The following is a 57,671-nucleotide window of genomic DNA, read 5'->3' as shown; positions in this document are numbered from 1 at the left end:
TTTCCCAGAACGTCCGATCAAGATCGAACGGAAAATAGACGACCCGGCCTTTGCCGAACCGGCGCGCATACACCATCGGCTCGTCGGTCGTCCGCGTCGCGGTATAGACCTTCTCCATCGGCAGGTCGGGATAGCTCGGGACCAGCGTGAACGCGGCGGGCAGGCTGGCGCCGCTGGGCCGGACGTGCACGCGCTTGGTGCCGGCGATGATGCGCGGCGTATCGTCCAGTCCGACGGTCAGCGGACCCGGTCCTCGCACGGTCAGATAGCTGTTCTGGACGCGGCGATCGATCGTGCCGTCGAAGTCGCAGCCGAACAGGTCGGCGAGGCCGAAGTTCGCGCGGCGCTTGCCCCATTCGTCGTACAGCGCGGTTTCGTGAGTCGCGACGATCGCGCCGCCGCGCGCGACATAGCCGCGTAGCGCCGCGCATTGTGCTGTCGACAGCGCCGCGATGTTGGGCAGCACGATCACCTTGTACCGATCGATCGCCTCGGGCTCGAGCAGCCGTTCGTCGACGAACGCGAAGGGTACGCGCGCTTCCACCAGCGCCTGGTAAAAGCCGTTGGTAGCATCGTCGGAACTGCCGCGCAGCGACTGTGCGTCCTGCGGCCCACCCGAGCCGCCGTCGGCGCGCTGCACCTCCTCGACATAATAGGTGTTGGTCTGCGACGAATGCAGCATCGCGACCTGCGCGAGATTGTCGGTGTTGCGGAAATACGCCTCGTGGCGGGCATGCCAGGCATAGGATTCGGCCACTGCCGGCACCCAGCGCTTGTCGAACACCTCCGCCTTGAATTTGGTCATCCACGGCCGGAAGCCGTGCGCCAGCCCGTCGTGGAGGTAGGCCCGGATCTCGGTCGGCGCTTGCACCGAATCCATGAAGCGATAGGGGGTCGCCGTCTCGCCCACCGCGAAGATGCCGCTCATCGGCCGGTCGGGCATCAGGCAGGCGGTTTCCTTGGCGCTGCGTCCGTTCAGCCATGCCGGCGCGTTGCCGCTGCGCGCCTGGCGATCCGCGAACAACGCGCGCGCGGTGCGGCGCAGGCGACGCGGATCGAGCCGTCCCCAGGTTCCGGGCGTGAAGAACGCCTGCGGATTGACCGCGGTGACGGTCCGTCCCCACAGCGCCAGCTGCTCGTACCGGACCTCGTCGTCCCAGACGAGATAGGCGCGCACCACCGGGTCGCTCACGTCGCGGAGCGCGGTGGGAAGCGCGAAGCCGCTCGCCGCCTTGAATTTGGTCTTGCAGACGGCGCAGTGGCACAGCCCGGCGCCGCCCGCCCAGCGATTGCCGAACAGTCCGTCGACCGGATAGGTGCTGACGATCTCGCGCAGCACTTGCGGCATCCAGTCGAACGTGACCGGGCCATTGGGGCAGGTGAGATACAGATCGCGGTCGGTCGGATGGCGCTTGGGCTGGCCGGCGGCATCGCGCGCCACCCATTCGGGATGCGCGGCCAGCGCGTCGGCGCGCATCGCATGCGGATCGACGCGGCCGAGCACGCGGATGCCCATCGCCTTGCACGCGTGGACCAGATCGCCGAACATGTCGCCGGTGCCCAGATACGGGCTGCGATAATGATAGGGCACCTTGGTCGGGTAGAAGGCGGTAACCCCGCCCGCGCTCAGGCACACGCCCTGCGTGCTGGTGCGTTTGAGGAAATCGAGCCAGAAACCGATGTCGTAGCGACCGGGATCGTCCTCGGTCGCGCAGATCTGGACCCAGCGCATCGGGCCCCATTCCCATCCTTCGCCCGTCGCGGTCTTGGTCGCTTGTCCGAACGCGACTCCAGGGAGGGCCGCCCCGACGCCGAGCGCTGCCGCGCCGATCACGGTACGGCGGTCGATACCGTCCAGGCGCTCCGGCTGATTGCCGACCATTGCATCTCCTCCCATGGCGTATTCTTCTCTTGGATAATCTTTATTACCACGATATGCCGCGGCTCTTCAAGCCGGATTTGACCGACGACCAGCAGGGTAATCGAAATATGCAATTACAACGTTCTCAATTCGATGCCAACGTGGGGTAATACAATCTTGGCTATATATACTTTCCAATTGAACTAATGGTCATCGCGCCTTAGGACCATGCGATTGATGCCAGAAGGCACAGTAGGAGAGGAGGACGAATGTTCCGCCAGTTAGTCACCCCGGTCGCTGATAATCTGGCGCTGTCGTTCCTGGCCGCCGCTCTGCCCATCGTGGTCGTGCTCGTACTCCTCGGGATCGTGCGGCGTCCCGCTTGGCAGGCGTCCATCGTCGGCGTCCTGGTCGCGTTGGTCCTGGCGGTGACGGTGTGGCGGTTGCCGGCGGGGTTGGCGCTGAACAGCATCTTCGCGGGCGCGACGTTCGCGGCGTGGCCGGTGATGTGGATCGTGCTCAACGCGCTGCTTCTATACAACATCGCGGTGGTCACCGGCAGTTTCGATGCGTTCCGTGCCTGGATGGTCCAGCATCTGCCCAACGATCGGCGGGTGGCGCTGGTCGTGGTCGGGTTCTCGTTCGGGTGCCTGCTGGAGGGCGTCGCCGGGTTCGGCACCCCGATCGCGATCACCAGCGCGCTTCTGGTCGCGCTCGGCTTTCCCGCGATCGAAGCGATCGTCTTCACCCTCATGTTCAACACCGCACCCGTCGCGTTCGGCGCGCTCGGCTCGCCGATCATCACGCTGGGGGCCGTGACGCAACTGAACGACGTCGCGCTCGGTGCGATGGTGGGCAGGCAGCTGCCGTTGATCGCCCTGTTTCTCCCCTTCTACGTGATCGCGGTCTATGGCGGCATGAAAGCACTCCGCGGCGTATGGCCGGTCCTGCTAGTGGCGGGTGGATCGTTTGCGGTGATGCAGTTCCTATCTGCGAATTTCCTCGGCTATGCGCTGACCGACGTCCTGTCATCGCTGTCGTCGCTGGTCTGCACTTTGGCGTTCGTGAAGGTCTGGCGGATCAAGCCCGATCCCGCGTTCGCGCTTCGCGGCCCCGTTACGGCATCGCCAGACACGGCATCCCCAGAAATGGCATCGAGCGCGACGCCCGCGCCCGCCGTTCCCGGCAACAGTCTGAAGGGCTGGCTGCCGTGGCTGGTGCTGTCGGTCACCGTCATCCTGTGGGTACACTTGAAGGTTAACCTGATCGGCGAAGTCAAGGCGGCGTGGCCGGGGCTGCACGAGGCGATCTTCATCACGACCTATGGCAAGCCCTATGCCGCGATCTGGTCGTTCCAGCCGCTGGCCACCGGCACCGCGATCCTGGTCGCCACGATCATCACCGCGCTGCTGCTTCGGTTGAGGCCTGCGCAGCTGCTGACGGCGATCCGGCAGACGCTCCGCCAAATCCGCTTGCCGCTCGCGACGACGATGACGATCGTCGGCCTCGCCTACCTCATGAACTATTCCGGCATGGCCTATACGCTGGGTGTCGGGGTCGCGTCGGTCGGACCGCTGTTTCCGTTCCTGTCCGCGTTCCTCGGCTGGCTGGCGGTGTTCCTGTCGGGCAGTGACACGTCGGGCAATGCCCTGTTCGGCAACCTTCAGGTCGTCGCCGCACGCCAGCTCGATCTGAACCCGGTGCTGATGGCAGCGACCAACGCGTCGGGCGGCGTGCTCGGCAAGATGATCTCGCCGCAGAACATCTCGACCGGCACCAGCACCACCGACTGTCGCGGACAGGAAGGCGCGATCCTGGCGCGCACCTTCAAGCACAGCGTGTTCCTGACGCTGGTGCTCGGGGTGATCGTCATGCTTCAACAATACGTCTTCCCCGGCATCATCCCGTCATGAGGCGCGGATGGCATTTGCTTGCGTCGGCGGTGACCGTGGCCACGCTGGCGGGGTGCGCGACTGACGGGGCCGATAGTACGTATCTCGGGCCCTTCATTGCCGCCGAGCACGCCGCCACCCCGTTCGATCCGATAACCGCGAGCCGGCCAACGGCGGATTTCGCCAGCGCTTACCGCATCCAACAACGGTACGTCCGCCACCGCCTCCGGGCAGGCGATACCGTGGCAGGATATAAGGGCGGCCTGATGTCGCACGCGTCGCTGAAGGCGCGGAACGTCGCCGAGCCGCTGGTGGCCGTCTTGTTCGGCTCGGGCCGGGCCGACGACGGCGCGACCATTTCGCTGTGCGGATACCGAAAGGCGTCGTTCGAACTGAAGCTGGGCTATCTGCTGCCTTCGTCCTCGGCAGACCGCAGCCGAGGCGTCATGGTTTTGCCGGTGATCGACTTGCCTGACATCGCCTACCGCGATCCCGATCACTACAACGCGATTGACATGGTGGCCGCGAACGTCTCGACGGCGCGCTACGTGCGCGGGGCGATGCGCGATGCCGATAGGGTCGACCTCGACGGTGTGCGTGTTTCGCTGACGCGCGATGGTCAGCCGATCGCGTCCGGGCTCAGCGCCGAGTCGCTCGGCGGCCAGCGGCGGAGCCTGGATACTGTCCTGACGCTCGCGCGAAGGACCGGACGCGATGCACGGCCAGGAGACCTTATCGTGACGGGCAAGATCGGCGATCGAGGCTGGCTGTTACCGGGGCGTTATTCAGCGAATTACGGCCCGCTCGGCATGGTCCGCTTCACCGTTGTTGCATGCGCCGTCCGACCGGCGGTAGCTTCCTGATCCTCCCCCGCAAGGGGGAGGTGGCGCCGCAGGCGTCGGGGGGCGGACACGGAACGCTGGGTGTCGCTTACCGTCCCCTCCCTTAGGCTGACGCCTGCCACCTCCCCCTGCCGGGGGAGGATCGTTCGCATGCCCGCTTCAGGCGTCGCGGCCGCGGGACCTTGGGGGGGCGACGATGTCACTGCGTGCCAGCCGGCGGATGCTGGCCTCCAGGCGACGTTCTGCATCGTAGATCTCGCGCTGGGTGCGCATCGCGGTTGTCATGTGCAGCCGGGACGCCTCGCGCGCGCCGGCGACGTCGCGTGCCATGATCGCGTCGTAGATCGCCTGATGCTCGTGCAGCTGCGAATCCTTCTGCCGGCGATGCTCGTACAGGTTCTTGCGGTTCAAATAGACGTTCGAGCGCAGGATGCCTTCGATGCTCCGCATGAAGTGCAGCATCATCAGGTTATGGCTGGCTTCGTAGATCGTGAAGTGGAACTCCGCATCGGTGCGGGCGATCTCGTCAACGTCTTGCGCCTCGTGTGCGACGACCATCGCCTCGAAACAGGCGCGGATGGCGTCGCGGTCGACATCCGATGCGCGCTCAGCGGCAAAGGCAGCGGCGGCGGCCTCGATCTCGGACCGGAGTTCGAGGCAGTCGATCCGTGCCTCGGGCGTGTCCATCAGTTGCGCGAGCGGATCGCGCAAGCTGCGGCCGATATCCTCGCTGACATGCGCCACGCCCTGGGCATTGGTAGTCAACAGGCCCACCGCGATCAGCTTGTCGAGCGCCTCGCGCAGCGACGGTCGGGACACGTCGAGTTTGGCGGACAGTTCGCGCTCCGACAGCAACCGCTCGCCGGGGCGAAGCGACCCTTCGAGGATCATCTGCTGGACGTGCTCGGCGATCGCGTCCGCGAGCTTTGCCGGCCTGATCGATGGTGCATTCATGAAAGGGGATCCGACATCATGCCATCATATAGCGTGCCCCGTGTCCGTCCGAAAGTACGGGCCGCACCGGTCATACCGGAATCAGCACCGCTTCGAATGCACCGACCGGCGGAAGATCAAACCAGCTTTGACCGGCGTCGCCAGGACGCACGCGGATCGTCTGGCCACCGACCAGCGCACGCGCCTCGCCCGCACGCGACCCGAGCACGCCGATACTTAGGCCGTGCAGCGGTGGCGGCGATACGTACGTGCCGTTGCGCTGCCCGGCATAGTTGACGACGGTGACGAGCGAGGCGCCGTCGTCGCGGCGCATGACCATCAGTTCGGCGGGGCCGGCGCCGGTCAGGGCAAAGCGCTGCGGGGGCACGTAACGCGCGATGATCGCGACGATCAGTTCGCGGTGCGCGGACAGGCCGTCCCGGTAATAGTGCCAGCCCATGAACCACGGGATGTGGACCGTCTGCCCCTTGCCATGCGCGCGCACCGACACGCCCGGATCGGTGCGCGCGGCGACGCCCGGAATGGCATAACTGAATTCGGGCGGGCCAAAGCGCTGGTCAGGGGCAAATCGCATCAGCGTCTCCGCGTCACGCCGCGCTGCGCCACCGAAATAGAGTCCGTCGAGCGGCACGCGACCGGCGGTTTTCAAGACGCTCTCGACGGGATCGAGCGTCCAGCCCGCGATCGTCCGTGCCGCCGCGTAGCGCGCCAGCGGGAACGAGGCGAGGGGCATCTCGGTGCGTGTGTCGCCGCGGTCGTCGAACCCGGCAAACAGGCCGGTAGTGACCAGCACGCCGCCATCCTGCACGAACCGATCGAGCGCCCCCGCTTCGGCATCCGACACGACCATGACGTTGGGCGCGACGATGACGTCGAACTCCTGATGCAGCTTGGCGGCATCATCAGCATTTCGGGGCTGGCGGACGAACCGGAACGGAATGCGCGCATCGACCAGCGCCGTGTAGAGCCCGCGAAACTCGTCGGTCTGGTATTTTGCGTACGGCGTCATCCCGGCCAGCCGACCGGTCGCGCCCGACTGATAGATCCCGACGCGCGCCGACTCCGCCATGCCGGCATAGCTGTCGGCGTTCGCCGCGCGCCATCTGAAGAGGCGGGAAACCGGGGGTAGATACGTGGGATCGTCCTGACCGGCGAGCGTGCCCATCAGGTATAGATCGAGCTTCGCGCCGACGCCCATCTGTTGCGCCATCCGGTTCACGTGACAGGCGGCACTCTCGGTCACTTGACGCCACGGATAGTCAACGTGCGCGGTGGAGGTGGACGACCAGGGCTTGCCAGGGCTGCGCGCGAGCGCGGACCGGCATTGCTCGCCCGACTGATACGCCCATTCCGGCGCGGCACGGTCGACCCGCCGCTGCACCTCGCCGCGGCCGACCTGCTCAACGCTGTCATGCTGGGTGATGGGCACGCCGGGCGCGAGCTGGTTGATGTGCGCCGAGATCCGCTGGCGCAGCGCTTCCGACGTGCGCGCCTGGAACGACAGGTAATCGCGCCAGTTCGGGTCCGCGAACCCTTCGCGCGTGGGCAATTCCTTGCCGTACATCGCGAGGAAACCGCGCCGGCAATTGTCACAGACGCAGATGCCGTGATCGACATTGGCGTAATCCGTCCGCGGATAGCCGGTCATGTTGAAGAAGATGCCGTCCGGTTTGTACCGCGTCAGTCCCTCGGTCAGGATGCGCAGGCCGTAATCGAGCGCCCAGGCGCCGTTCGGGCAGGCCTGATACGTGCCGGCGAATTCGCGCGGCGTGCCGTCGCGGTTGCGCATGAACCAGTCGGGATGCGCGTCATAGACGGGCTTCATTGCCTTGGAGAGATCGAAGCGGCCGATATAGGCCAGTCCCTCCTCTCGCGCCGCGGCAATCATCGCCTCGACGAAATCGCCCTTCATATACGGGTTGCGGCGCTGATAGGGCAGGGCGGTGGGATAGAAGGCGACGATCCCGCCGATGTTGGAGACGATGACGTTGCCGCCGAACTGACGGATCGCGCGCGCGATCGTGCGTGGATCCTCGCGGATATCAATCTCGCGCAAATTGGTCTGGACGATGCGGTAATCCTGCGTCCACCATTTCTTCGGATCGAACCGGGTATCGATACCGGGCCGCCCCTGCGCTAGCAGCGGGCCGGACGTTCCCGCCGCGATGCCGAGCCCTGCCAGCGACAGCGTCTGCAGTACGCCGCGCCGCGATGCTGCCTTGATGTCGAACCCGTCCATCACCGTCTCCCGTAACGCGTCGCGCTCAGACCTTAGCGATCTCGTGATCCGCCAGAACCTCCAGCGCGTGCACTATCGCCGAATGATCCCAGTCGGCGCCGCCGCGCGCGACGCAGGCACTGAACAATTGCTGTGCCGAGGCCGTGTTGGGCAAGGCCATTCCGAGCGACCGCGCGGTGTTCAGCGCGAGATTGAGGTCCTTCTGGTGGAGTGCGATGCGGAAGCCTGGCGCGAACGTGCGATCGATCATCCGCTGGCCATGCACCTCCAGAACGCGCGATGCCGCGAACCCGCCCATCAGCGCGCTGCGCACCTTGTCCGGATCGACGCCGGCCTTCGCCGCGAACAGCAGCGCCTCGGCCACCGCCTCGATGTTGAGCGCGACGATGATCTGGTTGGCGACCTTGGTCACCTGGCCCGCGCCGACCGGGCCGACATGGGTGATGTTCTTTCCCATCAATTGGAAGAGCGGTTCGGCGCGCGCGAACGCCGTGTCGGTAGCACCGCACATGATCGTGAGGCTGGCCGCCTTGGCGCCCACCTCGCCCCCCGATACGGGGGCGTCGACGTAATCGCAGCCGAGCGCCCCGATCCGCGCGGCGAACCCGCGCGTCGCGATCGGATCGATCGAGCTCATGTCGATCACGCACCCGCCCGGCCGAAGCCCGGCGGCGATGCCGTCGGCCTCGAACAGCGCAGCCTCGACGTCGCCGGTATCGGGCAGCATCAGGATGACGATGTCCGCCCCGGCGGCGAGTTCGGCGGCGGACTGGCAGACGGTCGCGCCCGCCGCCAGCAGTTCGGCGGGCAGGGGCGAACGATGCTGGACCAGCAGCAGTTCGTGGCCTGCCGCCTGAAGGTGTCCCGCCATCGGCCGGCCCATGATGCCCGCGCCCGCAAATCCGATCTTCATGCTGTTGTCCTCATCGATGCTGCGCGGTTTCAGAACCGCAGGCGTCCGCCAAGACCAAATACCCGACCGCGCAGGTCGTGATATTGCGACAGGGTGGCCAGTGCGACGGTGATGCTTGCCTCCGCCAGCAGGGGCGGTGCAGTGTTGGTCAGGTTCTCGACCTTGGCAAAGACCTGGATGGTCTTAGTGATGTCGTACTGGGCGGAGATGTCGGTATAGACATAGGCGGGGTAGTGGTTTCGGTTCAGGTCGAGCGGACCGAAATTATTGTCGAAGGTGCCCGGGCCGATATAGTTGAACAGGACGCGCAGGTTGAGCGGCCCCTTGTCGTAGGACAAGGTGGTCGAGCCGCGCCATTTCGGCACCGCGAAACCGCCCTGCAACTGTCCCGCCGTATCGACCTGGCCGCTGGCGGTCGTCGAGATCAGGCGATCGACATAGGTGGCCAGCGCACGGGTGGTCAGTTGACCCTGGAACAGGTCGAACCGGTAGCTGGCCTCGAAATCGATCCCCCGGGTCTTGAGCCGCTGCGCGTTGAACGAGTTCGCGTTGACCTGCGTGATTTCACCCGACGCATCGCGGATCACGCCGGTACAGAAAATGTCCTCGCCGCGACCGCACCGATCGACGACTTCCTGCTGGCCGGGCGTGACGATCGCATCGCGCAGGTTGATATCGTAGAAGTCCGCCGAAAGCTGGAGGTTGGGAATGAACGACGGCTGGAGGACGATGCCGCCCGTGAAGGTGTACGCTGTCTCCGGCCCCAGATTAGGATTGCCGCCGATCAGGAAATTGACGTTGGCGGTTCGGTTGGTCAAATAATCGGTCACCGTGCCGATGCGGATATTGGCCTGCGCAAACAGATCGTTGATCTTCGGCGCGCGGAAATCGCGGGAATAGGTGCTGCGCAGGCGGATGCTGTCGTTGATCGCATAGTTCACCCCGGCCTTCCACACCGTGGCGGATCCGACCGTGCTGTAGTCGACGTATCGACCGGCGAAATCGACGTCGAGGCTGCGCGCGAAGCTGGTGTCGCGGGCCAGCGGTATCGAGATTTCGCCGTAACCCTCGTTGACCTCGAGGCTGCCGTAATAGGAGCCGAACGTGCCCTGCCGCCATCCGTTGATGTCGGAGATCGGGTCGGATTTGTTGTCCACCGTGTCGCGCCGATATTCCGCACCGACCGCGACCTTCACCGGCCCCGCCCAGGTGTTGAAGAGCTGCCCAGAAGTGTTGGCGTTGAAGATGATGCTGTCGGAACGCGAATCCTGGCGCGACGTGCCGAGCACATACTTGTTCACCGCCGAGGTCACCGCGCCGATCCCGAAGACGTTGGCTGGGACGCAGCCATTGCCCGGGTTGGTCAGCGTGGACCGGCATACCGGCTGGCCGTTGGGTCCGATGACCGAGTCCAGCGCCAAGGCCCATTTTGCCTGGTTGCGATTGTTGCGGCCGAGCGTCAGCGATCGCGCATAGGTGTAGCTGTTGCCCAGCTCCCATTTCCAGGTATCCGAGAACGACCCGCTCAGTCCGGCGCCGATCCTGAAATAGGTGTTGCTGGTCGAATTCTCGTTCCGGCCCTGTTCGGGATTGTAGCGCCCCATTCGGATCGTCGTCAGATTGTTCGCGATCATTGCGTCGCGGATGTTGGTCGGCAGGAACGCATTGTCGCGCCGGATCGTGATGTCGGCGTTGTTCGTGTTGTAGTTGCCGGTGCTCTGCGCGCGCGTGTTGGCGGCGAGCACGTCGACGCGCGCGGTCATGTCGTTGGGGAAGTCATAGGTCAGCCGGCTGAAACCGCTGAACTGCCGCGACGCGACCTGCAGCGGGGCGAAGTCGGGCTGCGGCATCAGCCCGTCGCCGCCCTGCATCCAGACCGTGCCGACATTGGTGCCCTGCCGGAACAGGCTCTGCGCACCGTTCTCGCCAAACTGGATGTTGCGCAGCGCGCCGGGCGTGGTGATGACGCCGCCGGCGGTCATCTGCGAATAGCGGACGTCCGGCACGATCAGCTGGCGGAATTCGCCGTTTGTCGGGGTATAGGCGGCGTTGGGTATGAACGTCACGCCGCGGCGACCCCAGGGGCGGGCACCCTGATAGACGATGTCGGGCTGCTCGAAATAGGAGGCGGCGACCACGAAATGGCCCCGGCCGTCATCGAACTTGCCGCCATAGAGGCCGCTCAGCGAATATTGCGGAAGGTCGCCATAGGTCGAGATGTTAAACTGGCCGTCGATCTTGCCACCGACGATCTTGTCGTTGAGGACGACGTTGACGACGCCGGTGATCGCATCCGACCCATAGACCGACGAGGCGCCCGACGTCACGATATCCAACTGCGACACGAGCGGCGCAGGGATGATGTTTATGTCGAACCCGTTCGCGATCGGGCTGCTGTCGAGCACGCGTTGCCCGTCGATCAGCAACAGCGTGCGGGTGGAGCCGAGAGCGCGCATGTTGAACGTCGCGAGACCGAGGTTGCGACCGCTGCCGTTGTTACGGTTGGGACGTAGAGCCGGCACGTCGCGCAGGAGATCGACCACGTTGGTCGCCGCTTTCTGCTCGAGTTGCTTCTCCGTGAAGGTCGTGATTGGGGTGGGCGTCTGGAATGTTGATCGTGGAATGCGGCTGCCAGTGACGATGATGTCTTCGACCGGCGTCCTCTCCGTCCCGTCGACAGGCAAGGTAGCGACAGCGGGCGAATTGACTTCGGTTTGGGCTTGTGTGGGTGCAGGTGCAGGTGCGTTGACCTGAGCTTGCGCATCCACCGGTTGACACAGTGCAATGGCGCTGACGCCGATCACAAAAGACGTCAGGCGAGCCTTGGTGTCCAATTTTCCTCTCCCCGTGATGCTCTGAGCACCTTTCGATTGTAGGTTATGGATAAATCATATTACCAAGCATGGCAACGGAATATTATTATTACCCAAGTTCAAGGCCGCGCGTCTGCTTCAGCACGCCCCGGCGTTCCGGTAGGTTGGTCGCCCGCGACGTTATTCCGCTTCAAGACCGCCAGCTTCCTTTGGATGATGGCCCCGAGCCGCAGCGATCGGGATCGCCGTTGTTGAGATGGGTGGCACTAGGCGAGAGTCAGGGCGTGGAATTGTCGAAATGACCGCTTGCTTGGCGGCGCTGGTACCGACGTCTGTGATCGCCGTTGTGTAGACAGCAGCGTCCAGCGCAATGTTCTAGGTAGTGTAGCTGGTTGCCCGGTCGGAAGGGCTGCGTGCTCGATCCGGGCTATAGCGAAAAGGCTTTTGCAGGTCTCATCACAGCCATCCGAAACAATTCGTGATGCAATGAGGAACCGGTGTTGTTCGTCATGACCGGCGGCTTGCCCAGCCTGTTTGCATACGTGCCGGCGTTCCGGTGCGATCAGTCTCGCTGACCCTTAGACAACGTTGAGCTTCTGACCTGGGCGAATGTCCGAACTTCGGAAGCGGTAAGGGCAGGCTGAACGTCCGGTTATGGGTCTCGTAAGTCGAAGGGTCCGGCAATTGCACCGTGAGCCGGACGCTCAGGTTTGGCGATCCGTGCGCTCGAAAGCCGCCATTCGGCAGGCCATCAGCCGGATCAGTGCCCCGGCAGCGGGTGCTCGGCTTGCAGCAGGCGAACCGTGCGGCGTATGCCATCGCTACTGGTGGGGGTGAATGGATGGCGAACGGCAGAAGAAGCCGCGGAAACTCGGTTGTCGGAGAGCGCTGGCCGCTCTTCTGGGCAGGCTGTGCGGCGATCAGCGTTGGGGTTGCACTTCACCTACCGATGCTCGCGATGGCCCATACGATGGGCAATCACCTGTCGGGTATGCCGATGGACGGATGGATGTACCTGGGCATGGCGCTGATCGGCGTCGGCGTGCCGGCAGCTATCTTTGGCGCTTTACCCAAGAAACGGCCTGATCACAGTGCAGGCGTTGGCGTCGCATATGAAGCGCCCGATGATACCCCTCTGACGCGCTCGCATGCTGCCGTTCTGCTGGTGCTTACCCTCGGGCTCATCATCGACACTATGAAGCCAGCAACGCTTGGCTTTGTGCTTCCCGGTATGCGTGGGGAGTACGGTCTTGCAAAGTCTACCGTTGCTCTGCTGCCGTTCGTTGCCCTAACCGGAACCACGGTCGGCTCCTTCCTGTGGGGGTGGCTTGCGGACGTTTACGGTCGGCGTGTGTCGATCCTGTTGTCCACGATCCTGTTCGTCTCGACCTCCATCTGCGGAGCTATGCCTTCCTACAGCTGGAACCTGGTCATGTGCTTTCTGATGGGGTGCTCGGCTGGCGGCATGCTGCCTGTCGTCTACACGCTGTTGGCTGAGATCATGCCTCCGCGGCACAGAAGTTGGGTCCTTGTGCTGGTTGGCGGTACGGGACTGGTCGGCGGCTACCTGGCAGCTAGCGGTGCCGCGCATCTGTTCGAGCCTCTGTTCGGCTGGCGTAGCTTGTGGCTGCAGGGCTTTCCCACCGGTTTGTTGCTGCTTGCGATGGCAAGGTGGATTCCGGAATCCCCGCGCTTTCTGATGGAACGTGGCATGGACGCGGAGCTGGCTGACATGGCTCGCAAGTTCGGCATCGTCAGGCGTGCTCCACAAGCAGCGCCAGCGGACGCTGGCAGCGCAGCGGCTCACCACCGCGAGTTGACCATCGCCCTGGTGATCACGGCCCTGTCTTGGAGCTTCGTCAACTTCGGCTTGCTGCTATGGCTGCCTTCCGATCTCCAGGATCGAGGCTTTAGTGCTGAGATTGCGAGCGGCATCATCGCCAGCTCAGCACTCGTTGCCCTGCCCACGATCATGATCGCGGCCTTCCTTTACAGCCGGTGGAGCAGCAAGCGCACCCTGATCGGCACTGTGCTTCTCACACTTGCCGGGCTTGCTGGAGCCCTACTGCCGGCGCCTACGCTGGCTTGGCCACCACTGCTGATCGCTGTGATCGCGCTGCTGGTGGTTGGCACAAACGGATTGATCGCCGTGCTGCTTCCCTACGCAGCCGAAAACTACGCATTGCGCGTCCGTGGACGTGCCACCGGGCTTATCGCGGGCAGTAGCAAATTTGGTGGCGTTGCTGTCCAGCTAGGAGCCTTCGCTGGGCTGATCCCGACGATGGGGGGCGCGGCAGTTGCGCTGATCATACCAATGACGCTGTCAGCGGTACTGATCGGACGCTCAGGTAGAGAGACGCGCGGCCGCAGCTTACGGGAGCTAGAAGCGGCGGCTTAGCTGCCGGCAGAACATAGGCCGTGCGGAGCGTCGCCTATCGGCACCTCCCTCTTTGAAAGCGCACTGTCTGCTATCCTGACCCGCTGCGCCGGTCCCTGATTTGGGCCTACTTAGCTGCCGTTCAACCAGATTAACGAATGGCTGCAATTGGGAGGCAGGGAAGGGAGCTCGAACGTCCGTTTGTGGGTCTCTCCGGCCACTAAGCTTTCACCTCAGCGCGGGAGAGCCAAAACTAGAGCTTGGTACTCAGTTGGCAAACCCGCAGCCTTATGGGCCATCTGCGGTACCGTCTCCCGAAGTTGCGCAGCGGGGCGTCCGTAGAGAAACCCTTGACCAAGCTGACAACCTAGCTGCCGTAGGCACAATGCCTGTGCCTCGGTCTCAATTCCTTCAGCAACGACCTCTTTCCCGAGGCCGCGGCCCAAACCAATGATGGCGGTCACGATAGCCATCGTTCCCCCGTCGGGTTGATCCATGCCGGATACGAAGGAATGATCGATCTTGATGCGGTCCACCGACACTCGGCGAAGATGTACGAGAGAGGCATATCCCGTTCCGAAGTCGTCGAGGGCGATACATACTCCAGCGTCATGCAGCATCTGCAGGTTCGCAATGATGCTATCTGCTGCCCGATCAAGCATTACTCCTTCTGTGACCTCGACACAAAGAGACGCTGCGGAGACCCCGTAGTGGGCCAACCGGTCGAGCACCCGCTTGCCTGCGCGCGGTCCGGCCAGCTGGGCCGAGGTAAAATTGACACTAAGCACCCCGATCTGATCGCCGTGGTCGCGCAACTGGCGCAGCGCAAGTTCCAGAACATGCTCCTGGATACGCAGTCCGATCCTCTCCGCCACGAGCACATCCGCAAACCGATCCGGCGTCATGAGGCCATGTTCAGGATGGTTCCAACGCAGCAGCGCTTCATGGCCACAAACGGCTTCAGTCGTGAGCGACACGATCGGCTGCATGTACAGCCGGAACTCACCTCGCTCGAGAGCGGCTTCCGCATCGAGCGCGTAGCCGGTTTGGAGATCGCGTAACGCACGGTGCAGTGGATCGTAGCGACAGTATCGCGCCCGGCCGAGGCGCTTTGCGGTGTAAAGTCCGAGATCGGCGTTCTGAAACAGCATATCCACCGCTTTGCTGTCGTCCGGAAAACGTGCAGAGCCGACACTGAGCGAAATCGCACAACTCTGGTCCGCATGGTGCCAGGTCTGGCCCTGCAGGGCACCGATGGCATTAGCGAGCGCTCTTTCCAAAGACAGATCGCCTGGGCATAGAATTGCAAACTCGTCGCCGCCGACCCTGGCGACGTGAGAGCCGTGAATTCGCCCGACGGTAATTGAAAGCGCCGACGCCACACAACGAAGCAAGGCGTCACCGCCGGCATGCCCCAAATGGTCGTTAGCGGCCTTAAGAAAGTCCACGTCGATTAGAAACAGACTGAATGGTGTGCCGCTGGAAACAAATTCGTGCGCGTTTGCCTGAAAGGCGGCGCGGTTGCCAAGCCCCGTCAGGAAATCGGTCTCTGCGGCAATCCGCAGCGTTTCCGCCTCTGTAATGGCAATCTCGCGACGTCGGTGCGCGCGTTCGAGATCGCCTCGCATCAGGTGAAACCGGTCTGCGATGGCAAGCGACAATATTAGCGCCTCGAAGGCGAGCGCAGCGAACGTCGCCATGTCCACGGCATCGCTCTGCGGTAAGAATCCAAGGTTGCGTGCGAGCCGGGCCAGAAACACGCAGATCACCGGTCCCCAGCCGATCATGTAGAACCAAACTACGCGGCTGCCGCGCCGAATAGCAATCCAGCAGGATACCGCTATAATCACGGCTGTGGCCGCAATCACATAATTGAGCAGGCGATCGGTCAGGACGACAGGCAGCCACCTGTCCGCCGCGGCCATCAACCCCAGCACGGCTCCCGCACTTGAAAGCAGACGGCCAGCGGTCACCAAGGGCCGCGGCAGGATGCCTACTTCGATCACGGCAAAGAAGAACATGTTGCCGGCTGCGACCATCAGTCCAACTAGCACGAAGTCTAGCCGAACTACCAAGGGGCCGACCAGACCCGGGACCACGAACGCGGCAACGTTCGTCCACGTCAGGCCATAAGCGAGGGCTACGGCGACCCAAAGGAGGTACCAACGTTGAAAAGCGTGGCGTTGCCCCGTATGAATAACCGCATTGTAGAGCAGTGCCGACAGCAGCGTTCCGGCGAAGACTCCCATGAGCAGCAACCACGTCACTTCCTCGGCGGGTGTTGCCGAGTTGGGTGTCGCGACGATCTTCCGCATGAGCGAGAGGTCGTCGGGGTGGCGGAACCCAAGGTAAAGACCGTGAACGTCGCGACCGGGCGTCTCAATCGTAAATCTCAGTAGGCCACCGGGCGCCCAGTGGTCCTTCAACTCGGAGTGCATACTGGTTTGACGCACTGCGCCACTTGCGCTGGTAACAACTACCGCGATCCGGTCGAACCGGGTCTGATCGACCAACAGCTTCCAATCAGGCGGAAGATTGTGCAAGCGGGAAGCGTCTAGGCGCAGCCAAAGCCAATCGCCGCCGTCGCTCGGCGCGTCTTTGCCGCAACGGTAGCTAGCAGCTGCCACCGCCGCATTCGTAGCAAGGTCGGCAAGTGTCGTGGTGCAGGCTGCTTGACGCAAGTCGATACCTACCGCCGACGCCGGCTGCGGCACTAAGCTTAGAACGAAGAGCAGCAATCCACGCCATATACTTTCAGACTTCGATGCCACTCTCGCGGCCCCCACTGCCAATCTGCCCCGATGACGCGCTAGCGCCGATACCCTAACAAGCGCTAACTATTTCTTTTGTTGGACGGCACAGCCACGCCGCTTGCATGCCAAGGCTACGGTGAGCCTGAGTCGATCAATGCTTGAGGCGTCGTAGCCACACAGGCCGCCGTGCAAATTTTCAATCTAAGTTTTCAGACTATCGCGGATCATGCGCACATCACGGCGTTTAAGGTATTGCTCTCCGACGCCTTTGCAGGCGGAGCTTCCTTCGTGCTCACTGGAAAGGCCGCAACGGTTTAACGCTTCGACAGAGCTTACGGCAGATGTTGTTTTCGACGACGCGGCTTGTTAGCAAAAGGCCTCTGAGGCACCGGCAAAACTGGCCCTGAACTCAGCTCATTGCGTGTTGCAGCAAAGCCGCATGTTTGGCTCGTAGCTTGCCTGGGTTATCGCCGCCAGTCAGATGGTCAAAACCCTGAAGCTGAACGAGCGGCTGATTCCGGGAGGTGGCGACGGAACTCTGAATGTCGCTTTCTGGGTCTGGCCGGAAGTCGGAAGGCGGGGTGCGTTCGCCCTTAAACCGTCGTTCGATGAGCGAATACATAAAGCCAGAAGCTGCCGTTCGTTCAGCTCGAACGCGGCGGTCCAGTTGTATTTGCTAGGCTGCCACGCCCAGTTCATATCGGGAGCGCCCTGAGGGGCCCTCCCGATAGCGGATCAGACAGTCACGACGATCTTGCCGATCTGCTCGTTGGACTCGAGGAAGCGGGTCGCTTCCTGAATCTGGTCGAACGGGAATGTTCGCGACACCAGCGGGTCTAGCTTGCCGCTTTCCAGACCTTCGATGATGAAGGCCTTGGCTCGCGCAAGCGCACCGTCATCACCGACGATCTCTGTGTAGAGATAGCCCTTGATCGTCAGGCTCTTGCCCAGCACGGCGAACTGCGGGAACGGACCGTCGTCTGGGCTTAGGGCACCATATTCCAGCAGAATGCCGCCCACAGCCATGACCTCGGCAAATTGGGCGATGGCAGGACCGCCGATCGGATCGAATACAACGCGGGCACCCTTTCCGTTGGTGATCTCCTTCACACGTTCTGCAAGGTCGCCGTCGGCGGTGGCGATCACATGATGAGCGCCGGCATCAGTCAGCGCCTGCGCCTTGGCGTTCGTGCGGGTGGTCGCAATCACCGTCGCGCCGACGCTGCGAGCCACCTGGATCGCTGCGATGCCGACGCTACTCGATGCGGCTGACACAATGACGAAGTCTTTTGCGGTGACCTTCGCCTGATCGATCAGCGCACCCCAGGCGGTGACATACTGCATCCAGGAGGCGGCTGCCTTCTCAAACGAGAGGGCGGTAGGATGCTTGACGACGTAGCGCGCCGGGATGTTGATGATCTCGCCGTAGGTAGACCAGCGCGACATATCGAGCGTCGGGATGATGCTAACGGCGTCGCCCTCCGCGAAGCCCGACACGGCGCTGCCGGCGGTCTTGACCATGCCTGCGGCTTCGTAGCCAAGCCGTGAGGGGAACTCCGCTTCTTGCAGGTACGCGCCGTTGCGGAACATTACCTCTGCGCGGTTCAACCCGATCGCTCTGACTGCGATCTGCACCTCATCGGCTTCAGGTGCAGGAACCTCGATGTTATCGATGCGCAGCACGTCTGCGGAGCCGTATTCGTGAAAGCGTACAACGCGGGTCATGGTCTGATCCTCTGGTAGATAGATGGCTATCGGAATGGAGCGGTTCGGGCGGCGTTTACATATTGATGGCGCGCACGAGGCGAACGCCCCAGTCCTCGTCAGGGTTCGTAGTGCCGTCACCCAATCGCTCCTGCATCACCGCGACCGCCAGGTCCCGGCGTTTGGGGAGCCTGTCCTTCTCCGCAGCGTCGAGAGCCGCAGGAATCTCGGCGAGGGTCAGGTCGGTGCAATAGACCGGGGCGCCGGCCTGCTGACGCCAAGAGGCCGAAAGCGAGCCGGCATCGAAGGCGTCCAGGCCGGTATCGCTTACCAATTCCATCGTAACCTGCCGATCGCGCTCCCGATCGGCTGCAACGGGAATGGCGATCCGGTCCGGTGTCCCTGCTGGCTTGTACTTCTTCGCGAGCGACGCGGAGCCGATCGCATTCCATGCCTTTGCGATCAGACGGCCAAGTTGCTCGGCCACCCACAGGCTTTCGACCTGTCCGTCTTCGATTGCCTGGATCTTGGAGTCCCGGAACGGGTAATAGTTGGAGGTGTCGATCACAACCGTCTCGTCAGGCAGGCGTGCCACCAGCGGTGCAATTCCGGCTATGCGGTTAAGAGGTATTGAAAGGATGACGACTTCAACGTCGGTCAGCGCGTCCTCCGTTGTCACGGCGCGGGCGCCGGCTGACAGGAGCTCGGGATCGATCGTCTCGGGCCCGCGCGAGTTGGCCACTTTTACCTCATGGCCCGCCTCGCTCAGCCTAGTGACGAGTGTCTTGCCGATATGCCCTGTCCCAAGAATGCCAATCTTCATGTGTCGTTCCTCTGCGATCATTGCTTCGCACCGGAAATTATGGTCAGGTACCAGAAGTGACAAGAACCCACCGAAAGGTGGGTTACCCACCAAAAGGTAAGTGACCTATGCAGCGTGACTGGCAATGCGAGGACCCACAGCAGCAGCTTGTCTGGGCTGCGGCAACGAGCGAGGCCCTCCGCGTCCTCGAGGGAAAGTGGAAGATGGTGATCATCTTCCAATTGTTTGCCGCACGGGCGCCTTTGCGCTTCTCCGAGCTAGAACGACGTGTCGAAGGCGTGAACCAGAAAATGCTGATCCAACAGCTAAAAGAATTGGAGAAGGATGGGATCTTCACCCGGACGATCTATCCTCAGGTTCCTCCCAGGGTCGAATACGCGCTGAGCGAAATCGGTCTGGCACTTGGGCCGTCTATTGAAGCCCTTATCGATTGGACATTCATGCGGCGCGAGACTGAGACGTCGGCTAGATTGGAAGAACAAGGGTCCCTTTAGACGTCAGCTTATTCGATCGAAGCACCAAAAGCGGATGGCCGCTTTCCTCTCCCTTCACGGAATTCGCAAGCGGATAGCCGCCCTTCGAAATCGGTCATTCGCAAAGATGAACCAGCGTCCGAAGTTGGGAAGCGAGGGGAGGGGCGTGAGTGTCCGATAGTGTAAAGGAAATCGGGCACCGGCAGGTGTACGATATCCTCCAAAGCAGGAAGCCGCGGGCCGCGGATGCTGGCCTATGGGGTTTTCGGTTTTCGCCCTGGTTTGAGGCGCGTGCAACAGCTGCCCGGGCGGGCATCTGTGGGCTGGAAGAAGGCCGTCTGGCGCTGGGTTTGGCTTGGATTCTGGCTTCGACGAAGGCGTGAGATGTTGGTCGGCACGCGGAGCGGCATCGTCGACGCGAGCGTCATTATGGCCGGAAGCGCACAGGCTGCGCGGCGGAATGCAGGTGAACCATGCCGGGTCATGGCGCGGTGGTCCCGGTCGGGTCGGTGGCATGCGGCGGTGCGCGGGGCTGGCGCCAGCGTTCGAAGGTCTCGATGATGAGCATGCGTCCGCCACAGCATGGGCACGGCGGGCGGGCATCGTCGGGTTCGACCGGCGCGACATCGGCCACGGGCGGGACAACACCGAGCAGTTGGCGGGCGTGTTCGAGGTGAGCCTTGCGGGTGGCGCCAGCGAGCAGGCCGTAATGGCGGATGCGGTGGAAGCCCTTCGGGAGAACGTGGATCAGGAGGCGCCGGATGAACTCGTCAGCGGCCAGCGTCATCAGCTGCTGCCGGTCGGCGACATCGTTGCGGTAATTCTTGTAGCGTAATGTCACCCCGGTCTCGTCGAAGCGGACGAGGCGGCTTTTCGAGATGGCGACCCGGTGGGTGTAGCGCGACAGATAGGCGAGCACCGCCTGCGGTCCCGCGAACGGCGGTTTGGCATAGACGACACAGGTCTTTTTGCGGACCGGGGACAGGTGTCGCAGGAAGGCGCGGCGGTCGGCGAGTGCCGCAAGATTGCCGAAGAAGCCGAGCCGTCCCGCCTCGTACAGCGCCATCAGCCGGGTCAGGAACAGGCGGCGGAACAGCTTGCCGAGCACACGCACCGGCAGCAGGAACGCGGGGCGTGACGACACCCAGCGGTTGCCGTCCGGGGACAGCCCGCCGCCGGGTACGATCATGTGGATGTGCGGGTGGTGGGTCATCGCCGACCCCCAGGTATGAAGGACCGCGGTGATGCCGATGCGGGCGCCGAGATGCTTAGGGTCAGCGGCGATGGTCGTCATCGTGTCGGACGCCGCCTGGAACAGCAGGCCGTAGACTGCAGCCTTGTTCTGGTACGCGATGTCGGCGACCTGGGCCGGCAGCGTGAACACGACGTGGAAATAACCGACCGGCAGCAGGTCGGCCTCGCGCTCGGCAAGCCATGCGCGCGCGGCCGCCCCCTGGCACCGGGGACAATGCCGGTTGCGACAGGAGTTATAGGCGACCCGCCAGTGTCCGCAGTCGGTGCATGCCTCGGTGTGGCCGCCGAGCGCAGCGGTGCGGCAATGTTCGACAGCCGACATGACCTTGAGCTGGTCGAGGCTCAGATGCCCGGCGTGGGCAGTCCGGTATGCAGGACCGGCAGCACGGAAGATGTCGGCGACCTCGAGCGAGGTGCGCATCGCGCGCTCACCCGGCGGGTGGCTTGCCCTCCATCAGCGCCATCAACCGGTCGAGTGGCCCCGTCACCGCATGGATCGTGCGGGTGGCGACCTTGGTATAGAGCGCGGTCGTTTCGAGCTTACTGTGCCCGAGCAGCACCTGGATGACGCGGATGTCGACGTCCTGCTCGAGCAGGTGGGTGGCAAAACTGTGCCGCAGGGTGTGCGGGCTGACACGCTTGCGGATCCCGGCTGCGTCAGCAGCCTCATGAACGGCGCGGTGGAGTTGCCGGGTCGAGATCGGATCGGTGTAGCTGCGCCCCGGAAACAGCCAGCCGTGCGGCAACAGGACGCTGCGCCGCTTGCCCTCGCGCCACCAGAGCCGGAGCAGTTCAAGCAGTTGCGGCGACAGCATCGCGTTACGGTCCTTGCGGCCCTTGCCCTCCTCGATGCGGATCAGCATGCGCTTGCTGTCGATGTCGTCGGCCTTGAGGTGTGCGACCTCCGACACCCGCAATCCGGCGCCGTACGCGACCCCCAGCGCTGCTCGGTACTTGATGCCCGGTGCCGCCTCGAGCAGCCGCGCTACCTCCTCGACGCTCAGCACGTCGGGCAGCCTGCGGGGACGAGGCGCCAGAACCAGCTTGCGCGACAGGTCGGGCCGGTCGAGCGTCACGCCGAACAAGAAGCGCAACGCCGATACCGTGGCGCCGATGACGGATTCCCCGACACCGTGCTCGCGCTGGTGAAGCTGGAAACGTCGTACGTCCTCGGCGGTCGCGGTCTCCGGCGAGCGTCGCCAAGAAAGCCGCGAAGGCGCGAACGTGGCGAACATAGTCGTGTCTGGGTACGCGACCGCATTGAGCGCATCGCCATGTCGTCGAGCATTCGCTGACGAAGCGGGGTAACGGGTGCTTCGGTCGGTAGAGTCGCCATGATGGAGTTCCTCTCGTTGAAGGAACTCCATCGTCTCCCGCCGCTGCCGCAGAACCAAACCTCAGCGCCGCTGCGCTACCTCAACCGCCACCACCACTGCCGCGCAGCGGCTTCGTGCTCTGGGTCTGGCCGGAAGCCGTGGAGCACGGGCACGTCCCCAGAACTTGTCATCTTTTCCAGCCAACCGCAGCCCTAACTCAGTCGTTCGTTCATCACGCCCAATTGACCATGCAGCATACGATACGTATATGCTTCGTATGATCGGTGTGAAGGAGCGGTTATGGGCATTGTGAAGATTGACGGCGCGCTACACGAAGAAGCTCGCAAGGCCAGCGCCGTGATGTGCCGCTCCATCAATGCGCAGGCTGAGTTCTGGATGAAGATCGGTATGCTTGCCGAAACGAACCCGACCCTGTCGTTTAACGAACTCGTCAAGGCACAGTTGGCCACCGTTCATGTTCACCTGATCGAAGCGGAAGCTGCCTGACATGGTGAAGACCTCTGACGAACTTGCGCTCATGCGCGTCTCCGGCAAACTGCTAGCCTCGGTCTTCGAGATGCTCGACGGGCAGGACCTGGACGGAATGTCGACGCTGCAGATCAACGTTTTAGTCGAGGACTTCATCACCGTTGAGCTCGCGGCACGCCCTGCGAGCAAAGGGCAGTACGGCTTCAAGTTCGTCCTGAACTGTTCGATCAATCATGTCGTTTGCCACGGCGTGCCGAAGGACGACGAGATCGTTCGCGACGGGGACATCATCAATCTCGACATCACACTGGAGAAGAACGGCTTCATCGCGGACTCGAGCAAGACGTATATGGTTGGCGACGCGCCGCCCGCTGCGAAGCGGCTGGTACGCGTTGCGCAGGAAGCAATGTGGAAGGGCATCGGCCAGGTTCGACCCGGCGCTCATACTGGCGACATCGGCTTTGCAATCGAGCGTCACGCCAAAAAGCATGGCTACTCGGTCGTGCGCGAATTTTGCGGGCACGGCATCGGTCGCGAGATGCACGAGGAGCCGCAAGTCATGAATTTCGGGCGTCCGGGAACGGGGGTGCGGCTGCGCGAAGGCATGGTTTTCACGATCGAACCGATGGTCAACCAAGGCACCCGGAAGGTCTCTACTCAGGAAGACGGGTGGACGGTCGTGACCAACGATCAAAAGCTGTCGGCCCAATTCGAGCATACGGTTGCGGTTACTAAGGATGGGGTTGAGGTTCTGACGCTTCGGCAAGACGAGAGGCCGATGGCAGCGGGCGTGGCTTGACCCCGGAACGTCTGCTTTTGCTGCTGTCTTCCCAAGTGTGGCCAGACCCCATCTCTCCCTTTTTCAGGACGTGCAGACAGCTGATCCCGTCGCGGAAAGCTGCCGTCTAACGAGATGAACAAGTGGCGGAAGTTGGGAGACTGCGATGGCCTCTCGAACGTCCGGAACTGGGTCGTCGCAGGTGTCAGGGTCTCATCGCCACCTTCAAACTAGCCCTAATGCGCAACTGCGGGAATGACCGCTTATGAGTTCTTGAGCGTGACGAGGTTGCCCGAAGCTGTCACGAGAGATAGCTGCCGCTGGACCGGAACGATCAATGCATAGTCACCTTGGAAAACTTCCTCGATTTGATCTGGTAGAGGGGTGCACGCCGATCGAGCGTCTAAGCCGGCTGGAGCAAAAGCTCGGCTACGAGGGCTGCCCTCCGATCTACGTTAAGCGCGACGATCTGATGGGCATCGGTGGGGGCGGCAACAAGCTCAGGAAACTGGAGTTCCTGATCGGCGAGGCACTGAACCAGGGCTGTGATACGTTCATCACCACAGGCGCACGGCAATCGAACCATGCCCGACTGAGCGCGGCGGCATCAGCGCGCGCGGGGCTCTCTTGCGAGCTGGTTCTGACCGATACCGTCGCGCGCGATGACGAAGCCTACCGGCGCAACGGCAACGTGCTGCTCGACGATCTGTTCGGCGCAATTTGCCATCGAAGACCAGCTGATGTTGATGCTTTGGCGGTCGCTCAGGAGCGCGCCGAGCAATTGTCCGCCAAGGGGCGCCGCGCCTATGTCGTCGGTTCTGGCGGCTCTTCGCCACTCGGCTGCCTCGGCTACGCTGTGTGTGCAGAGGAGATAATCGCGCAGGAGAAGGACCTAGGGCTTCGCTTTGGCCGGATCATCTTGCCGAACGGTAGCTCTGGCACACATGCAGGCTTAGCTGCGGGGCTGAAGGCGGCTGGAGACGAGCCCGGCCGGATCGAATCTTTCACCGTCCTTGCCCCTATCAAGAAGGCGCGAGCAGTCACCATCGACCTTGCCGTGCGAACCCTGGCGCTCATCGATCCAGCCAGTGCGTTTGTAGAAGGCGACATCGTCGTCACGGACGGCCAGCTCGGTGAGGGATACGGCGTGCCGACCGACGCGATGTTCGAAGCAGTGAAACTGGTTGCCCGGTCTGAAGGGCTGCTGCTCGATCCGGTCTATGGTGGGAAGGCTTTTGCTGGCCTCATCGCTGCTATCCGAGAAGGCGCATGGCCCAATGAGGAGCCCGTGTTGTTCGTCATGACAGGCGGCTTGCCAGGCCTATTCGCATACGAGCTTGCGTTTCGCCAAAATTAGCTCTGCTGACGCCTTATAAAGTCAAGCTCCGGATCGGAGCAAAGGCCTGAAATTAGCGATACCCGTAAACGGAGGATCGCTGTTCCGGCAGAAACCCGCCTAGGGCTTGGTGCGTCTGCTGCGGCGAATAGATGACCAAAAAGGGAGTAGGGCGATGAAGGTCACGACAGTGGAGCGGATGGTCTGGACCGATCCGGTGATCGCCGATGTGCCGGTGCCCACAGGCAAACTTACCTTGCGAAGTGGGTTCGGCTCGGGACTTGCCCGACGACCGTCGGATCCCGCCGACACCTTCTGGGCGATCGGCGATCGGGGACCCAACCTGAAGGTTGCTGCCGCCATCAAGCGTTACGGACTGGTGCATCTGGAGCCCTTGCGCAACGTTGCCGGGGCAAAGGTCATGCCACGGCCGGACATTGGCCCGGCAATCGCACAGTTTCGGATTGTGGGAGACGAGGTTGAATTGGTGCGCGAGCTGCGGCTGACGACCGAAGATGGAATGCCGATCAGCGGCCTTGCGCACCCCGGCAGCGATGCGCTGCTGTCCGAACCGGTCTTCGATTTGTTCGGAGCGCCGCTTGCCCCCGATCCGCAGGGTATGGACACCGAAGGGCTCGTCGCGATGTCCGACGGCAGCTTCTGGGTCGGGGACGAATTCGGTCCGGCACTGGTGCGCTTCGATATCGACGGGCACATGGTGTTGCGCCTGCTGCCGGGCTCTTCCGATCCGACCGGGGCAGATGCACGAGGCCTGCCGATACTAGCGGCACGGCGTCAGCTTAATCGCGGTTTCGAGGCCCTGGCGGTGTCGCCGGACGAAAGCTGCCTGATCCTCGCGTTCCAAAGTCCACTGGCGCATCCCGACGAGGCGGCGCACAGGCATGGGCGCCACGTGCGGCTGTGGCGGGTGTCGTTACCGACAGGTCGTGTGGTTGCTCAATACGCCTATCCGCTTGAGCTAGAAGGCGCCTTCCACCGCGACACAGCCAAAGGGAAATTCGATCGCAGCGACATCAAGGTCAGCGAGCTTGTGTGGCTACCAGGCGGCGACCTATTGGTGTTGGAGCGCGGATCCGAGACGACGAAAGTCTATCGTTGTACGGTCGATACAACACAGGTGCTCGGAGCGGAACACCTCGACATCGCACACCGTCCAACGCTCGAAGAACTGAGCGCGTCTTCCGAACCGTTCCCGCTACCGACGCTGACCAAGTCGCTGATACTGGATACCGACGATCATCCGGAAATTTCAGCGGACTTGGAGGGCATGGTTCTGCTGGCGGCGAACCAACTACTGCTGGTGAATGACAACGATTTCGGCGTGGAGGGTGCGGAAACGGCGTTCTGGCGCATCACTTTTGATCGTCCGTTGTAGGGTAGACGGTTCGTTCGCAAGTCGCTTTGGCAGCATGCACAAAGCAGTCGAGCAGGGCAGTTCCCGTTAGGCCGTGACGTAGTAACGACGACCTAGGGTCGCTAGACACGATAGCTTACGGCCAGGCCGGCGGAACTAAGGCTCCGGCAGCCTCGCGCGGCCGGTCGAGACCAAGCGAGGTCACCACCGCCAGCGCATTTTCAAACCCGGCCCCGCAGAATGTTGGTACGCCACATGCGTCAATTTCGGCAAGCAAGGTGCCGCCCGTACCCTCGCGACAGGAACCGTCGACATCTCGGATGAAGACCGCTGCTACGCGACGACCGAACTCCCTGACCACCTGTGTATAGATAGCCACGTCGCGCTGGCCATTATCGCCGATCAGTAGGAAACGAAGCTGGGGGTAGAAGGCTAGTATCGATCTGATGGCTTGAAGCTTGTGCACATCGTGTCCGCTATCGATCAGTTTATCAGCATCGATGCCGTAATCCTTCAGGAACATCGGACCATGCGGAATGGAATTGTTTTCCAGGAACTCGGCAATGAATCCGTAGAGATTCCACGGCGAGGACGAGACGTAGAAGAACGGTCTCGCGGGCGCGATATGGTCTAGCGCAATCATCTGGTAGAGAGAGGCAGCACCCGGAACCGCCAACCTGTCCTCCGGTCGTTCGATGAGCACGCGCCGCCAGTTCCTTAGGAAATTGGTGGCGCCGGTTTCAATCACGGTGTCGTCGATATCTGATATGATCCCCCAATTCTGATCGTTCCCCGGCGCGATCACTGGTACCTGTGTGTCCGGAACGTCGCCGTCAGGGACTGACAGCGTTACCGTCTCCCACCGCGTTGTCTCGGGTAACGGCTGATCGATCATCAATTCGATGTCGAAATATCCCTCTTCGTCGGTGACTATGTCCTGCGATTGCCCATAGCCCTCTACGTGGACGGTCACGCCGGGGAGCTCTTGGCTGTTGTAAATCGCCAGCATCGCACGAAGCCGCACGAGCATGTTGTCACCTGCGTGGAGCGGCTTTCCGTAACGGACGATCCTGCCCTTCAGGCGCACGGTCGTCGCATTGCGATACCCGGCATATGCGAGGAGCCGCACCTTGCGGCCGTGTTCTTCGCCTATGTCGAAGACGGTCTGGATCGTGTCGACATCTCGTTCGAGCCCAGCGATTGCTGAACGCAGAAGCTTATAGAGAGAGGACGCAGCCATTGTGAATTAACAGGGGAATGGTTTTACGGGTTCCCCTGTTTGTAGCCTATACATGTCAATACCCGAGCCTTTCACCGTTGGGTGTCGACTTTGCTGATAGCACCTTCCGACTGAAGGCGGGTCTTGGCGATCAATCATCCTAGCAGCCGTTCGTAGCATCGATTGACCTGATGAGAGGTCGGGTTCCTTCCGAGGTGAGGCGGACAATGGCGCTGCCGTTGCAGCGCAATCCCGGCGCAGCGTAGCGATACGTTACCCGGTAGGCGCCACTCTGAAGGGGGCTGATGCTGGTCAGCCGCAAGGGGTCCCGCAACCGGCCGTAGAAGCGCGAGATCGCGTCGGCCGAGTAGGCGCGGCTCGACCTCTTCTGCGGTATCACCTGCGCAGAAGCCACGTCGCCGCTCCCGGTACCGAGGGCGTTGTAGAAGGTCCGCACCGTCGCTTCACCCGATGATCCAACGACCGTGTCGGGTCGAGAGGCGCTCGCAGGTGCTTCTGATGTCTTCGCAACCGAGGAATAAGGGGCTCGTGCCGCAAGGTTGTCTGCGCTTGAACCCTCGATCTGGGAGGCCGAAGTTCGATCAGCGATCTCCGTCGGTAGCGCCTCCGGGCTTGGCGGCTCCGCATCCGAGACCTCAGTATCGACCGCGGGCAGCGGACGGTATGTCGCATCGGATAGGCTGAATGCGGCGAGTTTGCCCACAATCGGCGCTGCGCCCGTGAGGGCATAAACTAAACCGCTGGCATCGGCCGCGTCCTGAGCCGTGTAGGCGATGTCCGCCGCCAGGCGGCGGTCGCCTCCAAGCGCCTGTTCGGAGCCCGGCGGAACGTCGAGGATAATGCGTCCTTTGCAGCGCGTCACGTCGAGCGCCGGATCCCAGCCTTCCACGACCGGCTTTTCCATCCTGATGAAGGAGAATGCCTCGAGCGTGTCGAGGTTGTTGCGGTGGTTGCTCTGCTCCCGCGCTTGATCGAAGATGACGCGCTTCATGCGATCATAGGCTGTACTCGACGCGCAGGCCGCCTTGTGTCTTCGGGCTTCGGCTCGCGTCTGTGCCGTCTCGGCCGGCTTGTTCTCCTCGATCTTGCCACATGCGCCAAGCGAAAATGCTAGGACAATAAGGCATGCCGGGGCATTCGCCGATGACGCTGACAGGCTCATAGCCACTCCAAAAAAATTCAAACTCCTCAGTTCAACCTTTGCAAACGGGCAAGGTTCATGGTCGGTTCGAATGCCTGACAGGTCTTAGAACGCGATCGGGCACGACGAACGCACGCGAACCCGGTCGTTTGAAGGCGGACCGGCGCCCTGCCTGCGCCTCGCCGCGGCCGGCGCGCCGGTGCCGCAACGTCCGTCCACAACGCTTTAGTGGCCGCTAGGCGCCGTCGGCGGCTTGCCCGTTTGCGCTGCGACATAGCGGCTTCCAGCGCGACCAGTCTAACTGTCGATACGCTAATATCCACAGGCGCCGCCTTGCGACACTGGTTGGGTCCGCAGCCCATCGCCGAAGTTGGGCCTCGGGTTACCAGCCTGAACGAATGACCGAAGCTGGGAACCGCTTTGCAGCCGCTGAACGACCGAATATGGGTCTGGCCGGAAAGTCTCAGGCGGGGCAAGTTCGCCCAAAGTCGGACATAACATGCCGGTTTGAGTGCGCCAGTAAGCTGCCGTTTTTTAATGCCGGAAGCGTCGCCGCAACTTGGCTGCGAGCGAGACGATCAGCGCAGCTGGAATGCCCACCAGCAATGCAGCTTGCCGCAGTCCAAAGCGTGAGCACTACGAGCAGTAGTTAGCGCAGCGATTGGGAGCCCGATGAGGCGATCCGATCCACCAGATGCCGGGACTAAACACCTAGCACCACCTCCGGTAATGCATCCACCGCCGGCCGTCCGAGTAGATATCCTTGGCACAATCGAACGCCGACCTCTTTCAAGGTTTGCAATTCCTCTGTGGTCTCGATTCCTTCAGCGATGCACTCAACCCCCAGAGCCTGGGCGATCTGCAGGACACCCGCAACGATGGTACGGCGTGAAGCCGATCCATCGATCCCGCGGATCAGCGCCATATCAAGCTTGAGCATATCCGGGTGCAGATCCGCGAGCAGACCCAAGCCCGCATAGCCCGCGCCGAAATCGTCGATCGCTGTAGTAAAGCCGCGTGCACGATAGGCCTCGATGATATGCCGAACGTGCGCCACATCCAGCATGCGCTCGTCCTCGGTAAACTCGAACATCAGACGGCCCGGATCAAACCCCACGCGTCGCGCGGCCGCAAGCGATGCCCTGATGCACGCGTCGGGTTCGTACACTGCGTTCGGCATGAAGTTGATCGACAGTTTCGCGTCTCCGTCGTGAACGAACAAGCGGCCAGCGAGCTCGATCGCCTTTACCCGACACGCTTGATCGAACTTGTAGATCATGTCGGAATCCACGCTCGACAGGACTTCGCCGGCCGACTGACCATCCGTGCCGCGGACCAGGGCTTCATAGGCAAACACCGAGCCGGTCGTGATATCCACGATCGGCTGGAACGCCATCGTGATCGCCATCTTCAGCGGCGTACTTGTCTTGCAGCCTTGGCAGGCGGCTGTCGTTTTGAAAGGCACCGCTGAAGCTTTGTCAGCCGACGTGATTGGTGAATGCATCATGCCCAGTCTTCTAGTTTGCCCATCGCGTTACGGGGTAGAACGGTTCCGAAGCGAAAGCTTTTGGGGCGTTCATGATCTTTTAGATTCTGCACTGCGAAACGATCGAGGTGAAAAGCCAGATCGCTTGCTTCTAGCCCTGCTTCGGGAACGACAAACGCCTTCAAACGGCCGTTCGCGTGCAGTCGGACCGTAACGTCGGCTACGCCGTCGGCGCGCCGCAGAACCTCGGCTACATGGTTCGGCCATACATTCAGTCCGGCAACCTTCACTGCACCGTCGCGCCGGCCGACGGGTCGCAGCCATCGCTCTCCGGCCCGTTCTATAAGGTCCGGCATTTCCGTAAGCGAGCCACCGCCGTCCGAGAGATCCCAGTCGTGATCACTTCGCGGTACCAGGTTCCAGCGAGGCAGTAGTTCATACATCGCATCGGGCACCTGTCGGAGCGCGATAGCGCCGGTTTCGGAGGAGCCGTATACGTCGATCAGGCGGCTGAGCCCCGCCGAGAGGAGTTCCTTTGCAACGAGATCATCGAGCACGCCTGCCGAGCTTACGCCGACGACGTCGTTCGGGAAGCGCCGCGTCATCCGTGATATGGCTTGCCACTGGTCCGGTACCGCCACGACGAGATCGCCCGCCACGAGTTCAAGGGTGGTGCCAAGCGGTCGCACGACGACAGGGACGCCGAGCGCACTCGGCAGGAACGCAGTCCAGATCATTCCATAGAGGTGGTTGGCGGGTACCATCGCGATTACCCGCTTCCGGTCGGCAAAGCGGTTTGCCAGATATGCGGCTTCGTTGAGCAGCGTGCCGAGAGCATGAACACATGGTCGCGCGGCTCCGGTCGAACCGGAGGTCTTGACGGTTATCGTACAGCCCCCCGCCTCGTATCCCGCCATGGTCCAGTCAATCCAGTCACTGACCTTTTGCGGGGCTTGTGCGGCCAACGAGGTGTCATCAAGCCCGAAGGTTTCGGCCAGAGCGCCAAGCGCCCCAAGCTGTTCGAGCGAGTCCAGCCCCAAGCCTTCGTCGCCAATGAGCATGTCTTCAGGCCATTCACCTGATAGCATCGAAAACAAGGATCCATCCCGCAGGCGCTGTACTTCTATGGCCGTGACGGCGCAGGCGATCCGGTACACTGCGGACCGCCCAATCCCTGATCTCGTCACGCGGCCTTGGTCTCGACTGCGAAGACCCGGTTCCGTCCGGCACGCTTTGCCGAATAAAGACGTTTGTCAGCCAACGCGATGAGCGCTTCGATCGATCCTTCGGTCTCGTCGAGGGTCGCACAGCCCAAGCTGGCCGTTACCCGCAGAGTGCCCGATGGAGCTTCGATGACGACATCGGCAATCGCTTCGCGAAGTCGCTCAGCAAGCTCCATGGCTTGATCACGATCGTAGCGCGGCAGCAGAACCCCAAATTCCTCGCCCCCCAAACGCGCAAAGATGCCGCGTGGTGGCAGGAGTGTGCTGCACGCCTCGGTCACCCGGCATAGAAGGGTATCGCCGACCGGATGGCCGTGCGTATCGTTCACCGCCTTGAAGTGATCGAGATCGAGCACGATGAGGGATAGCGACTGGCGGAGTTCGCGCCAGCTTTCCTGCTCACGCGTCATGGCTTGACTGAAATGGCGTCGGTTTGCAGCGCCGGTCAGATGGTCACATGTCAAGAGACGCCGCACATCCTCCGTGGCGGCTTCGCGACGCGGTACATCGCGTAAAATGACGGAAAACCGAGGTAGGACGGCGTTGTCGCGGGCCGAGCGCGCAACGACGAGACGCTGGCACCAATAGCGCTCGCCATCAGCGCGTTGCTGCCACCCTTCTTGGAGATGCCATCCCTCGCGAACGGCGATCGCAAGCTGCTCATCCAGCCGGAGATCGCCGCCAGGCAAATCGGTGCTGAGGACGTCGGCAAGGTTGTGCCCTGTCACGTCGGTTGGCTCATACCCCGTCTGCCGGGCAAAGTGGGTATCAGCTGCTGCGATCTGACCATCTGGTGTAATCGTGAGCGCAGCATAGCCATTGACGCCGTCGAGTAGGGTGGCGAACCAGGTGTCGGCCTGTCGCAGGCGGTTTTCCTGGACAACCTGATGGCTAATATCGGTGAGCGTTGCCATGAACCGGTCAGCGCCGAGCTTGATCAGAGTACAGGCGAGGACCTTTGGCGTGGCACCGCTCCTGCCCGGTCCCAGGTCGACGAAGACGCGGTGGCCATCACAGATACGTCCCGTAGGCAGCGCAAAGGCTCCCGCCATGCTTCGCAGTTCCGGCGCATGCTGTTCGAGCGCGGAGAAGAAGTTGCTTACGTCACGTGGCCCCGCCAGCGGCAGCAAGTGCTGCATGGCGTTCGGGTTCATCAAGCCAATCTCGCCGGTCGCGTCGCATTCGATCAAGCCGATCGGACAGGCATATAGAAATTCGAGGAGTTCCTCCTCGCCCGACGTATCGGTCATTCGGTTAGCCTTCAGCGTTGGATGAGCACGTAGCGGCGCGGCGTTTGCGCGGTCGCGAGCAGTCGCAAGCGCACCTTGGTCGGCCGCATGCGAAGCGTCAGGACATAGGGGAAAACGTCATCGAGTTCCGGTTCGTCTTCGAACCGCTGGGCCACCATAAAATTGTTCATGCACTGTGCGACCGCGTCAAAGAACGGAACGCCGATTACCGTGGCCGGATCCAGCCCTGACATACGGGCCTCAGTCGCATTATAGACCTGCACTATCGTGTCTACGCCGAAGCCCACGATGCCGAAGGGCAGGGCATCGCGTTCCGCGCTTCCCATGGCCTCAAGGTCGTACAGTCCGACCGTTTCGAAATCGACATTTTTTGGTAACACGATCAGCAGCTCCTCATTGGCGCGTCTTGCCCTAAGACACTTAATTATCTGCAAAAGCATAGGCGATTCTGGCCGCCGTCAATCACCCACTATTGGTTGATGCGTAGACTCGCGCAGCTTGGTGGGCCCTCAGGCTTCAGGGGGGAAGCTAACGTATTGGCCAGCCGGTCCGAGAGCCAGGCAACGAACTGGTCCGCTTCCATCGGTCGCGCGAACCAGAAGCCTTGAGCTTCCTCGCAGCCCAATTCCCTCAGAATGACCGCTGCCTCGTTGGTCTCAACACCTTCCGCGACCACCCGATAACCGAGCTTGTGCGCCAGACCGATCATTGTTTCGACTAGGACGAAGTCGGATCCCGTCGCCTCAGACAAATTGCGCACGAACGTTTGGTCAATTTTCACGACTTGGGCCGGCAAGCGCTGAAGATAGGCAAGGCTGCTATGACCGGTGCCGAAGTCGTCAATCGCAAGGCAGACCCCTGCGGCTTCGAACTTGCGCAGCATGTCCAGCGCCTGGTCTGGCTGATCCATAATCGCGCTTTCCGTCAACTCAATCTCAAGGCAGCCGAACGGCAGCTTCCGATTGGTCAGACCAGACTCGATCCGCTCGATGAGGTCCGCTTCGCCGAGATTGGCAGCCGAAATGTTCACCGATAGCGTTATGGCCAGCCCGGCGTCGTTCCACCTCGCGAGCTGGTCCAACGCTCTCCCCAGAACCCATTGTGTGGTCGGTCGGGCAAGTGACGTCTGCTCAATGATCGGGATGAACTCTGCCGGAGAGACGTCGCCTAGACGTGGATGCCGCCATCGCAGCAGCGCTTCGGCACCGATACATAGTCCCGTCGCAAGAGCGATCCGAGGCTGATAAACAAGCCGCAGCTGGTTTCCTGCCTCGAGCGCGGTGCCAAAATCTTGTAGAAGACCGTACTGACGGCGATGTGCTGTGTCGCGTGCCGGCGAATACGAGGCTATCGATCCGTCCGTGCTTCTTGCATCCTGAGCGGCACTCGTTGCTCCACGAATGACGTCATCGACTGATACGGCGCCAGCGACGAATGACCGGACACCGATCGCGATGTTGGTGACGAACCGGGCCGAGGACGACGCTCGCAAGCTCTCAAAACTAGACTTCAGAAATTCGATATACGCCCCTTGCTCGACGTCCGGCGCAGAGATGAATGCGAATTGCGCAACGCCGACCTGGTAGGCGCTTCGCTCCGGACCAAGCGCGGCTCGAAGCGACTGCGCAGCCTCATGAACGAGCTGGTCGACACGTGCCGAGCCCATGACGCGCGTAATCCTGCCAATCTGGTCTTCACGTGCCAGGTCGACGACGACGGCGATGTAGCGCTCTCCTGCATGGTCTCGCGCCAGGTCCATCAGATCCTCGCGGAACTGGCTTCTCGTCGGCATTCCACTGACTGGATCGATCCGACCAAATGCGTGCTGAAGTTCGATCTGCGCCATGACCATGGCGGCCAAATCAGTAAGAGCTGTAATCTCGGCTGCCGAAGCTACCCGGGGTTCTGTACTTAGAACGCATAACGCTCCAAGACCATACCCATCGTTGGTCACTAGCGGGGCGCCGGCATAAAAGCGGGTGCCGGCACGGCCAAGAGGGCTGTCGGCGTAATGAGGGTGCTCAAAGATGTTCTCGATGACCAAGGTTTGCGTCGATTCCGCAACCGCGGCACAGGGTGCCTTGTCTCGCGGAATGCTGCGATGATCGACCCCGACCCGGGACTTGAACCATTGCCGATCATGATCGGTCAGCGATATTGCGGCAACCGGCAGGCCGAATATTTGGCTAGCCATCCTGGTAATACGATCGAAGCTTTCGCTTGCTGGGGTATCCAGCAGTTTCAGCTGATATAATGCGTCCAGGCGGGACGTTTCCTGTTGGGTGCGCACACGAACTCCTTCGTGTTTACGCTTACAATCAAAACCTTAACGGTTCTAAGTCTCCCTCAGCGCTACAGGGTAACGTATGTTGAGAAACTACCAATTTCGTAGGGCTCGCTAGGCCACTGCCCGTATCCCTTAGGTGTTTAGTCCCGGCATCTGGTGGATCGGATCGACGATGAACCTATCCGGCTCTGACGTCCAGATTTTGGCGATGTATTCGTAAGGCGTGAGGCCACTGAGCGTCTTGAGCCGGCGGGCGAAATTGTAGGCTGCCATGAAGTCGGCGAGGTGCACCCGCAACTGCTCGTGGCTCTCGTAGTGAAAGCGTTTGACGGTCGCTTCCTTGATGGTGCGGTTCATCCGCTCGACCTGCCCGTTGGTCCAGGGATGGTTCGGCTTGGTTAGCCGGTGCTCGATGTCGTTCGCCTCGCAGATCATGTCGAAGCGCATTTGGCGTGACCAGGCGGTGTTGCGGTTGCGCAATTGCTCGGCGAACTGGATGCCGTTGTCGGTCAGGATCGTGTGAATGCGGTAGGGCACGGCCTTCAGCAGAAGTTCGAGGAACTCCCAAGCCGTCCGCCTGTCAGCCTTGTCGACGAGTTGAGTGACCGCGAACTTGCTGGTGCGGTCGATGCCGACGAACAGGTAGAGCTTGCCCTCGGCGGTCTGCACCTCAGCGATGTCCACGTGGAAGAAACCGATAGGGTAGCGCTTGAAGCGCTGTCGCTTCGGCTTGTCCCCCTCAATGTCCGGCAGACGGGATATGCCATGACGCTGCAGGCAGCGGTGCAGCGCTGAGCGTGTCAGATGCGGCATCGACGGCTGCAACGCATAGAGGCAATCGTCGAGCGGCAGTAATGTGTGACGCCGGAATGCGACGACCGCTGCCTCCTCGGCTTCGGTCAAGGTCGTGGAGTGAGGGGCGTTCGGCCCGGTCTTCAGATCCTCAACCGTAGCCCGTTTGCGCCATTTCGCCACCGTCTTCGGGTTGATCCCAAGCTCCCGGCTCAGCGTCGAGAGCGAAGCTTGCGATCGCTGTATTGCTGCTCTGACGGCGTGCGTGGTCGTGGCGCTCCCGTGACGTACCTGTCCCATACGGCTTCCTTCCAGTCTAACGAAAGGATCGCACCATCAAACCGTGGGATCAAACACCCAGGTTTAGATAGATTATTATTTTGAATTATATAGTCGTATAGTTTGCCATTTGCCATTTGCCATTTGCCATTTTCTACATGATTGGTGACGGCTTCTGCGTCGTAATTAATTGAGACATCGATGGGCCGTCCGAGAGAGTACACTATATGAGTTGATACGCCGGCTCCACCGGCTCGGTTTTTTATAATGGCCAGAAGTCGCATTTGCTAATCTCTCAATAACCTTGATACCAAGCTAACTAGCGGGGCGTTGGTTTGCCATTGGCTCTCTCGATTTTGATGTAGAGATCAAACAGACTGTGTGAGAACTCGGTCTGAGGATTCCCGCGGATCGCAGCGCATGGTATGTTTCTGGCATGGCGCATCTGTCTGGAGCGGACCGCTCGCAGCTCTTGCTGCTGCCCGAGGCGGTAGATGATTATGTAGGACCGGATAATCCGGTCAGGTTCATTGAGGCCTTTGTTGACGGGCTCGACCTTGGGGCGGCCGGCTTTGAGCGTGTACAGCCCAAGGGAACGGGCCGCCCGGGCTACGATCCGGCAGATCTGCTAAAGCTGTACATCTACGGCTACCTGAACCGGATTCGGTCGAGCCGGCGCCTGGAAACCGAGACGCACCGCAATGTCGAGGCCATCTGGCTGCTACGGCACCTCAAGCCCGATTTCAAAACCATTCCCGACTTCCGCCGCGACAACCGTGCCGCCTTTAAGACGGTGTTCCGCGAGTTCGCGGTGCTGTGTCGTCAGCTCGATCTGTTCGGGCGCGAGCTCGTGGCGGTCGACGGCACGCGCATTAAGGCGGTCAACAACAAGCCCCGGAACTTCACCCGGTCGTCCCTCGTCAAAGCTATCCAGGTTGCGGACGAGAGGCTCGCCGGCTACATGAAACGGCTCGACGAGGGCGATGCTGACGAAAATCGCACGCCGGGCGGCGGTTCCGGCAATGGTGATGGCAAGCTTGCCGAGAAGATCGCCGCCATTAAGAGCAAGCGCGATCGTCACAAGGAGATGCTCGCCGAACTGGATCGCACCGGCGCCGACTAGGTCTCGCTGACCGATCCGGACGCCCGCGCGATGGCGCGCATGACCAAAGTGGGGGTCGGCTACAACATCCAGCTCGCCGTCGACGTGAAGCACAAGCTGATCGCCAAGCAGGCGGTGAGCAACCAGGTCCTCGATCTCGGCCTGCTCGCGCAGATTGCGACAGCGGCGATGGAAGTGCTCGGCGTCGAGCGGATCGAGGCCGTTGCCGATCGGGGTTACGGCTTATGTGCCAAAGCCAATCCGCGGTCCCGCCGTGCGCGAGGGCTTCTTCGGCAAGGACGTGTTCCGCTACGAGCCAGACCGAGACGTCTTCGTTTGCCCGGCTCGGGCAACGCTCTCGCCGCGGTACAGGGGCAAGTCACGCGACAATGTGAAGGTCGACTATGCCAACCGCGATGCTTGCAAGGCGTGCTCGCTAAAGTCGCGCTGCACTCAGTCATTCCGCCGCGTCTCGCGCCTGGAGAACGAGGCCGTTCTCGACCGCATGGCGGCGCGGTTGGCCCTGCGCACCGATGTGCTCGACCACCGACGAAACAGCGTCGACCATTCCTTCGGCACCATCAAGCAGTGGATGGGCCAAGGCACGTTCCTGATGCGCCGGCTCGAGAACGTTCGCGGCAAGTTCAGCCTGACGCGCATCACCGGGATTTAAAGTTGGATGGACCTTCCGCACACCACCGCCCCCGTTCTATCGACGGAGAATAGAATCAGACGTTCAGTGGTTGTCGCGCGGTAGCCCCATTGTCTGCGCAATCCGCTGATACTTCTCGGCACCCTCGAGGATCGCGCCCGTTTCCATCTGGCCGACGGTGGCGCGCTGGATTTCCTGCCAAGGCGTCTGCGAACGCGGGAAGGCATAGCCGCCGTCAGCGGTGAGGGCGCGGCGGCGATCGGCGAGTTCCTCGTCGGAGATCAGCACGTTGGCGCTGCCCTTGGCGAGATCGATGCGGACGCGGTCGCCCGTGCGGATCAGCGCAAGGCCGCCCATCGCCGCGGCCTCAGGCGAGGCGTTGAGGATCGACGGAGACCCCGACGTCCCTGACTGCCGGCCGTCACCGATACAGGGGAGGGCATGAACCCCCTCCCTGATCAGATACGCCGGCGGCCGCATGTTGACGACTTCGGCGGCACCCGGATAGCCGATCGGCCCGGCGCCGCGCATGAACAACAACGTGTCGGTCGTGATGCCGAGCGACGGGTCGTCAATCCGGTGGTGATAATCTTCGGGACCGTCGAACACGACCGCGGGGCCCTCGAACGCCTCGAGATCGTCAGGATTGCTGAGATAGCGTTCGCGGAACTCCGGCGAGATGACGCTCGTCTTCATGATCGCGCTGTCGAACAAATTGCCGCGGAGCACGATGAAGCCGGCATCCTCCAGCAGCGGCGTCGCGAACGGCCGGATGACGCGCTCGTCCTCGATCGCCGCGGTCCGGCAATTGTCGCCGATCGACTTGCCGTTCGCGGTCATCGCTTCTTCGTGGATCAGCCCCTGCTTCATCAGCTCAGCGACGACGGCGGGCACGCCGCCGGCATGATAATAATCCTCGCCGAGATACTCGCCCGCAGGCTGAAGATTGACCATCAACGGCACCTTGTGGCCGTGAGTCTGCCAGTCGTCGATCGGCAGGTCGACACCGATGTGGCGCGCGATCGCGGCGAGGTGGATCGGTGCGTTGGTCGAGCCGCCGATCGCCGAATTGACGACGATCGCGTTGTGGAACGCCTCCTTGGTGAGGATGTCCGAAGGCTTTAGATCTTCGGAAACCATGTCGACGATGCGCTTGCCGGTCTTGTACGCGACCTCCTGGCGGTCGCGGTAGGGCGCGGGGATCGCGGCCGAGCCGGGCAGCTGCATGCCGAGCGCCTCGGCGAGCGAATTCATCGTCGTCGCGGTGCCCATCGTGTTGCAATAGCCGGTCGAGGGCGCCGACGAAGCGACGAGCTTGATGAAGCCTTTGTCATCGATCGCGCCGGTCGCGAGCAGCTCGCGCGCCTTCCACACGATCGTCCCCGACCCGGTCCGCTCACCCTTGTGCCAGCCGTTCAGCATCGGGCCCACCGACAGCGCGATGGCGGGAATGTTGACGGTCGCCGCGGCCATCAGGCAGGCAGGCGTGGTCTTGTCGCAGCCGATCGTCAGCACGACGCCGTCGAGCGGATAGCCGTACAGCACCTCGACCAGCGCGAGATAGGCAAGGTTGCGGTCGAGCCCGGCGGTCGGGCGCTTGCCGGTCTCCTGGATCGGGTGGACCGGGAATTCGAGCGCGATCCCGCCCGCCTCGCGGATGCCTTCGCGCAGGCGTTCGGCGAGCACGAGGTGATGGCGGTTGCAGGGGCTGAGGTCGCTGCCGGTCTGCGCGATGCCGATGATCGGCTTGCCCGAACGCAGCTCCTCCAGAGACAGCCCGAAGTTCAAATAGCGCTCCAGATAGAGCGCGGTCATGTCGATGTTCTCGGGGTTGTCGAACCAGGCGCGCGAACGAAGCTTCTGAAGAGGCGTGGTCAAGTCGGTCATCGATTGGGCTTTCTGAAAATCGGATCAGCGGGGGGTCAGCGGGCGACGGAAACGCGGTAGATCATGCGGTGGTGATAGGGCTTGCCCGGATCGACGCGCGCTGAGCCGAACGCCGGCTGGTTAGGCGTGTCGGGAAACTTCTGTGGTTCGAGCGCTAGGCCGTCGCCCATCCGATAGACGTGACCCGACTTGCCGACCAGCGAGCCGTCGAGGAAATTGCCCGCGTAAAATTGCACGCCAGGCTCCGTCGTGAATACTTCGAGCACGCGACCCGATGCAGGGTCCTCGACGCGGGCGGCCAAGCCGGGCTCCGCGCTCGCGCCCTTGTCGAGCACGAAATTGTGGTCCCAGCCGCGGCCGATGACGATCTGCGGATCGCGGCCGTCACGGATGCCATCTGACAGCGCACGGCCCTTGGTGAAGTCGAACACGGTGCCGGCTACTGGCTTCAACTCGCCGGTCGGGATCAGCGCAGCATCGACGGGCGTATAGCGGCGGGCGCGGATGGTCAGACGCTGGCCGTAGATCCCGGTCGCCGAGCCTTCGCCGGCGAGGTCGAACAGCGCATGGTTGGTCAGGTTGACGATCGTCGGCGCGTCGGTCGTCGCATCGAAGTCGATCGTCAGTCCGCCCTTGTCGTCAAGCGCATAGGCGACCTTGACCGCAAGCGTGCCCGGATAGCCCTGGTCCCCTGCCGGGCTGGTCATCGTCATCACGACCTTCGCCTGCGCGCCGTTCGAGACCGAGACGATCTTCCAGATCCGCTTGTCAAAACCGGTAGTGCCGCCATGCAAACTGTTGGTCTTGTCATTGAGCGGGAGCTGATACGCCTTGCCGTCAAGCTCGAAACGGCCACCGGCGATCCGATTGGCATAGCGTCCGACCGTCTGGCCCCAGAAGTTCGGTGCGCTGACATAGCTTGCAGCATCGTCATAGCCGAGCGTGATGTCGACCGTCTTGCCGTTGCGGTCGGGCGCGCTGAACGACTGGAGCGTCGCGCCGAGCGTCATGATCCTCGCGCTGACGCCGTTGCTGCCGGTCAACGTCACCGCCTCGATCGCGGTACCGTCGGGCAGGGTGCCGAATGCACCGCGCTTGGCCGTCGCGGCGTTGGCGGCCTGAGCCGTCAGCGCCGCCAGTGCGACTGATAGTATGATCCCCGACTTCGACACCGACTTAATCATTGCGCGCATCCCGTCCTTAATCGTTCGGCGCCGTTGACGCGCCTTATGCGGCTATATAGTCAGACAATATATTTCTGGGCAAGCCGTGCGGGAAAAGACGATCGACCATAGTCCGTCGATCAGTCGCCGACATGGCACGGCGGATGAACGATTATGGCGATGCCGATACAGATGCAACGACAGGTTGAGGGTGCTGCGACACAAGTGCCGCCAAGCGGGGGGCCAAGCTACCGATCCGCGTTGACGCTGCTGGCCAGTCTGTTCTTCATGTGGGGCTTCATCACCGTCATCAACAACACGCTGCTACCGCACCTGCGCAGCGTGTTCGACCTCAGCTACACACAGACCACGCTGATCGAGAGCGTCTGGTTCATCGCCTATTTCTTCGCGTCGATCCCGTCGGCCAAGCTGATCGAACGGGTCGGCTACCAGCGCGCGATGGTGTTCGGGCTGGGTCTGATGGCGGTTGGAGCGTTGATGATGGTACCCGCCGCGCGGCTGCCCTCCTACGGCGTCACGCTATTCGCGCTGTTCGTGATCGCGAGTGGGATCACGCTGCTGCAGGTCGCCGCCAACCCGTATGTCGCCGTCGTCGGTCCGCCCGAGACCGCCTCGTCGCGGCTCAACCTGGTCCAGGCGTTCAACTCGGCGGGCGCCACGCTCGCGCCGCTGTTCGGTGGATATCTGATCCTCGGCCGCTCAACCTCCGGTACCGCGGTTGCTGGGTCAACGGCAGTCCTCACGCCGGCCGAACGGCTCGCCGACGCACAGTCGGTGGTGTTGCCGTATCTTATCGTCGCCGGCGTACTGGTGGTGCTCGCGATCGTCATCGCGCGCTTCCCGTTGCCGGCGATGGGCGCATCGACGCAGCGCTCGGCAAAGGCGGAGCGCAAGGGGCTGTCACTCTGGTCGCACCGCAACCTCGTACTCGGCATTCCGGCGATCTTCATCTATCTTATCGCCGAGATCGGCGTCGCCAACCTGTTCATCAATTTCGTCAGCCAGCCGGACATCGGCAACCTCACGCACGAGCAGGCCTCGCATTACCTGTTCGTCCTGTGGGGCGGAATGATGGTCGGGCGGCTGGTCGGCAGCGTAGTGATGCGGACGATCCCCGCCGAGCGCGTGCTGGCGGTGGCGAGCATCGGCGCGTTCGTCGTCATGTTGATCGCGACCTTCACCACCGGCCATGCCGCGATGTGGTCGCTGATTTCGGTCGGGCTCTTCCACTCGATCATGTTTCCGACGATCTTCACTCTCGGCATCCGTGGCCTGGGGCCGCTGACCGAAGAAGGGTCGGGGCTGCTGATCATGGCAATAGCCGGCGGCGCGCTAGTGGTCGTCCAGGGTTGGCTCGCCGACACCTACGGGTTGCAGATCTCGTTCCTGCTGACCGCCGTGTGCGAACTCTATATCCTGTTCTACGCGGTATGGGGGTCGCGCGTGACCGACGCGCCGCCTGATCCCGTTCCCGTTCCTTAATCAGAGTTCAGCTTAACCAAGGCTCCGCTTAGTCAGAGCAAAGGAAGCCGAGACGACGGTGGCGTGCGATCAGCGCGCCATCGCCAGCTTCGTATCCTCCAGCGCCAGATCGACCAGGGTTCGCATCGCCCTGCTGGCACCGTTCGCATCGCCTGCAGCGATCGCGTCGTAGACCAGCGCGTGATCCGGGATGGGATTGCGAGGCAGGGCACGTGCGCGCTGCTTGAACTGCGTCGTCCAACCGACCGCGGCGCCGATGCTCGCGCTCAGTACGATCAATGCGTCGTTGCGCGTCGCGGTCAGTACCGCATCGTGAAACTCGCGGTCCGCCGCGCGGCCGGCTTCGGTGGCCAAGGTATGCCGCCGCATCGCCGCGAGCGCATCCTTCATGATCTTGAGGTCGCTGCGCTCGCGTCTCTGGGCGGCCAGCGCCGCTGCGGCAGGCTCGACGATCGCGCGAAGTTCGAAGAGACTGCGGATCAATCCGATGTCAGGTTCGCCAGCAAACGACCACGCCAGAACGTCGGGATCGAGCAAGTTCCACCGGCTGCGCGGCAGTATGCGCGTTCCGATTTTCGGACGGCTCTCCACGAGCCCCTTGGCAGTCAGGACTTGGATGGCTTCGCGGTAAGCAGTACGCGACACGTCCAGCATCGCTGAGAACTCGACCTCCCCGGAAAGCGTGTCGCCAGGCGCGTATTTCCCGGACAATATCGCCGTTCCCAGCTTGTGAGCAACGGCCCCGTGCAACCGTCTTCCCGTACCACGGGTGGCCCGCGGCGGTTCACTGATCGCATCAACGACGTCGTTAACGTCTTGAGTCTTAGTCATTCGCGCTCCCTGTTCGACAGATACCACGCCGTTCCAGATGGAGGAATGTCGTAGATTGCCAAACTCAAACGAGCCTTATATGTCAGAGTATAAGGAGCGAATACCATATGGCCGACGTGTTTTTTGCGAACAAGGTTCACGATACAGGCTTCTGGTCCGTCGAGGCGGCAACGGGTGCGACCGTTGGCGATCCGATTGCGGTTCATGGCCATGGCGACGTCGAAGCGGGCTGCGCCGCTGCAGAAGCCGCGTTCGACGTATACCGCGCGACCACCAATGACGCACGGGCGGACTTCCTGGAGCGGATCGGCGCGGGGATCGTCGCACTGGGCGACGACCTGATCGTCACCGCGATGCGCGAGAGTGGCCTGCCGCGCGCCCGGCTGGAGGGCGAGCGCGGGCGTACCGTCGGCCAGTTGAAGCTGTTCGCAGGCGTCGTTCGCCGTGGCGGCTGGATGGGGTTGCGGATCGATCCGGCACTCCCCGATCGCGCACCGCTGCCGCGTCCTGACCTGCGCTTGCGTATGATCCCGCTCGGTCCGGTCGCGGTGTTCGGGGCGAGCAATTTCCCGCTCGCCTTCTCGACTGCCGGTGGCGACACCGCGTCGGCGCTGGCAGCCGGTTGCCCGGTCGTCGTCAAGGGTCATCCTGCACATCCCGCCACCGGCGCAATGGTCGCTGGCGCGATCGATGCCGCGGTCGCGGCGTGTGGGCTGCCCAAGGGCGTGTTCTCCCATCTGGTCGGGCCCGGCAACGAGCTCGGCAGCGCGCTGGTGCAGGATTCGAGGATCGCCGCTGTCGGGTTCACCGGTTCGCGGGCTGGGGGACTGGCCTTGGCCAAGCTCGCGCGGGCCCGCGAAGTCCCGATCCCGGTCTATGCCGAGATGTCGAGCATCAACCCGGTTGTGTTGCTGCCCGAAGCGCTGAAGGCCCGTGGCGCTGCGCTCGGTACGGCGTTCGTCGGGTCACTGACGATGGGCGCGGGCCAGTTCTGCACCAACCCCGGTCTCGTGCTCGCGCTCGAAGGCCAGGGGCTCGACGCATTCGTGTCCGCTGCCGCAACGGCATTGCCGGAGGCTCCTGCCGCAACGATGCTCACCAGCGGCATTCATGCCGCCTACGAGCAGGGCATCGCCGCACTGGCCAGCCACGACGCGGTGAACGAGATCGCGCGTGGCAAGGTCGGCGAAGGCGTCGCCCAAGGGCAGGCGGCATTCTTCGAGACGACCGCCGCGCAGTTCCTGAGCGACAAGGCGCTGGGCCATGAAGTGTTCGGTGCGTCGTCGCTGCTGGTGCGCTGCACGAACGAGGACGAGCTTCATGCCGTGTTGCGCGCCGCCGAGGGCCAGCTGACTGCGACGATCCAGATGGACGCGGGCGACGCCGACGTGGCGTCGCGGCTGATACCGCTGCTCGAGCGCAAGGCTGGACGCATTCTCGCGAACGGCTGGCCCACCGGCGTCGAAGTCGCGCATGCGATGGTGCATGGCGGTCCATTCCCGGCGACCTCGGATGGACGCACGACCTCGGTCGGCAGCCTGGCGATCGATCGCTTCCTGCGGCCGGTGTCGTACCAGAATTTGCTGCCAGAAATGCTGCCGGAGGTTCTGCGTGACGGCACGACCGCGCCGCGGCTGATTGACGGCGTTCCCGCCAACTAAATCGAGATATCGGGGACGAACCGTAACAACGGCGTCCCGCTTAGGAGAGAGTGTGATGACTTTGCGCCTGTTGCAGCATGTTGGCGTCGACGGCACGCGATCGGTGATCGCGGCCACCAGTGAAGGGGCCGCGTTCGTTACCGGCATAGACAACGTCCGTGCGCTCGCCGAACGCGCGATCGCCGACGGCACCGATCTCGTCAGCGCAGTTGCGACCTGTGGAACGGGCGCGAGCGTCGACATCGCCGCCGAACTCGCCGCGGGCCGCCTGACCTCGCCGATCGATCATGTCGATCCGGCGCACCTCATCATGACCGGCACCGGCCTGACGCATCTCGGTTCGGCCGAGGGCCGCGACAAGATGCACCGCGCCGCTGCGGATGCCGAGAAGCAGACCGATTCGATGCGGATGTTCCTCGAAGGCGTCGAGGGCGGCAAGCCGGCAGCGGGGACGCGTGGGCAGCAGCCCGAATGGTTCTACAAGGGCGATGGTTCGGGGCTCGTCGCACCAGGTGCGGCGTTCGCGATGCCCGACTTCGCCGAGGATGGCGGCGAGGAGCCCGAGCTTGCCGGGATCTACCTGATCGGTCCCGACGGCATGCCGTTCCGGCTCGGCCTGTGCCTTGCCAACGAGTTCAGCGATCACGTCACGGAGCGCCACAATTACCTGTGGCTGGCGCATTCCAAGCTGCGCCAGGCGTCGCTTGGCCCCGAACTGCTGGTTGGCACGCCGCCCCAGCATATCGAGGGGACGAGCCGCATCCACCGCGATGGCGCACTGCTGTGGGAAAAGCCGTTCCTCTCGGGCGAGGCGAACATGTCGCACAGCATCGCCAACCTCGAGGCGCATCATTTCAAATATGATCTGTTCCGCCGTCCGGGCGACGTCCACGTCCACTTCTTTGGCACAGCGACGCTGTCGTTCGCCGACGGCGTGACGACGCGCGAAGGCGATGTGTTCGAGATCGAGGCTGCGCCGTTCACGCTGCCCTTGCGCAACACGCTGACCAGGGCTGCCCCGCAGCCGGTCGCGGTAAAGGCGCTTTGAGCATGGCCGCAATTCGTATCGCCGTCGTCGGCATGGGCAAGATCGCCCGCGACCAGCATCTGCCCTCGATCGCAGGTAACGCCGAATTCAACCTCGTCGCCAGCGTCAGCCCGCGGGATGCGGGCGTCGAGGGCGTCGAGAGCGTCGCCAACTTCAGGTCGCTGGAGGCGTTGCTCGCCGACGGTCCGGCGATCGACGCGATCGCGCTCTGCACGCCGCCGCAGGTGCGCTACGAGCTGGCCTCGATGGCGCTCACCAAGCGCGTACACGTCTTCCTCGAAAAGCCGCCCGGCGCGACGCTGGCCGAGGTCGATGCGCTCGAAGCACAGGCTGTCGAGACGGGAACGACGCTGTTCGCCGGCTGGCATTCGCGGTTCGCAGCAGGCGTCGCGCCGGCCAAGGCGTGGCTCGCAGAGCGGCAGATCGAGCGCGTGTCGATCGTCTGGCGCGAAGACGTTCGCGTGTGGCATCCGGGGCAGGCGTGGATCTGGGAGCCGGGTGGGCTTGGCGTCTTCGATCCCGGCATCAACGCGCTCTCGATCGCGACCGAAATCCTGCCGCAGCCGTTCTTCCTCACGGCCGCGACGTTGTCGACGCCCGCCAACCGCGCCGCGCCGATCGCCGCTGACCTGACCTTCCGCAGTGCTGCCGGAACGCCGATCAGCATGGACCTTGACTGGCGCCAGACCGGCCCGCAGAGCTGGGACATTGTCGTCGAGACCGACGACGGCACGCTAAGCCTCGCCAAGGGCGGCGCGGTGCTTACCTTGCCGAGCGGCACCGTGCATAACGACGACGAGGAATATCCCGGCCTCTACACCCGCTTCGCCTCGCTCATTCGCGGTGGCCGCAGCGACGTCGACACGACCCCATTCACACTCGTCGCCGACGCGTTCCTGCGCGGCACCCGCACATCCGTGGAGGCTTTCGATGATTGAGGCAAAAATGACCCGTACCCTGAAGGGTCTCGCCGCCGCGCTGCTGCTCTCGACCGCCGGTATCGGAACCGCGCAGACCGACGCACCCACTCCGGCTGCGGCAATCGTGACCGTCCATGCGGACACGCCCGGCCCGACCTATGATCGCCGCATCTTCACGCAGTTCGCGGAACATCTCGGCACCGGCATTTATGGCGGGCTCTGGGTTGGGGACAAGTCGAAGATTCCCAACGTCCGCGGATTTCGTACTGACGTCGTCACCGCGCTTCGCGGGATAGGCGTGCCGGTGGTGCGCTGGCCGGGCGGCTGTTTTGCCGACGAATACCACTGGCGAGAAGGGATCGGTCCCAAGGCTAAGCGCCCGACCAAGATCAACACGCATTGGGGCGGCGTGACCGAGCCAAACACGGTCGGCACGCACGAGTTCATGGAGCTTGCCGGACAGCTGGGCGCCGAAGCCTATATAGCCGGCAACGTCGGCAACGGCACGCCGCAGGAAATGGCGGAGTGGGTCGAATATATGACCTCGCCCGCCGGTGCTCTAGCCGACGAACGCGCGAAAAACGGCCACAAGGCGCCGTGGGCAGTGCCGTATTTCGGCGTCGGCAACGAGCTGTGGGGCTGTGGCGGCAACATGCGCGCGGAGTATGCCGCCGACGTCACGCGACGTTACGCCACCTTCATCAAGGCGCCCGCAAATACGCGCGTCATGAAGATTGCGAGCGGTGCCAACGTCGACGACTATCACTGGACCGAGACAATGGCGCGTGAGCTGGTCGGCAAGGTGGATGCGCTGTCGCTGCATTACTATACGATCCCCGGTGGCTGGCCGCCGCGTGCGTCCGCGACCGTGTTTGACGAGCGCGGCTGGGCCGAGACGTTGTCCGAGACGCTCAGGATGGACGAGCTGATCACCAAACATTCGGCGATCATGGACAAGGTCGATCCGAAGAAGACGATGTGGCTCGCGGTCGACGAGTGGGGCACGTGGTATGCCGGCGATCCGGGCACCAACCCCGGTTTCCTGCGCCAGCAGAACACGCTGCGGGACGCGCTGGTCACCGCAATCAACCTTAACATCTTCGCCAAGCATGCCGACCGTGTGAAGATGACCGCGATCGCGCAGATGGTGAACGTGCTGCAGGCGATGATCCTGACCGACGGCAGCAAGATGGTGCTGACGCCGACCTATCACGTGTTCGCGATGTACAAGCCGTACATGGACGGCACTGTCCTGCCGATCGACATCAAGTCGCCCTGGTACAACAAGGACCAGTGGACGATGCCGTCGGTCAGCGCATCTTCCGTCCGCGGCAAGGACGGCGTGGTGCGGATCGCGCTCTCGAACCTCGATCCGAACAAGCCTACCAGCGTGTCCGCCGCGCTGCCGGGCGTGACGGCGCAGACCGTCACCGGGCAGGTGCTGACCGCGCCGACTATGACTGCGCTCAACAGCTTCGAGGCGCCCAACGCGGTCGCACCGAAGGCATTCACTGGAGCTAGCCTGAGCGGTGGCACCCTGTCGGTGACGTTGCCACCAATGTCGGTGGTGATGCTCGAACTGAAGTGATCGTGACGCCCGCCGGAGCAACCGGCGGGCGTACCTACCGGGAGAGAGACGATGGCCGCATCGAAATGGGCGACCGGGCTGATCGCGCTGACGCTCGCGAGTAGCGTGCTGGCGCAAACCGCCGATGCGCCGCCGACACTAAACGCCAGTCTAACCGGCGATATCGTGCCCGTTCACGACCCGGTAATTATCCGGGCGGGGGATACCTATTACGTCTACGGCACAGGGCTCGACGGCCAGATGCTGAGCGCGCGCACTTCGCCCGATCTTGTCCACTGGACCGCGGGTACGCCGCCGCTGTCGCGCCTGCCCGACTGGGCGACCAAAGCGGTGCCGGGCACCAAGGGGATGTGGGCACCCGACATCTCGCGCAGCGGGGACGGGCGGTACCGGCTTTATTATTCGGTCTCCACCTTCGGCTCGAACCGCTCGGCGATCGGGCTCGCGACCAGCCCGACGCTCGACCCCAAGGCGCCCGACTATGGCTGGCGCGACGAGGGGCTCGTGGTAATGTCGACGCCCAAGGACGATTTCAACGCGATCGATCCCAACCATGTCGTCGATGCGCAGGGCCGCGAATGGCTATCGCTCGGCAGCTTCTGGACCGGCATCAAGCTGTTCGCGCTGAACCCGAAGACCGGCAAGCTACTCGACCCCGTAGAGAAGCCTCACGCGATCGCGCGCCGCCCCGCACCAGCCGGCGGACCCGCCCCGGTCGAGGCGCCGTTCATCATCGCCCATGGCGGCTATTACTGGCTGCTCGCGAGCTACGACTATTGTTGCAAGGGCGTGAACAGCACCTATTACACCGTCGTCGGCCGATCGAAGGCGATCACCGGGCCGTATCTCGGCAAGGACGGCAGCGCGATGATGCAGGGCGGGGGGACGATCTTCCTGCGCGCCGACCTGCAGGAAACGCAGCGCTTTCGCGGACCCGGCCACCCCGGCGTGATGCACGATACCGACGGCAAGGACTATGTCGTCTACCATGCCTATGATTCCCAGACCAAAGGCACCCCGACGTTGCGCATCGCACCGATCGCCTGGGGTGCAGATGGCTGGCCAATTGCGGAGAACCGACCATGATGATGAATTTCACACGACGGCTGTTCTTGGCCGGTGCCGGCGCAGCGACCGCAAGCGGCGCCCTCGCGCGGCTTGCGGCCAAAGCGCCGCTGCCGGTCAACCCGCTGGTCCGCCAGCGTGCCGATGCACAGGTCTTTCTGCACACCGACGGCTATTATTACATGACCGGCTCGGTGCCCCAATACGATCGGCTCGTACTGCGCCGCTCGCGCACGCTGGCAGGGCTGTCGACAGCCAAGGAGCGCGTGTTGTGGCGGCATGAGAAAACCGGGCCGATGTCCGGTTTTCTTTGGGCACCCGAGCTGCACATGATCGACGGCCGCTGGATCATGTATTTCGCGGCAGGCCCGAGCGGCGGCGGCGAGGACGTTTTCCGTATCCGCACCTTCGCGGTGGTCTGCGACGGACCCGACGCGATGACCGGCAACTGGACTGTGCTGGGGCAATTGACGACGCCGTGGGACAGTTTCACGCTCGACTCGACCAGCTTCGTTCACCGCGGCACGCGCTATCTCGCCTGGGCACAGCGCGAGCCGGGGATCGAGACCAACAGCAACCTCTATCTTGCACCGCTCGCAACCCCGCTGACGCTGGCGGCGAAGCCCGCGCGGCTGGCAGTGCCGACGCTTGATTGGGAGATCCGCGGCTTCAAGGTCGCCGAGGCGCCCGCGCTGCTGGCGCGCAACGGCAAGCTGTTCATGACCTATTCGGCGAGTGCGACCGACGCTCGATACTGCATGGGCATGCTGACCGCGCGCGACGATGCCGACATCATGGATCCGGCAGCCTGGACGAAATCGTCGCAGCCGGTGTTCAAGTCGTCGCCCGAGCACAAGGTCTTCGGGCCTGGCCACAACAGCTTCACTGTCGACGAACGCGGCCGCGACATCCTGGTCTATCACGCGCGCGACTATGAGGCGATCAAGGGCGATCCGTTGTTCGATCCCAACCGCCACACCCGCGTCCAGACCTTCACGTACAAGCCCGACGGCACCCCCGATTTCGGCGAACCGGTTGCCAACGGCCCATTGCGGTGAGCGGTCTCGATCGCCGGACGTTCCTTGCAGCAGGAGCCGCAGCCGTACCTGCGGCCGCGATAGGCGCTGGCGCGAGTGCTGACTCGAAGCTCTTGGCGCCGACGCCGCCGATGGGCTGGAACAGCTGGAACAGTTTTGCGACGACGACCACGGAGGCGCAGGCTATCGAGACCGCGACGATCATGGCGGAGAAGCTGTTGCCGTCGGGCTATGATGTCTTCACCCTCGATATTCAGTGGTACGAGCCTGGGGCGACCAGCTACACCTACGCGACCAAGTCGACACCGGCGATGGACGGCTTTGGCCGGTTGCTGCCCGCGCCGAACCGGTGTCCGTCGAGCGCCGGCGGCAAGGGCTTCCGCCCGCTCGCCGACCGGGTGCACACGCTCGGCCTGCAGTTCGGCATCCACCTGATGCGCGGTATTCCGCGACTGGCGGTGGAGCACAACCTGCCGGTGTTCGGGACGAAGTACCGTGCGCGCGATATTGCCGACACCGCCAGCGTCTGTCCGTGGAACCCCGACATGTACGGCGTCGACATGCATAAGCCCGGCGCACAGGCCTATTACGACGGCGTGTTCGCGCTCTATGCTTCATGGGGCGTCGACCTGGTCAAGATGGACGACATGAGCCGTCCCTATGACGCACATGCCCCCGAGATCGAGGCTGCGCATGCTGCGATCGTCGCGACCGGGCGCCCGACCATCCTCAGCTTATCGCCCGGCGAAACGCCTGTTCCTCACGCGGATCATGTCCGCCGCTTCGCGCAGATGTGGCGCATCAGTGACGATTTCTGGGATGAATGGCCGCTGCTCGAGGCTCAGTTCACTTGGCTCGAGAACTGGAACGCGCATCGCGTACCGGGGGGGCTGGCCGGACGCGGACATGCTACCGCTCGGACGATTGGCGCTCGGCACGCGCGACATCAAGTTCACGCCAGACGAACAACACACGCTGATGACCCTTTGGTCTATAGCGCTCGCCACTGATCATGGGCGGCGACCTCCGCCATCTCGACCGCCTGACGCTCGACCTGCTCACCAACCCCAAAGTCATCGCTGTCAATCAGGCAAGCTACGACAACCAGCCGCAGTTCGTCACGGACAATACACGGGTATGGTCGGCCCGCGGACCGCGCTCGAACAACCGCTACCTTGCTTTGTTCAACACAGACAATAAAGCCCGGGCGATACGCGTGCCCCTCAATAGGCTCGGGCTGAGGGGATCGTTCGCCCTCGTGATCTGTGGACACGGCGCGGGCTCCCGTCCGTATCCTCCGACCTGACGGAGACAATCGCACCGCACAGTGCAGGACTGTACCGACTAACGCCCGCCTGATCGGGCTACCAATAGCATTAACAAATAATACTTGCATCGATGCCCGCCCCGCCATAGCGATTGTCCGAGTAATACCGTGCCGCGAACAAGGCCGGATGGACACGCTAGGGAGAGGCCGCATGGCGATGAAACCGTTGATTTTGTGCTCCGCATCGATCGTTGCGCTCATGCTCGGCACGCCGGCCCATACGCAGGCCGTCCCGACCACACCGCAGGACCGCACCGACGTCACTGCGACTGGAACGCCCGGCCAGAGCGATGGCACGACCACACAGGACCTCGCGGCAGCGGGCCAGAATGACGAGGACATCGTGGTTACCGGCGTCCGCGCAAGCATCGTCGGCGCGCTCAACGTTCGCAAGAACTCTATCCAGATCGTCGATTCGATCGTTTCCGAAGATGTCGGGAAGCTGCCCGACAACAACGTCGTTGAAGCGCTTCAGCGCGTTACCGGCATTCAGGTCACCGACCGCGCCGGCGGCGAAGCGGCGACGATCACAATCCGAGGTCTGACCGATCCGTTGACGACGCTGAACGGGCGCAACATCTTCACCGCGGCCGGCACGTCCTTCGCCCTGCAGGATATCTCGGCGAACCTCGTCAAGCAGGTGGACGTCTACAAGACTCGCTCGGCCGACCAGCTGGAAACGGGCCTGGCCGGGCAGATCGACGTACAGACCCGGCGCCCTCTCGATTTCGATGGTTTTACGATATCTGGCCTCGTGCGCGGAATCTACTCGGAACTCGCTGACAAGGCCAACCCCAACGCTGCGCTCCTGATCAGCGACCGTTGGAAAACCGGCATCGGTGATATCGGGCTGCTCGTAAACGGCAGCTACACGCGCGCTCAATTCCGCAACCAGAATTTACAGGCCGGCGCCATGGTGCCGTTCGCAACGGAAAACCCGGCGGCGGGTTCGGGCCTTACCCCGTTGCAGCGGATCTTCCCGGGTGACAGGAACCAGAACTGGACGCCGGGCCTGGACGCAGGTCTGCCCACCGCGCCGGGCTCCACGCTCAACATCAATGGCGTGAATACGCCGTATTATCTGTCGAGAGACGCGGTCATCGCGTCCGATGTCTACGGCAAGCGCGAACGTCGCGCGTTCAATGCAGCGCTGCAATGGGCGCCCAACGATCGTTCGGTCTACACGGCGGAAGTCTTCTACACCGGCTTCAAGGGCAAGACGTTCAACAGCCTGAACTTCAGCTTCGTCGATTGGTGGGGCAACCTGCCGACCAATCCGGGGTCGAGCTTCGAGCTGTTCGACGGGACGAACATCATCAAGTCGCGTCAGGTCGGAGCGGTAGCGGGGTTCAACAGCGGCGACACGGGCACCAGCAAGACCGACAGCTATGTCTATGCGTTCAACGCCAAGTGGGACGTGGCCGACCGCGGCAAGATCTCGGCCGACATCACGTATCAGGACAGCAAGAACGAGACCTCGTTCTTCGCCATCCGCACGGATCGCGGGCCGCTCGACATCGACGTGGACTTCAACGCGGGCGGTGGGCTGCCGTCTTACAGCTTCGGCAATCAGGCCGTGCTGACCGACGCGACGGCATGGACGGTCGGCAACCTGTTCGACAGCGGTACCAAGAATACCGGCAGCGCGCTGACGATGATGCTCGATGGCGAATATGGCTGGGACGACGGTTTCCTGCGGCGCATCAAGACGGGCTTCCGTTTCGACGACCGCAAGGCTGACAATTACGTGCGCGACCAGGGCGCGGGGGGGCTGGGCACCACGCTTGCGGCCTTCGGTGAGGGCAAGCCCTTCACCAACAGCGGCTTCTTCGATGGTCGGGCAGACATTCCCACGAGCTGGGTGCAGGCCGATCCGCGCACCATGAACCGGGATGCCGTCCGTACCCTGTATCGCTCCGTGGCCCCCGGCCTGTTACTCTCCGACCAGCTGAGTTTCGGCCAGGTGTTCGGCATCTCGGAAACGAACTTGGCCGCCTATGCCCTTGCCGATGGCGAGATCAGCATCTTCGGACGTCCCCTGCAGCTTCAGGCAGGCGTACGCTATGTGGCGATCGATACCGATTATGACTATTTCGATCGCGGTGCCAACTTTGCCCGAACGAGCGTGTCCAACGGTTCCGAGAAGTGGCTGCCCTCTTTTACCGCGCGCTACGCAATCACGGATAATCTGCGTATCCGCTTTAACTATGGCGAAACGCTCCGGCGTCCGAGTTTCGGTGATCTGAACCCCAACCCAGTGCTCACGGGCGATTTGTCGCGTATCGGCTTTGGTTCGGGCACTTCGGGAACGGCAAACCTCACCCCGACACATTCGAAGAACATCGATCTGGCGGTCGAATGGTACTTCGAACGCAACAGTGCGATCTATGTGACGGCCTTCCGCCGTGAGATCGAAGGGTTGGTCGTGCCGCTTACGGTGCGTGAGTTGATCCCCAATAACTATTTGCCGCGCAATGAGACCTATACCGAATCGTTTAACATCACCCGTCCGGTGAACGCTTCGGACGGCGTGCTGAAGGGCGTCGAACTGGGTCTGACCTATTTCCCGACTTATCTACCGGGTCCTCTGAACGGGCTTGGTGTCACCGGCAGCGCTACGATCCTGGATTCCGAACAGGCCATCCCGCTCACCAACACTGCCGGCGAGATCACGGGATCGACGAAATCGGCGTTCTTCGGCGTATCGAAACTGTCGTACAATGCGACGCTGGCCTACGACAACGGGCCGATTGGCGCACGTCTGTCGTATGTCTGGCGCAAAGGGTTCCTGCAGAGCAACGAAGCCCGGTCGTTCGCTAATCCGATCGGCTTCTGGCGCGCTCCGGAAAAGAGCCTGGACTTCCAGCTTACCTTGAATGTGAACAAGGATATCGGTTTGACCTTCGACGCGGTGAACTTGACCAAGGCAAAGCAGCAGAACTATTACAAGTTCGGCGATGTGGGTAACCCCGAGCAGTTTAATTCCAGCACGCTGCTAATCGACCGTACCTTTGCGCTTGGCGTGCGCTTCAAGTTCGACTGAGCGGCGGGACCTCGTCCTTTGTCGTCCGCGGTCCGTTTATCGCGGTCTATACCGAGTTTCCCAACGAACCGCCGTGTATTATTGAAAGTCTGGCGGACATCAGAAGGGAAAGGTTTGCAACAAATGTTCAGCTACCAAATCGGAAGTTTCGGTTTGGTGGCTTGGCGTTCACGGCGACTGGGCGTGCGCCGCCAGCAGCGCGGCGTTTCATAGAAACCGCCATTCCTCCGAGTGTAGGTACATCGACCGGTAGGATTTCTTCGTACATGCAGCCGCTCGCTGAGCCGTCCAACTTCCTCGTCTGCTTGTGGTCACCGATTAGTAGCGGTAGTTTCGGGCATGATAACCGAAGACATCTCCATCCGCAGCTACGCCCGCGTGTCCGCTAAGTTGAAGGAGCGTATCGCAAGCGGAGCATTCGGGATCGGCGCACGTCTCCCCCTGAACGCGAACTTACGATTTCTGCAACGTGTCGCGTCCGACGATTCGGGAGGCAATGATCGCGGTAGAGACCGAGGGAATCATTTCGGTCCCCCGGGGCTCTGGAACCTATGTCATTTCAAAGCCCTCGCGGTTGGGTATGGTCCTCGAGGAGGACGTCGATGTGTTCGAACTTCTTCAAGCACGTCGCACTATGGAGTCTGAAGCATGCGCTCTGGCAGCGCCCCGGATATGCTTTGAGTATGGATCGGCGCCGATCCACAACCATTTCCCTGAATCTAAGGAAGCACTACTCCCGGAGCCGACGAGCCTAGCTATGCGGCGATCGGCCAGCCTACGTTCATGCTTTCCGACGAGCTTCTGCGCGTCGCGGATCTTGAAAACGCAGGCAAAAAGAAAGGGCCGCCGAAGCGACCCGAAAGTTATTAAGGAGAGGATGCCTGAAAGGCCTGCTCTGAGTATAACGGAAAACAGCGAATAGCGAATGCAAATTCCATTATTCGCGATTGCAGATATTGCATCTGTCGGCTGCTCGGGACCGGTATGGATCAAACGAGAGTATCATCATTCCCGTAAAGCCACCCCATATGATGCCGCGGGACCGCCACTGGGGCGTGCCGCCGAGTTCAAGCGCTTCGGAATGCCAAATAAGCACCGTGCCGGCTTTGCCGCGCCCGCCTAAACCACACAACCGATGCTCGCTATGCTAAAACCTAGGCTTCCTTATGATCACCTTTGATGTCCACGCGGCGGGGGGGGGGGGCGTTGCCGCAGTCTCGGCGTCCCGGTGGGGTAGCCGACGACGACGCTTTGGCGTTAGCCGGCGGGATGGCATTATTTCTGCCGGATGTGGCTGCCAACGCTTCCAAAAGATGCAACTCGTTGCAGGTAACGGCCAAGGCTGGCACGTTATAACCAGTATAAGACCACACGAAAGGGGCGGAACTCGCGAGGGCATGGCGACACAGGACAGCGCACCGGATTCTAGTCATCCAAATGTAAAGCCGAGGTCTTTGGATAGAGGCACGCGTTTGGGTATAAGCCTCTCCGGCACTAATCTTGAGCGCGCGGCCGACTACAATCAGCGTACGGTGCTACAAGCCATCCGCGTTAGCGGCGAAGCCAGCCGGAGTAATCTGGCAGCGATTACTGGACTGACGGCGCCAACGATCGCGAACATCGCGAAAAGGTTACTTGATGCCGGACTGATCAGGGAGGCAGGGCGACGACAAGGTCCGCGCGGACAGCCGGCCTCTCAACTCGTGATTAATCCCGCTGGGGGCTTCTCTATCGGGATTAATATCGACCGAGATCACATCACAATCGTATCGCTCGATCTGGCCGGTTCCGTGCTGACGCGTGCGACGCTTGAAGCAGCGTTCGCGATGCCTGACGTGGTTGCCGGATGGCTACGCCGTCAGATTGAAGTCATCCGCGCATCGAAGCTGATCGACGAGCGGCGCATGCTTGGCGTTGGCGTCGCGATGCCTGACGATCTCGGCCGGGTGACCTTGCCCCATCGACCGTCCGCGTATGAAAGCTGGAACGACGTCGACGTCCAAGCCATGGTAGAGGGGATCGTGCCATGGCCCGTGCATATCGACAATGATGCGGCTGCGGCCGCGATAGGCGAAGCGCAGTTCGGATCGGGCATGGTTCTGAGTAGCTTTTTTTATGTGCTGGTGAGCGCAGGACTTGGCGGCGGTTTGGTGATCGACGGCAACTACTTTCGCGGTGCTGGCGCACGTAGTGGTGAAATCGGCTTCATGCCCGATATGACACGGCGCGCAGGACGGCAGACGGTGCAGGAAACCGTATCGTTATCTGCCCTCTATGCAAGGCTACACGCTGGCGGGTGCGAGATCGACACAGTCGAAGCGCTGACCCGCGAAGACGCCACGGTGGCGTTAATTGTCGAACGCTGGATCGAGGACGCAGCGCAGTCGCTGATCGAGCCCTTGATCGCGGTCAGCTGCCTGGTCGATCCCGGCGCAGTGCTGATCGGTGGGCGTCTGCCGGCCACGCTCGTCGATGCACTCGTCAAGCGCTTGAACGTCATGCTTGCCGATTCAAGGTTGCCGTCTCCGGCGCGGGTCGTCCGCGCGACGATGTCTAACGATGCCCCCGCGATCGGTGCGGCAATCCTGCCGTTCCTCGATCACATCCTACCCTCCGAAGCGATCCTCATGCAGGTCGGCCACACGTCAGGAGGCGATTAATGCAATTTAGCTTTTAATATACAACAATCTAGGTAGATTCAGCCCAACACGCTGGCAGGGCGGTGATGGGAGAGGCAAGGGACGAGCGAGTGCAATCGCACCGTCGAATAACGCGTACGCGTTCCACTCCGATCCTCGCCGCGCGACATCGGGCAGAGAGAAACACGGACGATGATCCAGATTGGTATCGATTTCGGCGGCACGAAGATTGAGGCGGCGGCGCTCGATGACAACGGGCGCTTCCTCAGCAGATTGCGGGTGCCAAATCCAGGCGATTATGACGCGGCGGTGCGC

40 protein-coding genes and 3 pseudogenes (2 of these 43 only partly in view) are annotated in these 57,671 nt (G+C 62.5%); 22 read left to right on the top strand and 21 right to left on the bottom strand.

The window, feature by feature from the left end; all coding sequences use genetic code 11:
* Positions 1-1,882, bottom strand: partial view of an alpha-amylase family protein gene (locus FHY04_RS06080; RefSeq protein WP_183935800.1) — the 5' portion only. The gene continues 362 nt to the left of window position 1, outside the view; only the first 1,882 of its 2,244 coding nucleotides appear in the window; it begins with the start codon at positions 1,880-1,882; the stop codon falls past the left edge of the window.
* A 248-nt stretch (positions 1,883-2,130) separates the two neighbouring features.
* Between FHY04_RS06080 and FHY04_RS06075 the strand changes: the two genes are divergently transcribed.
* Entirely contained in the window at positions 2,131-3,774 is a 1,644-nt protein-coding gene (locus FHY04_RS06075) for an L-lactate permease (RefSeq protein WP_056678418.1), read from the top strand.
* Between the two features lie 29 nt (positions 3,775-3,803).
* Entirely contained in the window at positions 3,804-4,616 is an 813-nt protein-coding gene (locus tag FHY04_RS06070) for a 2-keto-4-pentenoate hydratase (protein WP_221211659.1), read from the top strand.
* Positions 4,617-4,754: 138 nt separating this feature from the next.
* Here the strand turns inward: FHY04_RS06070 and FHY04_RS06065 are convergent, their stop codons facing one another.
* From FHY04_RS06065 to FHY04_RS06050, 4 genes are all read right to left on the bottom strand, one after another.
* Entirely contained in the window at positions 4,755-5,549 is a 795-nt protein-coding gene (locus FHY04_RS06065; RefSeq protein WP_056678413.1) for an FCD domain-containing protein, read from the bottom strand.
* Between the two features lie 70 nt (positions 5,550-5,619).
* On the bottom strand, positions 5,620-7,788 hold the full coding sequence (locus FHY04_RS06060; protein WP_183935799.1) for an alpha-amylase family protein: 2,169 nt from the start codon (positions 7,786-7,788) through the stop codon (positions 5,620-5,622).
* Positions 7,789-7,813: 25 nt separating this feature from the next.
* On the bottom strand, positions 7,814-8,701 hold the full coding sequence (locus tag FHY04_RS06055; RefSeq protein WP_183935798.1) for a 2-hydroxy-3-oxopropionate reductase: 888 nt from the start codon (positions 8,699-8,701) through the stop codon (positions 7,814-7,816).
* A 29-nt stretch (positions 8,702-8,730) separates the two neighbouring features.
* Entirely contained in the window at positions 8,731-11,385 is a 2,655-nt protein-coding gene (locus FHY04_RS06050; protein WP_056678402.1) for a TonB-dependent siderophore receptor, read from the bottom strand.
* Between the two features lie 1,078 nt (positions 11,386-12,463).
* Between FHY04_RS06050 and FHY04_RS06045 the strand changes: the two genes are divergently transcribed.
* On the top strand, positions 12,464-13,912 hold the full coding sequence (locus FHY04_RS06045) for an MFS transporter (RefSeq protein WP_260171337.1): 1,449 nt from the start codon (positions 12,464-12,466) through the stop codon (positions 13,910-13,912).
* A gap of 212 nt (positions 13,913-14,124) precedes the next feature.
* Here the strand turns inward: FHY04_RS06045 and FHY04_RS06040 are convergent, their stop codons facing one another.
* The 3 genes from FHY04_RS06040 to FHY04_RS06030 form a co-directional block, all read right to left on the bottom strand.
* Entirely contained in the window at positions 14,125-16,629 is a 2,505-nt protein-coding gene (locus FHY04_RS06040) for a bifunctional diguanylate cyclase/phosphodiesterase (RefSeq protein ID WP_183935797.1), read from the bottom strand.
* Positions 16,630-17,379: 750 nt separating this feature from the next.
* The gene (locus FHY04_RS06035; protein WP_183935796.1) at positions 17,380-18,369 is read right to left on the bottom strand and encodes a zinc-dependent alcohol dehydrogenase family protein; all 990 of its coding nucleotides are present in this window, start codon (positions 18,367-18,369) and stop codon (positions 17,380-17,382) included.
* Between the two features lie 55 nt (positions 18,370-18,424).
* Positions 18,425-19,192, bottom strand: coding sequence for an NADPH-dependent F420 reductase (locus FHY04_RS06030; protein ID WP_183935795.1), 768 nt, complete (start codon positions 19,190-19,192; stop codon positions 18,425-18,427).
* A gap of 86 nt (positions 19,193-19,278) precedes the next feature.
* Between FHY04_RS06030 and FHY04_RS06025 the strand changes: the two genes are divergently transcribed.
* A complete protein-coding gene (locus FHY04_RS06025) occupies positions 19,279-19,665 on the top strand; it encodes a helix-turn-helix domain-containing protein (protein ID WP_183935794.1) in 387 nt (128 codons plus the stop codon).
* A 460-nt stretch (positions 19,666-20,125) separates the two neighbouring features.
* Here the strand turns inward: FHY04_RS06025 and FHY04_RS06020 are convergent, their stop codons facing one another.
* Positions 20,126-21,319 (bottom strand): IS91 family transposase, encoded by a 1,194-nt coding sequence (locus tag FHY04_RS06020; protein ID WP_183935793.1) that lies wholly within the window; start codon positions 21,317-21,319, stop codon positions 20,126-20,128.
* Between the two features lie 7 nt (positions 21,320-21,326).
* A pseudogene (locus FHY04_RS06015) lies at positions 21,327-22,234 on the bottom strand (tyrosine-type recombinase/integrase).
* 280 nt (positions 22,235-22,514) lie between these two features.
* Between FHY04_RS06015 and FHY04_RS06010 the strand changes: the two are divergent.
* The 4 genes from FHY04_RS06010 (at position 22,515) to FHY04_RS05995 (ending at position 26,213) form a co-directional block, all read left to right on the top strand.
* Complete coding sequence (locus tag FHY04_RS06010; protein ID WP_183935792.1) at positions 22,515-22,721, top strand: ParD-like family protein; 207 nt, start codon at positions 22,515-22,517, stop codon at positions 22,719-22,721.
* 1 nt (position 22,722) lies between these two features.
* Positions 22,723-23,502 (top strand): type I methionyl aminopeptidase, encoded by a 780-nt coding sequence (map, locus tag FHY04_RS06005; RefSeq protein ID WP_183935791.1) that lies wholly within the window; start codon positions 22,723-22,725, stop codon positions 23,500-23,502.
* A gap of 316 nt (positions 23,503-23,818) precedes the next feature.
* Positions 23,819-24,838, top strand: coding sequence for a D-cysteine desulfhydrase family protein (locus FHY04_RS06000; protein WP_183935790.1), 1,020 nt, complete (start codon positions 23,819-23,821; stop codon positions 24,836-24,838).
* Positions 24,839-24,992: 154 nt separating this feature from the next.
* Positions 24,993-26,213, top strand: a complete 1,221-nt coding sequence (locus FHY04_RS05995) for an esterase-like activity of phytase family protein (protein WP_183935789.1) — start codon at positions 24,993-24,995, stop codon at positions 26,211-26,213.
* Positions 26,214-26,328: 115 nt separating this feature from the next.
* Here FHY04_RS05995 and FHY04_RS05990 read toward each other — a convergent pair whose 3' ends face one another.
* From FHY04_RS05990 to FHY04_RS05955, 8 genes are all read right to left on the bottom strand, one after another.
* Complete coding sequence (locus tag FHY04_RS05990; protein ID WP_183935788.1) at positions 26,329-27,432, bottom strand: App1 family protein; 1,104 nt, start codon at positions 27,430-27,432, stop codon at positions 26,329-26,331.
* 139 nt (positions 27,433-27,571) lie between these two features.
* The gene (locus FHY04_RS05985) at positions 27,572-28,423 is read right to left on the bottom strand and encodes a hypothetical protein (RefSeq protein ID WP_221211657.1); all 852 of its coding nucleotides are present in this window, start codon (positions 28,421-28,423) and stop codon (positions 27,572-27,574) included.
* Between the two features lie 853 nt (positions 28,424-29,276).
* Complete coding sequence (locus FHY04_RS05980) at positions 29,277-29,981, bottom strand: EAL domain-containing protein (RefSeq protein ID WP_183935786.1); 705 nt, start codon at positions 29,979-29,981, stop codon at positions 29,277-29,279.
* A gap of 95 nt (positions 29,982-30,076) precedes the next feature.
* A complete protein-coding gene (locus FHY04_RS05975) occupies positions 30,077-31,216 on the bottom strand; it encodes a class I adenylate-forming enzyme family protein (protein ID WP_183935785.1) in 1,140 nt (379 codons plus the stop codon).
* Positions 31,217-31,242: 26 nt separating this feature from the next.
* The gene (locus tag FHY04_RS05970; RefSeq protein WP_183935784.1) at positions 31,243-32,532 is read right to left on the bottom strand and encodes a GGDEF domain-containing protein; all 1,290 of its coding nucleotides are present in this window, start codon (positions 32,530-32,532) and stop codon (positions 31,243-31,245) included.
* 11 nt (positions 32,533-32,543) lie between these two features.
* A complete protein-coding gene (locus FHY04_RS05965; protein ID WP_260171336.1) occupies positions 32,544-32,972 on the bottom strand; it encodes a phosphonate transporter in 429 nt (142 codons plus the stop codon).
* 29 nt (positions 32,973-33,001) lie between these two features.
* Entirely contained in the window at positions 33,002-34,822 is a 1,821-nt protein-coding gene (locus tag FHY04_RS05960) for a bifunctional diguanylate cyclase/phosphodiesterase (protein ID WP_183935783.1), read from the bottom strand.
* Between the two features lie 129 nt (positions 34,823-34,951).
* Entirely contained in the window at positions 34,952-35,911 is a 960-nt protein-coding gene (locus FHY04_RS05955; protein WP_183935782.1) for an IS481 family transposase, read from the bottom strand.
* A 415-nt stretch (positions 35,912-36,326) separates the two neighbouring features.
* Here FHY04_RS05955 and FHY04_RS22265 point away from each other — a divergent pair, with 415 nt between their 5' ends.
* Together FHY04_RS22265 and FHY04_RS22260 are read left to right on the top strand one after the other, a co-directional pair.
* The gene (locus FHY04_RS22265; RefSeq protein ID WP_221211656.1) at positions 36,327-37,013 is read left to right on the top strand and encodes a transposase; all 687 of its coding nucleotides are present in this window, start codon (positions 36,327-36,329) and stop codon (positions 37,011-37,013) included.
* A gap of 253 nt (positions 37,014-37,266) precedes the next feature.
* Positions 37,267-37,665, top strand: a complete 399-nt coding sequence (locus FHY04_RS22260) for a transposase (protein ID WP_221211655.1) — start codon at positions 37,267-37,269, stop codon at positions 37,663-37,665.
* Positions 37,666-37,728: 63 nt separating this feature from the next.
* On the opposite strand, the gene FHY04_RS05945 is transcribed toward FHY04_RS22260, so the two are convergent.
* Positions 37,729-39,531, bottom strand: coding sequence for an IlvD/Edd family dehydratase (locus FHY04_RS05945; RefSeq protein ID WP_183935781.1), 1,803 nt, complete (start codon positions 39,529-39,531; stop codon positions 37,729-37,731).
* A 35-nt stretch (positions 39,532-39,566) separates the two neighbouring features.
* The gene (locus FHY04_RS05940; protein WP_183935780.1) at positions 39,567-40,724 is read right to left on the bottom strand and encodes an aldose epimerase family protein; all 1,158 of its coding nucleotides are present in this window, start codon (positions 40,722-40,724) and stop codon (positions 39,567-39,569) included.
* Positions 40,725-40,868: 144 nt separating this feature from the next.
* On the opposite strand from FHY04_RS05940, the gene FHY04_RS05935 reads away from it, so the two are divergent.
* Positions 40,869-42,197, top strand: a complete 1,329-nt coding sequence (locus FHY04_RS05935) for a sugar MFS transporter (protein ID WP_183935779.1) — start codon at positions 40,869-40,871, stop codon at positions 42,195-42,197.
* A gap of 69 nt (positions 42,198-42,266) precedes the next feature.
* On the opposite strand, the gene FHY04_RS05930 is transcribed toward FHY04_RS05935, so the two are convergent.
* Positions 42,267-43,028 (bottom strand): FadR/GntR family transcriptional regulator, encoded by a 762-nt coding sequence (locus FHY04_RS05930; RefSeq protein WP_183935778.1) that lies wholly within the window; start codon positions 43,026-43,028, stop codon positions 42,267-42,269.
* Between the two features lie 107 nt (positions 43,029-43,135).
* Here FHY04_RS05930 and FHY04_RS05925 point away from each other — a divergent pair, with 107 nt between their 5' ends.
* From FHY04_RS05925 to FHY04_RS05875, 11 genes and pseudogenes are all read left to right on the top strand, one after another.
* Complete coding sequence (locus FHY04_RS05925) at positions 43,136-44,689, top strand: aldehyde dehydrogenase (NADP(+)) (protein ID WP_183935777.1); 1,554 nt, start codon at positions 43,136-43,138, stop codon at positions 44,687-44,689.
* Positions 44,690-44,744: 55 nt separating this feature from the next.
* Positions 44,745-45,737 carry an AraD1 family protein gene (araD1, locus tag FHY04_RS05920; protein ID WP_183935860.1) on the top strand — a complete coding sequence of 331 codons (993 nt, stop codon included), beginning with the start codon at positions 44,745-44,747 and terminating at the stop codon, positions 45,735-45,737.
* Positions 45,738-45,739: 2 nt separating this feature from the next.
* A complete protein-coding gene (locus FHY04_RS05915; RefSeq protein ID WP_183935776.1) occupies positions 45,740-46,675 on the top strand; it encodes a Gfo/Idh/MocA family protein in 936 nt (311 codons plus the stop codon).
* 7 nt (positions 46,676-46,682) lie between these two features.
* The gene (locus FHY04_RS05910; protein WP_183935775.1) at positions 46,683-48,245 is read left to right on the top strand and encodes an alpha-N-arabinofuranosidase; all 1,563 of its coding nucleotides are present in this window, start codon (positions 46,683-46,685) and stop codon (positions 48,243-48,245) included.
* Positions 48,246-48,296: 51 nt separating this feature from the next.
* Positions 48,297-49,331: an arabinan endo-1,5-alpha-L-arabinosidase gene (locus tag FHY04_RS05905; RefSeq protein ID WP_183935774.1), complete on the top strand. Its 1,035-nt coding sequence runs from the start codon at positions 48,297-48,299 to the stop codon at positions 49,329-49,331.
* A 2-nt stretch (positions 49,332-49,333) separates the two neighbouring features.
* Positions 49,334-50,362 (top strand): annotated as a pseudogene (locus tag FHY04_RS05900) (family 43 glycosylhydrolase); the annotation flags it as partial.
* 116 nt (positions 50,363-50,478) lie between these two features.
* A pseudogene (locus tag FHY04_RS05895) lies at positions 50,479-51,706 on the top strand (glycoside hydrolase family 27 protein).
* 119 nt (positions 51,707-51,825) lie between these two features.
* Positions 51,826-54,717 carry a TonB-dependent receptor gene (locus FHY04_RS05890; RefSeq protein WP_183935773.1) on the top strand — a complete coding sequence of 964 codons (2,892 nt, stop codon included), beginning with the start codon at positions 51,826-51,828 and terminating at the stop codon, positions 54,715-54,717.
* Between the two features lie 469 nt (positions 54,718-55,186).
* Entirely contained in the window at positions 55,187-55,639 is a 453-nt protein-coding gene (locus FHY04_RS23010; RefSeq protein ID WP_409349146.1) for a FadR/GntR family transcriptional regulator, read from the top strand.
* 475 nt (positions 55,640-56,114) lie between these two features.
* A complete protein-coding gene (locus FHY04_RS05880) occupies positions 56,115-57,377 on the top strand; it encodes an ROK family transcriptional regulator (RefSeq protein WP_183935771.1) in 1,263 nt (420 codons plus the stop codon).
* 171 nt (positions 57,378-57,548) lie between these two features.
* Positions 57,549-57,671 carry the start of an ROK family protein gene (locus FHY04_RS05875; RefSeq protein ID WP_031393294.1) on the top strand. 789 nt of this gene lie beyond the right edge of the window, so 123 of the gene's 912 nt are visible here — the first part of the coding sequence; it begins with the start codon at positions 57,549-57,551; the stop codon falls past the right edge of the window.

The sequence above is a fragment of the Sphingomonas sp. BK481 genome (assembly GCF_014194875.1).
Classification (GTDB): Bacteria; Pseudomonadota; Alphaproteobacteria; order Sphingomonadales; family Sphingomonadaceae; genus Sphingomonas; species Sphingomonas aerolata.
This window is presented reverse-complemented; position numbering and strand designations above follow the sequence as displayed.

Coding starts and splice junctions, on each gene's coding strand:
- FHY04_RS06075 (WP_056678418.1), top strand. CDS start 2,131: ATGTTCCGCCAGTTAGTCACCCCGGTCGCTGATAATCTGGCGCTGTCG.
- FHY04_RS06065 (WP_056678413.1), bottom strand. CDS start 5,549: ATGAATGCACCATCGATCAGGCCGGCAAAGCTCGCGGACGCGATCGCC.
- FHY04_RS06060 (WP_183935799.1), bottom strand. CDS start 7,788: ATGGACGGGTTCGACATCAAGGCAGCATCGCGGCGCGGCGTACTGCAG.
- FHY04_RS06055 (WP_183935798.1), bottom strand. CDS start 8,701: ATGAAGATCGGATTTGCGGGCGCGGGCATCATGGGCCGGCCGATGGCG.
- FHY04_RS06045 (WP_260171337.1), top strand. CDS start 12,464: ATGCTCGCGATGGCCCATACGATGGGCAATCACCTGTCGGGTATGCCG.
- FHY04_RS06035 (WP_183935796.1), bottom strand. CDS start 18,369: ATGACCCGCGTTGTACGCTTTCACGAATACGGCTCCGCAGACGTGCTG.
- FHY04_RS06030 (WP_183935795.1), bottom strand. CDS start 19,192: ATGATCGCAGAGGAACGACACATGAAGATTGGCATTCTTGGGACAGGG.
- FHY04_RS06025 (WP_183935794.1), top strand. CDS start 19,279: ATGCAGCGTGACTGGCAATGCGAGGACCCACAGCAGCAGCTTGTCTGG.
- FHY04_RS06020 (WP_183935793.1), bottom strand. CDS start 21,319: ATGCGCACCTCGCTCGAGGTCGCCGACATCTTCCGTGCTGCCGGTCCT.
- FHY04_RS06010 (WP_183935792.1), top strand. CDS start 22,515: ATGGGCATTGTGAAGATTGACGGCGCGCTACACGAAGAAGCTCGCAAG.
- map (WP_183935791.1), top strand. CDS start 22,723: ATGGTGAAGACCTCTGACGAACTTGCGCTCATGCGCGTCTCCGGCAAA.
- FHY04_RS06000 (WP_183935790.1), top strand. CDS start 23,819: ATGCATAGTCACCTTGGAAAACTTCCTCGATTTGATCTGGTAGAGGGG.
- FHY04_RS05995 (WP_183935789.1), top strand. CDS start 24,993: ATGAAGGTCACGACAGTGGAGCGGATGGTCTGGACCGATCCGGTGATC.
- FHY04_RS05990 (WP_183935788.1), bottom strand. CDS start 27,432: ATGGCTGCGTCCTCTCTCTATAAGCTTCTGCGTTCAGCAATCGCTGGG.
- FHY04_RS05985 (WP_221211657.1), bottom strand. CDS start 28,423: ATGAAGCGCGTCATCTTCGATCAAGCGCGGGAGCAGAGCAACCACCGC.
- FHY04_RS05980 (WP_183935786.1), bottom strand. CDS start 29,981: ATGGCGATCACGATGGCGTTCCAGCCGATCGTGGATATCACGACCGGC.
- FHY04_RS05970 (WP_183935784.1), bottom strand. CDS start 32,532: ATGACCGATACGTCGGGCGAGGAGGAACTCCTCGAATTTCTATATGCC.
- FHY04_RS05965 (WP_260171336.1), bottom strand. CDS start 32,972: ATGCTTTTGCAGATAATTAAGTGTCTTAGGGCAAGACGCGCCAATGAG.
- FHY04_RS05955 (WP_183935782.1), bottom strand. CDS start 35,911: ATGGGACAGGTACGTCACGGGAGCGCCACGACCACGCACGCCGTCAGA.
- FHY04_RS22265 (WP_221211656.1), top strand. CDS start 36,327: ATGGCGCATCTGTCTGGAGCGGACCGCTCGCAGCTCTTGCTGCTGCCC.
- FHY04_RS05945 (WP_183935781.1), bottom strand. CDS start 39,531: ATGACCGACTTGACCACGCCTCTTCAGAAGCTTCGTTCGCGCGCCTGG.
- FHY04_RS05940 (WP_183935780.1), bottom strand. CDS start 40,724: ATGCGCGCAATGATTAAGTCGGTGTCGAAGTCGGGGATCATACTATCA.
- FHY04_RS05935 (WP_183935779.1), top strand. CDS start 40,869: ATGGCGATGCCGATACAGATGCAACGACAGGTTGAGGGTGCTGCGACA.
- FHY04_RS05930 (WP_183935778.1), bottom strand. CDS start 43,028: ATGACTAAGACTCAAGACGTTAACGACGTCGTTGATGCGATCAGTGAA.
- FHY04_RS05925 (WP_183935777.1), top strand. CDS start 43,136: ATGGCCGACGTGTTTTTTGCGAACAAGGTTCACGATACAGGCTTCTGG.
- araD1 (WP_183935860.1), top strand. CDS start 44,745: ATGACTTTGCGCCTGTTGCAGCATGTTGGCGTCGACGGCACGCGATCG.
- FHY04_RS05915 (WP_183935776.1), top strand. CDS start 45,740: ATGGCCGCAATTCGTATCGCCGTCGTCGGCATGGGCAAGATCGCCCGC.
- FHY04_RS05910 (WP_183935775.1), top strand. CDS start 46,683: ATGACCCGTACCCTGAAGGGTCTCGCCGCCGCGCTGCTGCTCTCGACC.
- FHY04_RS05905 (WP_183935774.1), top strand. CDS start 48,297: ATGGCCGCATCGAAATGGGCGACCGGGCTGATCGCGCTGACGCTCGCG.
- FHY04_RS05890 (WP_183935773.1), top strand. CDS start 51,826: ATGGCGATGAAACCGTTGATTTTGTGCTCCGCATCGATCGTTGCGCTC.
- FHY04_RS05880 (WP_183935771.1), top strand. CDS start 56,115: ATGGCGACACAGGACAGCGCACCGGATTCTAGTCATCCAAATGTAAAG.